Annotated in this window: 58 protein-coding genes, 2 tRNA genes, 2 rRNA genes and 1 pseudogene; 62 read left to right on the top strand and 1 reads right to left on the bottom strand. The window is 41.6% G+C overall.

Features of this window, described 5'->3' with window-relative positions:
• The 14 genes from rrf to rsmI form a co-directional block, all read left to right on the top strand.
• Nucleotides 1-81: ribosomal RNA gene (rrf, locus tag ACSBQP_RS19070) — 5S ribosomal RNA — on the top strand; the annotation flags it as partial.
• Between the two features lie 170 nt (nucleotides 82-251).
• A complete protein-coding gene (locus ACSBQP_RS19065; protein WP_017359334.1) occupies nucleotides 252-443 on the top strand; it encodes a sigma factor G inhibitor Gin in 192 nt (63 codons plus the stop codon).
• Nucleotides 444-571: 128 nt separating this feature from the next.
• Nucleotides 572-1186, top strand: a complete 615-nt coding sequence (locus ACSBQP_RS19060) for a 5-bromo-4-chloroindolyl phosphate hydrolysis family protein (protein WP_017359333.1) — start codon at nucleotides 572-574, stop codon at nucleotides 1184-1186.
• 21 nt (nucleotides 1187-1207) lie between these two features.
• Nucleotides 1208-2269, top strand: a complete 1062-nt coding sequence (locus tag ACSBQP_RS19055) for a toxic anion resistance protein (RefSeq protein ID WP_367638626.1) — start codon at nucleotides 1208-1210, stop codon at nucleotides 2267-2269.
• A gap of 77 nt (nucleotides 2270-2346) precedes the next feature.
• Entirely contained in the window at nucleotides 2347-3753 is a 1407-nt protein-coding gene (locus tag ACSBQP_RS19050) for an aminotransferase class I/II-fold pyridoxal phosphate-dependent enzyme (RefSeq protein WP_435028702.1), read from the top strand.
• Nucleotides 3750-4388, top strand: coding sequence for a dTMP kinase (gene tmk, locus ACSBQP_RS19045; RefSeq protein ID WP_007496237.1), 639 nt, complete (start codon nucleotides 3750-3752; stop codon nucleotides 4386-4388). Before ACSBQP_RS19050 ends, tmk begins: the two co-directional genes overlap by 4 nt.
• A 79-nt stretch (nucleotides 4389-4467) precedes the next feature.
• Complete coding sequence (locus ACSBQP_RS19040; protein ID WP_012008640.1) at nucleotides 4468-4797, top strand: cyclic-di-AMP receptor; 330 nt, start codon at nucleotides 4468-4470, stop codon at nucleotides 4795-4797.
• Between the two features lie 12 nt (nucleotides 4798-4809).
• Nucleotides 4810-5250 carry a YaaR family protein gene (locus ACSBQP_RS19035; RefSeq protein ID WP_035391564.1) on the top strand — a complete coding sequence of 147 codons (441 nt, stop codon included), beginning with the start codon at nucleotides 4810-4812 and terminating at the stop codon, nucleotides 5248-5250.
• Nucleotides 5251-5261: 11 nt separating this feature from the next.
• Entirely contained in the window at nucleotides 5262-6251 is a 990-nt protein-coding gene (gene holB, locus ACSBQP_RS19030) for a DNA polymerase III subunit delta' (protein ID WP_007496231.1), read from the top strand.
• Between the two features lie 2 nt (nucleotides 6252-6253).
• Complete coding sequence (locus ACSBQP_RS19025) at nucleotides 6254-7081, top strand: PSP1 domain-containing protein (RefSeq protein WP_007496230.1); 828 nt, start codon at nucleotides 6254-6256, stop codon at nucleotides 7079-7081.
• A 14-nt stretch (nucleotides 7082-7095) separates the two neighbouring features.
• Nucleotides 7096-7449 (top strand): DNA replication initiation control protein YabA, encoded by a 354-nt coding sequence (gene yabA / locus ACSBQP_RS19020; protein WP_007496228.1) that lies wholly within the window; start codon nucleotides 7096-7098, stop codon nucleotides 7447-7449.
• A 55-nt stretch (nucleotides 7450-7504) separates the two neighbouring features.
• A complete protein-coding gene (locus ACSBQP_RS19015) occupies nucleotides 7505-8248 on the top strand; it encodes a tRNA1(Val) (adenine(37)-N6)-methyltransferase (protein ID WP_039962495.1) in 744 nt (247 codons plus the stop codon).
• Nucleotides 8235-8534: a GIY-YIG nuclease family protein gene (locus ACSBQP_RS19010; protein ID WP_046342410.1), complete on the top strand. Its 300-nt coding sequence runs from the start codon at nucleotides 8235-8237 to the stop codon at nucleotides 8532-8534. The genes ACSBQP_RS19015 and ACSBQP_RS19010 overlap by 14 nt, the downstream gene beginning before the upstream one ends.
• A complete protein-coding gene (gene rsmI, locus ACSBQP_RS19005; RefSeq protein ID WP_008341890.1) occupies nucleotides 8509-9390 on the top strand; it encodes a 16S rRNA (cytidine(1402)-2'-O)-methyltransferase in 882 nt (293 codons plus the stop codon). Before ACSBQP_RS19010 ends, rsmI begins: the two co-directional genes overlap by 26 nt.
• Nucleotides 9391-9434: 44 nt before the next feature.
• On the opposite strand, the gene ACSBQP_RS19000 is transcribed toward rsmI, so the two are convergent.
• Nucleotides 9435-9725: an AbrB/MazE/SpoVT family DNA-binding domain-containing protein gene (locus ACSBQP_RS19000; protein ID WP_087975202.1), complete on the bottom strand. Its 291-nt coding sequence runs from the start codon at nucleotides 9723-9725 to the stop codon at nucleotides 9435-9437.
• A gap of 519 nt (nucleotides 9726-10244) precedes the next feature.
• Between ACSBQP_RS19000 and metG the strand changes: the two genes are divergently transcribed.
• From metG to ACSBQP_RS18760, 48 genes and pseudogenes are all read left to right on the top strand, one after another.
• The gene (gene metG / locus ACSBQP_RS18995; protein WP_041506541.1) at nucleotides 10245-12245 is read left to right on the top strand and encodes a methionine--tRNA ligase; all 2001 of its coding nucleotides are present in this window, start codon (nucleotides 10245-10247) and stop codon (nucleotides 12243-12245) included.
• Nucleotides 12246-12326: 81 nt separating this feature from the next.
• Nucleotides 12327-13094 carry a TatD family hydrolase gene (locus ACSBQP_RS18990; RefSeq protein WP_017359325.1) on the top strand — a complete coding sequence of 256 codons (768 nt, stop codon included), beginning with the start codon at nucleotides 12327-12329 and terminating at the stop codon, nucleotides 13092-13094.
• Between the two features lie 244 nt (nucleotides 13095-13338).
• Nucleotides 13339-14541: a G5 and 3D domain-containing protein gene (locus ACSBQP_RS18985; RefSeq protein ID WP_017359324.1), complete on the top strand. Its 1203-nt coding sequence runs from the start codon at nucleotides 13339-13341 to the stop codon at nucleotides 14539-14541.
• A gap of 160 nt (nucleotides 14542-14701) precedes the next feature.
• The gene (gene rnmV / locus ACSBQP_RS18980; protein WP_041091579.1) at nucleotides 14702-15262 is read left to right on the top strand and encodes a ribonuclease M5; all 561 of its coding nucleotides are present in this window, start codon (nucleotides 14702-14704) and stop codon (nucleotides 15260-15262) included.
• Nucleotides 15255-16133 (top strand): 16S rRNA (adenine(1518)-N(6)/adenine(1519)-N(6))-dimethyltransferase RsmA, encoded by an 879-nt coding sequence (gene rsmA, locus ACSBQP_RS18975; RefSeq protein WP_008341873.1) that lies wholly within the window; start codon nucleotides 15255-15257, stop codon nucleotides 16131-16133. Before rnmV ends, rsmA begins: the two co-directional genes overlap by 8 nt.
• 287 nt (nucleotides 16134-16420) lie before the next feature.
• Nucleotides 16421-17305: a sporulation peptidase YabG gene (gene yabG / locus ACSBQP_RS18970; RefSeq protein WP_007496216.1), complete on the top strand. Its 885-nt coding sequence runs from the start codon at nucleotides 16421-16423 to the stop codon at nucleotides 17303-17305.
• Nucleotides 17306-17518: 213 nt separating this feature from the next.
• Nucleotides 17519-17776 (top strand): biofilm formation stimulator Veg, encoded by a 258-nt coding sequence (gene veg, locus ACSBQP_RS18965; RefSeq protein ID WP_003217979.1) that lies wholly within the window; start codon nucleotides 17519-17521, stop codon nucleotides 17774-17776.
• 162 nt (nucleotides 17777-17938) lie between these two features.
• Nucleotides 17939-18124, top strand: a complete 186-nt coding sequence (locus tag ACSBQP_RS18960) for a small, acid-soluble spore protein, alpha/beta type (RefSeq protein ID WP_017366434.1) — start codon at nucleotides 17939-17941, stop codon at nucleotides 18122-18124.
• A 147-nt stretch (nucleotides 18125-18271) separates the two neighbouring features.
• Nucleotides 18272-19141 (top strand): 4-(cytidine 5'-diphospho)-2-C-methyl-D-erythritol kinase, encoded by an 870-nt coding sequence (gene ispE, locus ACSBQP_RS18955; RefSeq protein ID WP_017359321.1) that lies wholly within the window; start codon nucleotides 18272-18274, stop codon nucleotides 19139-19141.
• A gap of 55 nt (nucleotides 19142-19196) precedes the next feature.
• On the top strand, nucleotides 19197-20030 hold the full coding sequence (gene purR / locus ACSBQP_RS18950) for a pur operon repressor (protein WP_007496210.1): 834 nt from the start codon (nucleotides 19197-19199) through the stop codon (nucleotides 20028-20030).
• A gap of 38 nt (nucleotides 20031-20068) precedes the next feature.
• A complete protein-coding gene (gene ridA, locus ACSBQP_RS18945) occupies nucleotides 20069-20446 on the top strand; it encodes a 2-iminobutanoate/2-iminopropanoate deaminase (RefSeq protein ID WP_008341860.1) in 378 nt (125 codons plus the stop codon).
• A 224-nt stretch (nucleotides 20447-20670) separates the two neighbouring features.
• On the top strand, nucleotides 20671-20967 hold the full coding sequence (spoVG, locus tag ACSBQP_RS18940; protein WP_008357439.1) for a septation regulator SpoVG: 297 nt from the start codon (nucleotides 20671-20673) through the stop codon (nucleotides 20965-20967).
• A gap of 198 nt (nucleotides 20968-21165) precedes the next feature.
• Nucleotides 21166-22536 carry a bifunctional UDP-N-acetylglucosamine diphosphorylase/glucosamine-1-phosphate N-acetyltransferase GlmU gene (glmU, locus tag ACSBQP_RS18935; protein WP_017359320.1) on the top strand — a complete coding sequence of 457 codons (1371 nt, stop codon included), beginning with the start codon at nucleotides 21166-21168 and terminating at the stop codon, nucleotides 22534-22536.
• A gap of 22 nt (nucleotides 22537-22558) precedes the next feature.
• Nucleotides 22559-23512 (top strand): ribose-phosphate diphosphokinase, encoded by a 954-nt coding sequence (locus tag ACSBQP_RS18930; RefSeq protein ID WP_003217907.1) that lies wholly within the window; start codon nucleotides 22559-22561, stop codon nucleotides 23510-23512.
• Nucleotides 23513-23650: 138 nt separating this feature from the next.
• The gene (locus ACSBQP_RS18925; protein ID WP_017359319.1) at nucleotides 23651-24277 is read left to right on the top strand and encodes a 50S ribosomal protein L25/general stress protein Ctc; all 627 of its coding nucleotides are present in this window, start codon (nucleotides 23651-23653) and stop codon (nucleotides 24275-24277) included.
• A 140-nt stretch (nucleotides 24278-24417) separates the two neighbouring features.
• The gene (gene pth, locus ACSBQP_RS18920) at nucleotides 24418-24984 is read left to right on the top strand and encodes an aminoacyl-tRNA hydrolase (RefSeq protein ID WP_435028701.1); all 567 of its coding nucleotides are present in this window, start codon (nucleotides 24418-24420) and stop codon (nucleotides 24982-24984) included.
• Nucleotides 24985-25039: 55 nt separating this feature from the next.
• On the top strand, nucleotides 25040-25270 hold the full coding sequence (locus tag ACSBQP_RS18915; protein WP_003217967.1) for an anti-sigma-F factor Fin family protein: 231 nt from the start codon (nucleotides 25040-25042) through the stop codon (nucleotides 25268-25270).
• A 67-nt stretch (nucleotides 25271-25337) separates the two neighbouring features.
• On the top strand, nucleotides 25338-28871 hold the full coding sequence (gene mfd / locus ACSBQP_RS18910; protein WP_108611676.1) for a transcription-repair coupling factor: 3534 nt from the start codon (nucleotides 25338-25340) through the stop codon (nucleotides 28869-28871).
• A 139-nt stretch (nucleotides 28872-29010) separates the two neighbouring features.
• Nucleotides 29011-29547: a stage V sporulation protein T gene (gene spoVT, locus ACSBQP_RS18905; RefSeq protein ID WP_007496196.1), complete on the top strand. Its 537-nt coding sequence runs from the start codon at nucleotides 29011-29013 to the stop codon at nucleotides 29545-29547.
• A gap of 201 nt (nucleotides 29548-29748) precedes the next feature.
• Nucleotides 29749-31353 carry a putative polysaccharide biosynthesis protein gene (locus ACSBQP_RS18900; RefSeq protein ID WP_435028700.1) on the top strand — a complete coding sequence of 535 codons (1605 nt, stop codon included), beginning with the start codon at nucleotides 29749-29751 and terminating at the stop codon, nucleotides 31351-31353.
• Entirely contained in the window at nucleotides 31343-32827 is a 1485-nt protein-coding gene (mazG, locus tag ACSBQP_RS18895; protein WP_435028699.1) for a nucleoside triphosphate pyrophosphohydrolase, read from the top strand. Before ACSBQP_RS18900 ends, mazG begins: the two co-directional genes overlap by 11 nt.
• On the top strand, nucleotides 32824-33084 hold the full coding sequence (locus ACSBQP_RS18890; RefSeq protein WP_008341839.1) for an RNA-binding S4 domain-containing protein: 261 nt from the start codon (nucleotides 32824-32826) through the stop codon (nucleotides 33082-33084). Before mazG ends, ACSBQP_RS18890 begins: the two co-directional genes overlap by 4 nt.
• 74 nt (nucleotides 33085-33158) lie before the next feature.
• Nucleotides 33159-33467, top strand: coding sequence for a sporulation protein YabP (yabP, locus tag ACSBQP_RS18885; protein WP_007496190.1), 309 nt, complete (start codon nucleotides 33159-33161; stop codon nucleotides 33465-33467).
• The gene (gene yabQ / locus ACSBQP_RS18880; RefSeq protein WP_007496188.1) at nucleotides 33464-34102 is read left to right on the top strand and encodes a spore cortex biosynthesis protein YabQ; all 639 of its coding nucleotides are present in this window, start codon (nucleotides 33464-33466) and stop codon (nucleotides 34100-34102) included. The genes yabP and yabQ overlap by 4 nt, the downstream gene beginning before the upstream one ends.
• Nucleotides 34103-34120: 18 nt before the next feature.
• The gene (locus ACSBQP_RS18875; RefSeq protein WP_007496186.1) at nucleotides 34121-34495 is read left to right on the top strand and encodes an FtsB family cell division protein; all 375 of its coding nucleotides are present in this window, start codon (nucleotides 34121-34123) and stop codon (nucleotides 34493-34495) included.
• A gap of 82 nt (nucleotides 34496-34577) precedes the next feature.
• A complete protein-coding gene (locus tag ACSBQP_RS18870) occupies nucleotides 34578-34976 on the top strand; it encodes a S1 domain-containing RNA-binding protein (RefSeq protein WP_003217901.1) in 399 nt (132 codons plus the stop codon).
• 179 nt (nucleotides 34977-35155) lie between these two features.
• Nucleotides 35156-35229: transfer RNA gene (locus ACSBQP_RS18865), tRNA-Met, on the top strand.
• Nucleotides 35230-35254: 25 nt separating this feature from the next.
• Nucleotides 35255-35326: transfer RNA gene (locus tag ACSBQP_RS18860), tRNA-Glu, on the top strand.
• 203 nt (nucleotides 35327-35529) lie between these two features.
• On the top strand, nucleotides 35530-38013 hold the full coding sequence (spoIIE, locus tag ACSBQP_RS18855) for a stage II sporulation protein E (protein WP_024719363.1): 2484 nt from the start codon (nucleotides 35530-35532) through the stop codon (nucleotides 38011-38013).
• Between the two features lie 76 nt (nucleotides 38014-38089).
• Entirely contained in the window at nucleotides 38090-38824 is a 735-nt protein-coding gene (locus ACSBQP_RS18850; RefSeq protein WP_008341829.1) for a vWA domain-containing protein, read from the top strand.
• A complete protein-coding gene (locus ACSBQP_RS18845) occupies nucleotides 38808-39818 on the top strand; it encodes a protein kinase domain-containing protein (RefSeq protein WP_224558972.1) in 1011 nt (336 codons plus the stop codon). The genes ACSBQP_RS18850 and ACSBQP_RS18845 overlap by 17 nt, the downstream gene beginning before the upstream one ends.
• Nucleotides 39819-39914: 96 nt before the next feature.
• Nucleotides 39915-41337, top strand: a pseudogene (gene tilS / locus ACSBQP_RS18840) (tRNA lysidine(34) synthetase TilS).
• Complete coding sequence (gene hpt / locus ACSBQP_RS18835) at nucleotides 41334-41873, top strand: hypoxanthine phosphoribosyltransferase (protein ID WP_007496175.1); 540 nt, start codon at nucleotides 41334-41336, stop codon at nucleotides 41871-41873. The pseudogene tilS and the gene hpt overlap by 4 nt, the downstream one beginning before the upstream one ends.
• Before the next feature lie 95 nt (nucleotides 41874-41968).
• A complete protein-coding gene (gene ftsH, locus ACSBQP_RS18830; RefSeq protein ID WP_008341822.1) occupies nucleotides 41969-43873 on the top strand; it encodes an ATP-dependent zinc metalloprotease FtsH in 1905 nt (634 codons plus the stop codon).
• Nucleotides 43874-44036: 163 nt separating this feature from the next.
• Nucleotides 44037-44813: a type III pantothenate kinase gene (locus tag ACSBQP_RS18825; RefSeq protein ID WP_008341820.1), complete on the top strand. Its 777-nt coding sequence runs from the start codon at nucleotides 44037-44039 to the stop codon at nucleotides 44811-44813.
• Between the two features lie 15 nt (nucleotides 44814-44828).
• On the top strand, nucleotides 44829-45704 hold the full coding sequence (gene hslO, locus ACSBQP_RS18820) for an Hsp33 family molecular chaperone HslO (protein WP_007496169.1): 876 nt from the start codon (nucleotides 44829-44831) through the stop codon (nucleotides 45702-45704).
• A gap of 52 nt (nucleotides 45705-45756) precedes the next feature.
• Nucleotides 45757-46659, top strand: coding sequence for a peptidyl-prolyl cis-trans isomerase (locus tag ACSBQP_RS18815; RefSeq protein WP_025206605.1), 903 nt, complete (start codon nucleotides 45757-45759; stop codon nucleotides 46657-46659).
• A gap of 77 nt (nucleotides 46660-46736) precedes the next feature.
• Nucleotides 46737-47660 carry a cysteine synthase A gene (cysK, locus tag ACSBQP_RS18810; RefSeq protein ID WP_008341814.1) on the top strand — a complete coding sequence of 308 codons (924 nt, stop codon included), beginning with the start codon at nucleotides 46737-46739 and terminating at the stop codon, nucleotides 47658-47660.
• Between the two features lie 124 nt (nucleotides 47661-47784).
• The gene (locus ACSBQP_RS18805) at nucleotides 47785-49203 is read left to right on the top strand and encodes an anthranilate synthase component I family protein (RefSeq protein WP_048003028.1); all 1419 of its coding nucleotides are present in this window, start codon (nucleotides 47785-47787) and stop codon (nucleotides 49201-49203) included.
• 13 nt (nucleotides 49204-49216) lie between these two features.
• Entirely contained in the window at nucleotides 49217-49810 is a 594-nt protein-coding gene (gene pabA, locus ACSBQP_RS18800) for an aminodeoxychorismate/anthranilate synthase component II (RefSeq protein ID WP_216099583.1), read from the top strand.
• Nucleotides 49807-50655, top strand: a complete 849-nt coding sequence (gene pabC / locus ACSBQP_RS18795; protein ID WP_435028698.1) for an aminodeoxychorismate lyase — start codon at nucleotides 49807-49809, stop codon at nucleotides 50653-50655. Before pabA ends, pabC begins: the two co-directional genes overlap by 4 nt.
• 9 nt (nucleotides 50656-50664) lie before the next feature.
• On the top strand, nucleotides 50665-51522 hold the full coding sequence (gene folP / locus ACSBQP_RS18790) for a dihydropteroate synthase (RefSeq protein WP_035391541.1): 858 nt from the start codon (nucleotides 50665-50667) through the stop codon (nucleotides 51520-51522).
• Entirely contained in the window at nucleotides 51515-51877 is a 363-nt protein-coding gene (gene folB, locus ACSBQP_RS18785) for a dihydroneopterin aldolase (RefSeq protein WP_035704045.1), read from the top strand. Before folP ends, folB begins: the two co-directional genes overlap by 8 nt.
• The gene (folK, locus tag ACSBQP_RS18780; protein ID WP_007496156.1) at nucleotides 51874-52377 is read left to right on the top strand and encodes a 2-amino-4-hydroxy-6-hydroxymethyldihydropteridine diphosphokinase; all 504 of its coding nucleotides are present in this window, start codon (nucleotides 51874-51876) and stop codon (nucleotides 52375-52377) included. Before folB ends, folK begins: the two co-directional genes overlap by 4 nt.
• Nucleotides 52329-52562: a helix-turn-helix domain-containing protein gene (locus ACSBQP_RS18775; RefSeq protein WP_017366448.1), complete on the top strand. Its 234-nt coding sequence runs from the start codon at nucleotides 52329-52331 to the stop codon at nucleotides 52560-52562. Before folK ends, ACSBQP_RS18775 begins: the two co-directional genes overlap by 49 nt.
• On the top strand, nucleotides 52555-53556 hold the full coding sequence (dusB, locus tag ACSBQP_RS18770; RefSeq protein WP_046342438.1) for a tRNA dihydrouridine synthase DusB: 1002 nt from the start codon (nucleotides 52555-52557) through the stop codon (nucleotides 53554-53556). The genes ACSBQP_RS18775 and dusB overlap by 8 nt, the downstream gene beginning before the upstream one ends.
• Before the next feature lie 90 nt (nucleotides 53557-53646).
• Nucleotides 53647-55146, top strand: coding sequence for a lysine--tRNA ligase (lysS, locus tag ACSBQP_RS18765; protein WP_024719373.1), 1500 nt, complete (start codon nucleotides 53647-53649; stop codon nucleotides 55144-55146).
• 344 nt (nucleotides 55147-55490) lie between these two features.
• A 16S ribosomal RNA gene (locus ACSBQP_RS18760) occupies nucleotides 55491-55597 on the top strand; the annotation flags it as partial.

Here is a 55597-nt window from a genome sequence, read left to right as displayed (position 1 = left end):
CATACCGAACACGGAAGTTAAGCTCTTCAGCGCCGATGGTAGTTGGGGGTTTCCCCCTGTGAGAGTAGGACGCCGCCAAGCTTTTCAAAGGATCAGTTCCAATCGGAACTGGTCTTTTTTGTGTTTTAAAAAAGGAACAAACACTCGATCTGGCATGGATACATATACTAAACTATCATCTAAAACATTCTTAATTTTGTATACAATTGAAAGCGCTAGGGCATACTGAAGCTATAAGTGGAGGTGTCACAATGAGCAAAAAAGAGCGAGAAGCAATTTGTTTGATTTGTGAAGAGAAAAAAACAAAGGGAATTTATTTATATCATCAGTTTTTATGCCGAGATTGTGAACGGAAGTTAATTTCTACATCAACCTCGGATCCTAGTTATGCTGATTATGTAAGAAAGCTTAAAAATCTTCATACGCCGCCTTTGTATTCATAGACCATTAGATGGTCTTTTTTTATGGGCAATCGGGGATTGGGCCTGTTTTTTGGAACTTAGTTTGGACATCAACCGTAATAAATAATAAGATAAACAGAGAGCCTGATTATTCATAGGAGTCGATGAACATGAAATCAATTTTTTACACATTTGTATGGGCCGTTCTCTCTACTCTTTTTTCGCTGGTGATTTTAACTGTCAGTATTGGTGTTTTCCATCATCATGTTGGATTGTCGATACTGTATGCGATGATTGGGTGGGGTGTGATGTTTGCAGGAAGCCGATGGGCTGCCTTCCAGTTGTTTTTGAAGAAACACGGACTGTCTCGCAGTGATTATGTATATATTAAACAGCACTTAAAAGAAGCTGGGCAAAAGCTGGTTCGTTTGAAAAAAGCTTTATTTGCTGTGAAGAACGTACAGACGATCAAGCATAATTATGAAATTCTTCGGCTTGCACGACGCATCTATACGATAACAAAAAAGGAACCGAACCGGTTTTATGATGCACAGCGGTTTTATTTTGAGAGTTTGGATTCTGTTGTTGAATTAACTGAGAAATATGCACTGCTGTATAATCAGCCGAATCGTAGCCATGAGCTTGAAATGACATTAAGCCAAACTCGAGTTACGCTGACTGAACTGCAAAAGCAATTGACGAATGATTTACAGCAAGTTTTAGGAAGAGATATAGAAGCACTTCATATTGAACTTGAAGTGGCCGATAAAATGATTAAAAAATAGATATGAAAGGAGTCAAACTCGATGAAACCAGAAGATCCAGTCATACCACCAGCCCCATCTACTACAGATCTTCCGTTTCGGGTGTTTGATACCTTATCTGATGAGGAAAAGCAGGAGGCGCTACAGCGAGCTGAGAAGATCCCTGGCCATCCACAAAAACTGCTTTTCTATGGCACACGTGTGCAGGAACGATTGTTAGAACAATCAAAACAAATGATGCAATATGTGGAGAAAAAAGATATTGAGCAAATCGGAGATGTTCTCGAGTCCTTTTTACAGCAACTGCATTTAGTGGAGCCAGAGGATTTATTGCCAAAGAAGCGGGGCTTTTTTTCAAGGTTGTTTCAGCGAGAAAAGCGTTCGACTCAGGAGATCATATCTCGTTTTAAACAAGCGGAAGCACAGATAGAAAGATTGTCAGCAAGGCTTCGTTACGCAAGAGGCGTGCTAATTTCGGACCATAAGTTATTAGAGCGTTTATTTGAAGAAAATCAATCATACTTTCAAGAGATGACGTTACAGGTTGCAGCAGTTGAAGCAAAATTGACGCTGTTAGAGCAACATGCCCTAACAGAATCACATTCACATGATCGGAGATTAGAGGAACAATTGATGAGTCGGGAAGTCGATGAAGAAGAATATATGGAGAGATTAAAAGAACGTAAGTATGATTTGTTGTTGAGCCGTCAAATCGCACTGCAATGTAATGCCCAAATTCGAATGATTCAGCATACAAACCATACTTTAGCCAATCATATTCAATCAACTGTTTCCGCATCAATTCCTTTATGGATCAACCAAATGTCGATTGCGTTCAATCATATTCAGCAGCGAGCCAATTCAGCGCTTGAGCAGCGTATCCAGCAAACATATGAACAGGTATCGAAGCAGCAAGGACAGCTGCTTGAAGATGCATCCTTAACGCCTATAGATACGTTGAAAAAAGTTCAGCGCCAATTGGCCGAAACATTGCGGGAAACGTTGCAGGTAAAAGAACATGGGAGCCAAGAACGAGCTCAATTAAAAAGTAGCATGCATGAGGCAGAGCAGAAGCTGGTGAATCATAAACCAATAAAGGAATGAGAATCCATCTTTCAGTTCACTTGTTTGAACGTTATAATAGATATAAGATATCGTTTAAGTGAAAAGGGTCGATTTGTTTGAAAACACCTTTATATACAGCATTATCACAACATGCGGAAAAGAAGCCCTATTCTTTTCACGTTCCGGGACATCACAATGGAGATGTCTTTTTTGATGAGGCACGGTCCTATTATGCATCCATTCTTCAGCTGGATGTAACAGAACTTGAAGGTCTAGATGATCTTCACCATCCGACTGGGGTGATTCAAGAGGCAGAGGGTTTATTGGCAAAGCTATATGGAGCTAAACAAAGTTATTTCCTTGTAAATGGCACAACCGTTGGCAATTTGGCGATGGTGATGTCTGCGTGTCAGGCTGGGGAGGGCATTTTCGTTCAGCGAAATTGTCATAAGTCTGTGTTCCATGCGATTGAGCTTGCGGGAGCGACGCCTATTATGCTAGAAACCGAGAGTGATCCGCACTTGCACGTCCCAACTCATGTGACGGAGGAAACAGTCAAACAAGCTATGGCGACACATCCTAACTGCCGGGCAATCGTTTTGACATATCCGAACTACTACGGACATGCAGCTGATTTATCAGGACTCATTCAAATGTGTCATGAAGCTGGCATCATTGTATTAGTTGATGAGGCACATGGTGCTCATTTTGTATTAGGCGGTGCCTTTCCTCCTTCTGCCCTTTCCTATGGAGCAGACGTGGTGGTACAATCAGCACATAAAACCCTTCCGGCAATGACGATGGGGTCTTATCTCCATCTTCAAGGAGACCGAATGGATGTGAAGCGGATAAAGACGTTATTAACGATGCTTCAAAGCAGTTCACCTTCCTATCCAATTATGGCTTCGTTAGATGTGGCGAGAGCTTATGTGGAGGAGTTGAAGGGAAAAGGGTTAATGGACGAAATCATGAGAGACTTGGCAAATCTGAAAGCACAGTTCAATATGATCTCCAATCTCGAAGTGGTTGAGTCTGACTCTTTACCTATGGATCCATTAAAATGTGTCATTCGTTCAACAAAAGGGCTGACAGGCTATGAACTCAAAAAGGTGCTTGAGTCGGTGGAGGTTCACCCAGAACTTGCGGATGAACATCAAGTCTTACTCGTTTTTGGTCTAAGGCAGACAAAGGACATTCCTTTTACAGCTATAGAGCAGGCTCTTCAGCAAAGTGATTCATTGCTTGTAAAAAAAGAGCCTCAAACGGGAACGCTCTTCTTAGAGCACGATCAGCAGAAGCGAGATGTAGAAGCTGTTCCATTCGAAAAAGCAGCTGGCCGGATTAGTGCAGAATCGGTCATTCCCTATCCGCCTGGCATTCCTTTGATGATTAAAGGAGAACCGATTGAATCAGATCAAATTGCGACGTTAAGCCGTTTGCTTGGGCATCAAGTTCATGTGCAAGCAAGTCAGGTGATTCACCAGAGAAAATTATATGTTTATATAGAAGAGGAGACACTATGAGCGGTATGTTTATTACGTTTGAAGGGCCTGAGGGTGCTGGAAAAACGACAGTGATTCGAAAAGTGTACGAAGAAATGGAACGTCAAGGCTATGCAGTGATGGCGACACGTGAGCCCGGAGGCATTGACATTGCAGAGCAAATTCGTGAAGTGATTTTAAATGAAAAAAATACAAAAATGGACGCAAAAACAGAGGCACTGCTTTATGCAGCAGCTAGAAGGCAGCATTTGGCTGAAAAAGTAGAACCGGCATTGAAGCGGGGGGAAACTGTTTTATGTGATCGTTTTGTCGACAGCTCCCTTGCTTATCAGGGCTATGCGAGAGGGCTTGGGATTGAAGAAGTCAAATCCATTAATGATTTCGCCATTGATGGCACGATGCCACAAATGACCATTTACTTTTCCATTACACCAGAGGAAGGTCTAAAGCGAATTGATGCCAATCAAGGAAGAGAAAAAAATCGATTAGACATGGAAACACTGAATTTTCATCAAATGGTCAGAGAAGGATATGAGCTTCTGATTGCGCAATCACCAGAACGATTCCGTGTAGTAGATGCGTCTCAGCCTGTTCAGGATGTCTTTAATGAAGTGTTTCAACTGATTCAGGACACATTAAAGAAAAATCAAATATGACCTCATTCCCAATCGTTGTTATAATATAGAGGAAGACATCGGCATGTCACCTGTGCCTAAAATGAAGGAGGCCATTCAAATGAAATTAATTGTTGCCGTTGTACAGGATCAAGATAGCAGCAAGTTATTGAAAATATTGACCGAACATCAATTCGGCGTGACAAAATTAGCTTCGACTGGTGGATTTCTAAAGTCTGGGAATACGACTTTTATCATTGGTTGCGATGATGTCCGAGTGGATAAAGCGTTACAGCTAATCAAGGAAAATTGCCGCAAACGTGATCAAATGATCGCGCCTGTATCACCAATGGGTGGAAATGCAGATTCATATGTACCATACCCTGTTGAGGTTGAAGTTGGTGGAGCTACCGTTTTTATTCTGCCAGTTGAACAATTTCATCAATTTTAAGGATGGGTTGCTGTGAAAATTAATCAAGATATGCGGCTGCTTTTAGAAAAGCGTGAACTTCAAGCGATGAAAGGAAGCCAAACTTCAGCATCGTTTAAATCATCGATGGAGACACAAAGCGGTAAACTGCGTTTAGAGCAGCTGACAGTCATGCTGAGCGATATCGAAGTCTTCGGCAAGAAACTGACAAAGTCACGAAACCTTAAAGATTTGGCTAGGTTTAAAGGACTTGTGAAACGCTTTGTAAAAGAAACAGTCGATAATGGATTAAATATAGAGACATCAAGGAGCTTTGACATTTATGGCAACACGCGAACACTCGCTTTAGTCAAAGCATTAGATGAAAAGCTGATTGAGTTAACAGAGGATATGATGAATCAGGAGAAACCCTCGATTGATTTGCTTGAACGTATTGGAGAAATAAAAGGTTTATTGATTAACCTTTACACATAGAGAGTGATAACATGGCAATTAGCTGGGATGACATGAATGAGTTGCAGCCGCGCGTCATGCGGCTGATTTTTAATAGTATTGATAAAGACCGACTGGCTCATGCTTACTTATTCGAAGGAAAAAAAGGGACAGGAAAGCTAGATGCTGCGATGCTTTTAGCGAAGAGCTTTTTTTGTTTGGAAGCAGGAGTGAAACCATGTGAGTCCTGTCAAAACTGCAAAAGAATTCAGTCTGGCAACCATCCAGATTTACATCTAGTGCAGCCTGACGGTCAATCAATTAAGAAGGCACAAGTGCAGGCTTTGCAGGAGGAATTTACAAAAGCAGGCGTAGAATCGCATCGGAAAATGTATATCATTCTCCATGCGGACAAAATGACGGTCAATGCTGCGAACAGTTTATTAAAGTTCCTAGAGGAGCCCAACCGGGAAACGATGGCAGTTTTAATCACTGAACAATCGCATAAAATGCTGGATACGATTATTTCAAGATGTCAGATGCTTAGCTTTCAGCCGCTGCAGCCGCAATCTTTGGAGCAGCAGCTTTTACAAGAAGGCGTGTCTCAGGACCTCGCAAGGCTTTTGTCGAATTTAACCAATAATTTAGCAGAAGCACTCGAATTAAGTCGAAATGATCAGTTTGCAGAGTCTAGAGCGAAAGTGATAAAATTGTATGAAGTCTTACACCAGCGAAAAGAACATGCATTTTTTTATATACAAGATCAATGGATGCCTTTTTTCAAAGAGAAAGACCTTCAAGAAACTGGTCTTGATATGCTTTTATTTATATATCGTGATGTATTGTCGATTCAAATAGGAAATGAAGATAAAGTCATTTATCAAGACTTATTCCAGACAATGAAGCAGCACGCGCTGCATTCCACACAGCAGATGGTGACGAATCAGATCCTTGCTGTATTAGAAGCGAAAAAGAGACTTCAATCCAACGTGAATGCCCAAGGGCTAATGGAGCAATTGGTGTTGATGTTGCAGGAGGGATAAGCTTGTACAACGTAATTGGTGTTCGCTTTAAAAAAGCGGGCAAAATCTATTATTTCGATCCTAATGGATTTCATATAGAAAATGATAGTTGTGTCATTGTAGAAACGGTTAGAGGTGTTGAGTACGGGCAAGTGGTCATCGCCAATAAAAAAGTAGATGAACACGATGTGGTTCTCCCTTTGCGTAAGGTGATTCGCGTCGCAGACGAACGAGACCGGCTCATCGTTGAGGAGAACAAAGAAGCAGCGATGGCAGCCTTTGACACATGTCTTCAGAAAGTAAGTGAACATGGCCTGGAAATGAAGCTGGTGGATGTCGAATTTACATTCGACCGCAACAAGGTCATCTTCTATTTTACAGCGGATGGCAGAGTAGATTTCCGTGAGCTGGTCAAGGATCTTGCATCTATTTTTAAGACGAGAATTGAACTTCGTCAAATCGGTGTAAGAGACGAGGCAAAAATGCTAGGCGGCATTGGTCCGTGTGGACGTATGCTTTGCTGTTCAACTTTCTTAGGAGATTTTGAACCTGTGTCCATTAAAATGGCAAAAGATCAAAACCTCTCGTTAAACCCTACCAAAATTTCAGGGCTTTGCGGCCGTTTAATGTGCTGCTTGAAATATGAGAATGATGAGTACGAAACAGCAAAAGAACAATTACCGGACATCGGTGAAACGATTCAGACGTCTAATGGCTCTGCAAAGGTAGTAGGGCTTAATATTTTAGAACGAATTTTGCAAGTTGAATTAACCGGGCAAGAAAAAGTGATAGAATATACTTGGGAAGAATTATTACAAGAAGGCGTTGTATCTGCACAAACAACTGAGTAACGAGGTGTGCCACCTTGGATAAAAAGGAACTATTTGATACGGTGATTAATTTAGAAGAACAAATCGGTTCTCTTTATCGCCAGCTAGGTGATTTGAAAAATCATATCGGTGAAGTGATTGAAGAAAATCATCAGCTGCAGATGGAGAATCAGCACTTGCGTGAACGTCTGGATCAATCCGATCGAGATAAATCGTCTGAGGCAGAGCATGATTCTGCCCAGAAGCCAAGTCATTCTGATATAGGAGAAGGTCATGATAACCTAGCTCGTTTATATCAGGAGGGCTTCCATATTTGTAATGTACATTATGGGAGCATTCGGAAAGAGGGAGACTGTTTGTTCTGTCTGTCATTTTTAAATAAAAAATGAGAAAAGGCTTCCGCTGAATCGGGAGCCTTTTTCACAGGAAAAGAAAGGATACATCATGGTTTCGTTAAGAGAAGATGAACGTTTAGACTACTTGCTTGCAGAAGATATGAAAATTATTCAAAGTAAAACGGTGTTCGCCTTTTCATTGGATGCAGTGTTATTAGCAAAATTTGCGTATGTGCCGATTCAAAAAGGGGAGATTATTGATCTTTGTACGGGAAATGGCATCGTTCCATTGCTGCTTTCGACGAGATCTAAAGCCTCTATTACAGGGGTTGAAATTCAAGAACGCCTGTTTGATATGGCAAAGAGAAGTGTGGCGCATAATCAACTGGAGCAGCAGATTGAGCTCATCCATGGTGATTTAAATGATATGCCTAAACGGTACGGAAACCACAAAGTAGACGTGATTACTTGTAATCCGCCATATTTTAAGACTCCTTCTAAGGATGAAATCAATGAAAATGAGTATTTGGCGATCGCACGTCATGAGATTCACTGCACATTAGAAGATGTCATTCGTGTTTCTTCCACTTTGCTAAAGCAAGGAGGCAAACTGGCAATGGTTCACCGCCCTGGGCGTTTGCTTGAGATAATTGAAATGATGAAGAAATACCGAATTGAGCCAAAACGAATTCAATTTGTATATCCGAAACAAGGAAAAGAAGCGAATACCATTTTAGTGGAAGGGATGAAAGATGGAAAGCCGGATTTGAAAATCCTCCCGCCGCTTTTTGTTTATGGAGAAGACCAAGAGTATACAAAAGAAATCAGGACGATACTGTATGGAGAAGCATAGTCATTATTTCTATGTATTGAAATGTGCAGATGGCAGTTTGTACGCTGGGTATACAAATGACTTACAAAAAAGGCTGACTGCCCATAATAGTGGGAAGGGTGCAAAGTATACGAGAGCTAGACGGCCGGTGGAACTCTATTACCACGAATGCTTTTTAACCAAAAGAGAAGCCATGCAACAGGAATATCGTTTCAAAACGTGGACACGTCGAAAAAAGGACATGTATATAGAAGAAAAGCGAATCAAAAAGGAGGCGGCACATGAAAAAGACACAAAAAAGCTTTGATGGTCAATCAGAAATGGGTATTCTTTATCTCGTACCAACCCCGATTGGAAACTTAGAAGATATGACATTTCGAGCGATACAAACGTTAAAAGATGTAGACTATATTGCCGCAGAAGATACGAGACAAACGAAAAAGCTTTGTCATGTCTATGAAATTGATACCCCATTAACGAGTTATCATGAACATAACAAAGATAGCAGTGGTCACAAGTTAATCGAATGGTTAAAAGAAGGAAAGAACATTGCACTCGTGAGCGATGCCGGTTTACCGACGATCTCTGATCCAGGAGCCGAAGTGGTTCGAGACTTTACGAACATCGGAGGCTATGTCATTCCGTTACCTGGTGCAAACGCAGCACTTACGGCGCTCATTGCGTCAGGAATCGCACCACAGCCATTTTTCTTTTACGGTTTTCTTGATCGTCAAAAAAAGGAAAAGAAAAAACAGCTGGAAGCATTGAAGAAACGCCAAGAAACAATTATTTTCTATGAAGCGCCCCATCGGTTAAAAGAAACGCTGACTGTGATGAAAGAAGTGTGGGGGAACCGGAATATTGCCATTACGAGAGAACTGACAAAGAAATTTGAAGAGTTTATTCGTGGAGATTTAGAATACGCGCTGACTTGGGTGACAGAACAACAAATCCGTGGTGAGTTCTGTCTCGTCGTACAAGGAAATGATCAGGATGAAGAAGAACTGAATGAAGAAGCTTGGTGGAATTCTTTATCTGAAAAAGAGCACGTGATCCATTACATAGAGGAAGGGTTAACGTCAAAAGAGGCCATTAAACGTACTGCGGTCGAACGTGGTGTGCCAAAGCGGACGATCTATGATGCGTATCATATTGAACAATAAAGAAAGGTTCTTGCAAACGGTGCAAGAACCTTTTTATATAAAACTTATTTTTGTGATTGAAGTTGGTTTTGGATTTCGTTAATGATTTGCTCTGCACCTTCACGGCTAAGAACTAATTTACCATTAGCAAGTTTAAGGTTATCGTCTGATACTTCACCTGTTACTTGGCAAGTCATGTTTGGTTTATATTTTTTTAGGATAATTTTTTCATCATCAACATAAATTTCCAAAGCGTCTTTTTCTGCGATTCCTAACGTACGGCGAAGCTCGATTGGAATCACCACGCGTCCTAATTCGTCAACTTTACGTACAATACCTGTAGATTTCATCTTCATTCTCCTCCCAAAAAGTTCTTATTCTTAATATAATATTATCTTCGTCATTATTCGACAAATTCCTTACATTCCTAGCATAACAAGGTTTCCATAAATCGTCAATCATTTTGTTTACTATTGTTTGTAAAATATGACTCTTAAAGTCAAAGGACCTTGAAACTACCGGTGTATAAGGATTTTTCAGAATTTATCTATAAAAATATGAAAAATGACGATAACAGATTAACAAGACTTTTGCCCTAATTTAGCCAATTGTAAATCTGGAAATAGATTTCATACGACAATATTCGACAAAATGTCGACGGGTTTGTCGTTTTTTTCGAAAAACTCATCTTTTTCGTTCATTTCAATCTGTTCTATGTATATATGCTTGATCTTAAAGGCTAAGATGGTATCATAGAGAAAGCACAAGTGCAAAACATAATGAAATGATCTGACACATTTTAATGAAGTATGATGACCGCTCTCGTCCATTGGGCGGGAGTTTTTGACATTTACACACAAGCAGGAGGTTCCGACATGCCGGAAAAGAAAAAAACGTTTTATCTGACTACACCAATTTACTATCCGAGCGGAAAATTACATATTGGACATGCTTATACGACAGTGGCAGGGGATGCCATGGCTCGTTATAAACGTCTGCAAGGCTATGATGTGATGTATTTAACGGGTACTGATGAGCACGGACAAAAAATTCAGCAAAAAGCTGAAGAACAAAATATTACACCGATTGAGTATTTAGATCCGGTCGTTGCTGACATTAAATCATTATGGAAGAAACTCGACATTTCAAACGATGATTTCATTCGTACAACGGAAAAAAGACATACGAAAATCATTGAGCAAGTCTTTCAAAAGCTGCTTGATCAAGGAGATATTTATTTAGATCAATATGAGGGCTGGTACAGTATTCCTGATGAAACATTCTATACGGAAACACAGCTTGTTGATGTTGAGCGAAATGAGAAAGGGGAAGTCATTGGAGGGAAAAGCCCAGACAGTGGACACCCTGTTGAATTGATTAAAGAGGAATCATATTTCTTCCGTATGAGTAAGTATGCTGATCGCTTACTAGACTATTACGAAAAGAACCCGTCGTTCATTCAGCCTGAATCAAGAAAGAATGAAATGATTAATAACTTCATTAAACCGGGGTTAGAGGATTTAGCTGTATCAAGAACAACCTTTGATTGGGGCATTAAAGTACCTAATAATCCGAAGCACGTCATCTATGTATGGATTGATGCGTTATTCAACTACTTAACAGCGATTGGCTACGGAACCGATCAAGATGAAAAATATAAAAAATATTGGCCTGCCAACGTACACCTAGTCGGGAAAGAAATTGTACGATTCCATACAATTTACTGGCCAATTATGCTGATGGCACTTGATCTGCCGCTGCCAAAACAAATTTTTGCACATGGCTGGCTGCTCATGAAAGATGGCAAAATGTCTAAATCAAAAGGGAACGTAGTAGATCCTGTTACGTTAATTGATCGCTATGGTCTTGATGCTCTTCGTTATTACCTGCTACGCGAAGTACCATTTGGTGCAGACGGTGTGTTTACACCAGAAGGATTCGTGGAACGTGTAAACTATGACCTTGCCAATGATTTAGGGAACTTACTTAACCGTACAGTGGCGATGGTGCAAAAATACTTCGACGGTACATTAAGCAGCTATAAGGGACCAGTCAATGAGTTTGATGAGGAACTAAAAGCTGTAGCTGAACAAACGGTGAAAGCCTATGAAGAAGCGATGGAAAACCTCGAATTCTCAGTGGCTCTTTCAAATGTTTGGACATTAATCAGCAGAACGAATAAATATATTGATCAAACAGCTCCTTGGGTATTAGCGAAGGATGAAACAAAACGAAAAGAACTGCATTCTGTGATGTACCATTTAGCAGAATCACTTCGAATCACAGCTGTATTGTTAACACCATTCTTAACAAAAACACCTGAGAAAATCTTCTTCCAGCTTGGAATTGAAGAAGAGAAACTCAAAAGCTGGGAAAGCATTCTTTCTTTCGGTGCGATTCAAAAAGCGACGGTACAAAAAGGTGAGCCGTTGTTCCCTCGTTTAGAGGTTGAAGAAGAAGTGGCATACATTAAAGAGAAGATGCAAGGAAGTGCGCCTAAGGTAGAAGAAGAGTCAGTTGAAATAGAAGAAACTGAATTACCTGAACTGGGTGCCGAAATTGCCTTCGATGATTTTTCGAAAGTTGACCTTCGTGTAGCACAAGTATTGGAAGCAGCACCAGTGAAAAAAGCTGACCGTCTCTTAAAGCTTCAGCTTGATTTTGGATTTGAAAAGAGACAAATTGTCTCAGGGATTGCCAAGCATTATCAACCAGAAGAATTGGTAGGGAAGAAGCTCGTCTGCGTAGCGAATCTCACACCAGTTAAACTAAGAGGGGAAATTTCCCAGGGGATGATTTTAACTGGAGAAACTGGTGGTAAATTGCAGGTTCTTGAAGTAGATCAATCTCTAGCAAATGGAACGAAAATTTTATAATTTAACAAAGGTGTTCCACGTGTAACATTTCGTCGAACACCTTTTGTTTTTCAGAAGAATTGTCGAAAGGAGCAATCAACCATGTTATTTGATACACATGCCCACTTAAATGCTGAACAATATAATGAAGACTTAGAGCAGGTGATTGAAAGAGCCAAAAGTGAAAAAGTAGAGAAGATTGTAGTGGTCGGGTTTGATCGTCCAACCATTACTAGAGCGATGGAGCTAATTGAAGCATATGATTTTATGTATGCAGCCATCGGCTGGCATCCTGTTGATGCCATTGATATGACAGATGAAGATTTGGCTTGGATCAAAGAATTATCTCAGCATGAAAAGGTTGTTGCCATTGGAGAAATGGGTCTAGATTACTATTGGGACAAGTCGCCAAAAGATGTGCAAAAAGAAGTCTTTAGACGTCAAATTGCTCTTGCAAAAGAAGTGAATCTGCCAATCATCATTCATAACCGTGACGCTACGGAAGATGTAGTGACGATCTTAAAAGAAGAAGGAGCGGCAGAAGTCGGAGGAATTATGCACTGCTTTACTGGCAGCCTCGAAATTGCAAAAGCGTGTATGGAAATGAACTTTTATATCTCATTCGGTGGACCTGTGACATTTAAAAATGCGAAAAAACCGAAAGAAGTTGTAAAGGATATTCCAAGTGATCGTCTTCTGATTGAGACAGACTGCCCGTATTTAACTCCAGCGCCATTTAGAGGGAAACGAAATGAGCCGAGCTATGTGAAATATATCGCAGAACAAATTGCTGAATTGCGAGAAATAAGCTTTGAAGAGCTTGCTGCATTGACAACAGAAAATGCGAAAAAAGTTTTCCGTATAAACTGACAGTATATGATGTCAATCCTTGTTTAAGCTTGTCCAATTGTGAAACATAACGAAAAAGTTCTACACGTTTGCGCCTCTTCATAGGATAAGTTGTCGATAAGTCTTTCTTCCCTTCCTTCCAAAAATCTCCCATAATAGGTTTACAATCGAGCATTTTTGTACAGTGGGTGGAAGGGTTGACAGGTTTTGAGATACTCTATATAATCTCTCCGAGGAGAAGGAGGCGTTTTTCATCGTACAAAAAATGAAAAATCTGTTTTCTGTCAAGCTAGGAAAAGGCAAGGTTTTATTTCTAGTCGCTTGCTTGCTTTTAGCTGGAACTGGGACGGCTTACGGTGCGCATGAGCTCACCAAGCAGTCTATTACCATTTCAATCAATGGCAAAGAGAAGACAATTCGTACACATGAAGAGACAGTAGCACAGCTGCTTTCAGACCTTGGAATAAGGACCAGGGCGGAGGATCATATCTCTCCAAGTCTAAATACCAAGATTCAAGACAACATGAACATTGTGTATGATGCGGCTATACCGGTTCATCTCACCCTAGATGGGAAAGAGAAAACGATATGGACAACAGATCAGACGGTTGGAGCATTATTGAAGAATGAGAAGATAGATATTGGGAAGCACGATCAAGTAACTCCAGGAAAGAATGACAAGATTAAAAAGAATATGGATCTTGTGGTTCAGCAGGCATTCCAGGTCAGCTTAAACGATGGAGGAAAGGATAAGAAAGTGTGGACCACTTCGACTACGGTCGCTGACTTTTTAAAGCAACAAGAGCTGAAGCTCAAGAAGCACGATAAGATCAAACCTGCGTTACATAGTCACCTTTCTAAAAAAAGCGCAGATGTGAAGATCACTCGGGTGGAAAAAGTCACCGATGTAGTGGAAGAGAAAATTGCTTTTGATACCAAACATAAAAAGGATCGATCTCTTGAAAAAGGAAAAGAGAAGGTGCTTGAAAAAGGTGAAGAAGGTAAATTAAAGAAGCACTATGCCATTGTGAAAGAAAACGGTAAAGTGGTGTCTAAAGAATTAATTAAAGAGGTTACTGCAAAAGACAGCAAGGATCGTTTAGTGGCAGTTGGTACACAAGTGTCCAAGAAGGAACCTAAAGCGTCACCTGCGGTTTCAAGAAGTAATGAATCTTCAGGAAAAGAGTTCTATGTGACGTCTACAGCCTATACAGCGAGCTGTGCTGGATGTACAGGTAGAACGTCTACAGGCTTTAATTTAAAAGCAAATCCGGGTGCAAAGGTCATAGCAGTAGATCCGAGTGTCATTCCGCTGGGCTCTAAAGTGTATGTGGAAGGCTATGGGTATGCCGTTGCATCAGACACTGGATCTGCTATAAAAGGGAATAAAATTGATGTGTTCGTCCCAAGTAAGTCAGCAGCTTATCAATGGGGAAATAAACGAGTGAAAATTAGAGTGCTCAAATAAACACATCAAATCATTTATATGAACAGAGGGCTTTGCGCACCCTCTGTTTTTTTGGTTATAATAGAAGCACTGTTTTCTAATTAATTAGACGCAAAAACAGCATGGAAGGTTTCATTTTTTAACAAAAAAATGTAGATTGTTTTTGCAAGCGGAGGAATACATGAAAATCAAAGAAATCATTGTGGTGGAGGGTCGTGACGACACTGCTAGAGTAAAGATGGCCGTTGATGCAGATACGATTGAAACGAATGGATCTGCCATTGGCGATACAGTCATTCAACAAGTGCGTCTTGCTCAGGAGACGAGGGGGGTTATCATTTTAACTGATCCTGACTTCCCTGGGGAAAAGATCCGTAAAACCATCGCAGAGGCTGTCCCTGGCTGTAAGCACGCCTTTTTACCAAAACACCTTGCGAAAGCGAAGCGGGACAAAGGAATTGGTGTCGAGCATGCTTCCTTGGATAGTATTCGAGCATGCCTTGCTCATGTTCATGAGGAAATGGAAGAATCAGAAAGCGAGATTACGTTAGATGATTTATTTGACGCAGGCCTTATCGGAGGCGAAGCATCAAAACGCCGCCGCGAACGACTAGGTGTGCTTTTAAATATAGGATATACAAATGCGAAGCAGCTGCAAAAGCGTCTTCACATGTTCCAAATAACGAAAGAGGATTTTATTGCGGCCTTAAAGACCGTCATGCAGGAGGAAGCCGATGAATAAAGATATTGCGACGCCCATCAGAACGAAGGAAATACTGAAGAAGTACGGTTTCTCTTTTAAAAAGAGCTTAGGGCAAAACTTTTTAATTGATACGAATATTTTAGATCGTATTGTTGATCATGCAGAGATTACGGATGAGACAGGTGTGATTGAAATTGGCCCTGGTATCGGTGCGTTGACTGAACAGCTCGCCAAACGGGCAAAGAAAGTCACGGCTTTTGAAATCGACCAGCGCCTATTGCCGATTTTAAACGATACGCTTTCTCCATATGATAATGTCACCATTATTCATCAAGACGTATTGAAGGCAGATGTAAGAAAGGTGATTGAAGAACAGTTTGCTGACTGTAAAGAAGTAATGGTCGTAGCAAACCTTCCTTATTATGTGACGACACCAATTATTATGAAATTGCTTGAAGAAAACCTTCCATTGAAAGGAATCGTTGTCATGCTGCAAAAAGAAGTAGCAGATCGCATGGCTGCTGTTCCTTCATCAAAAGAATACAACTCTTTGTCGATTGCAGTGCAATTTTATACAGAAGCGAAGACGGTCATGGTTGTGCCGAAAACGGTTTTCGTCCCACAACCAAATGTGGATTCAGCGGTAATCAAACTAACTGTTCGTGAAACGCCTGCGGTCTCAGTAGACAATGATACGTTTTTCTTTCAACTGATTCGTGCGAGTTTTGGCCAACGCCGGAAGACATTGATGAATAATTTGATGAACAATCTGCCAGATGGCAAGAAACATAAAGCCATCATTGAAGAAGCCCTTGTAACAGCTGAGGTTGATGGGAAACGCCGCGGTGAATCATTGTCAATCGATGAATTTGCCCGTTTGTCCAATGTTTTACACAAAGCCCTTTCATAAGGGCTTTTCAGCGTGTAGACAAACCCTCGCATTCTTTGTCAGTCCTGCGCTCTGGTGCTCACGAATGCCAAATTCGCTCCGCTCCAGTGCTCGTCCTTCCTAGACTGCAAAGGTTTTCTATCACGCTGAAAAGAAGACAAAGCCCTTTCATAAGGGCTTTTTTCTTTTGGTTTTCACCACTTCACCTGTTCAGGCATAGGCTAGAAAGAACAACACACCTGAAAGAAGAACAAGTGTAGCGTAAGACGATACCAACAGGATAAGAGCCTGATTGTGGAGTGAAAAGCATGCAATTTCAAATAGGAGATATGGTGACGAGGGCATCCTATCAGATGGATATTATGTTTCGTATCATTCGAATTGATGAGACAGACCAGCACGAAGCCACCGCCATTTTGCATGGGAATGAAGTGAGGCTGATCGCCGATGCGAAGATGTCAGATTTGGTCTTGATTCAAAAAGAGGAGCAACTGACAAGAGAGAAAGACGATGAACGGAAAATTAACGAATCGCTCGACTTACTCAGGCAAGATTATCAGCTGCTTCGTGAAAAACAAGAGTATTATACGTCTGGACAATATCAGCATCAGGAGCAGTATTTTCATATGCCCGGAAAGGTTCTGCATTTAGATGGAGATGCTTCATACTTAAAGAAATGCTTAGATGTATATGAAAGAATTGGTGTACCTGTGTATGGTGTGCATTGCCACGAGAAGAAAATGCCAAGCATGATTGATTCATTAATTGATCAATACCGGCCTGATATTTTGGTCATCACAGGACATGATGCGTATTCTAAACAAAAGGGCGGTGTACACGATATCGGTGCATATCGTCATTCTCGTCATTTCGTTGAAACGGTTCAAAAGGCAAGAAGGAAGGTTCCGCATTTAGATCAGCTCGTGATCTTTGCAGGTGCCTGCCAATCTCATTTTGAATCATTAATTCAAGCAGGTGCTAATTTTGCAAGCTCACCCTCACGTGTCAACATTCATGCACTTGACCCCGTCTATATTGTTGCCAAGATCAGCTTCACTCCATTTGTAGATCGAATCAACGTGTGGGATGTGCTCCGAAATACACTGACGAGAGAAAAAGGTCTCGGAGGGATTGAAACAAGGGGTGTTTTAAGGGTAGGTATGCCATATAAAAGAGACCATGAATCGACATAACCCGACTGATTTCAGTCTGGTTTTTTTTATGCTCAAAAAGAAATTTCATATGAATACATAATTCACCGGAATTTGAGAAAAATAGGGAGGAGAAAAGGTAGAAGTTTGTCAAAATTATTTTGTTGACAATGGCTCGTGTTGGTTGATATAATTTAATTTTTATTTGACAAAAATGGGCCGTTGTTGTATAATTATCTCAGTGAGGTGGATGCAATGGCGAAGACTTTGTCCGACATCAAAAGATCGCTTGATGGTAACTTAGGTAAACGTTTGACGTTAAAGGCTAACGGAGGCCGCCGAAAAACAATTGAGCGTTCGGGCATTTTAGCTGAAACGTACCCTTCTGTTTTTGTGATTCAATTAGATCAAGATGAGAATTCGTTTGAAAGAGTTTCTTACAGTTATGCAGATATACTGACTGAGACGGTCGAATTAACGTTCGATGATACCGCTAGCTCAGTCGCCTATTAATGGGCAGTGAACTTTTTGTTTACTGCTTTTTGTTTTGCCTTTTTTTCTGTATGGGAGGCTGTCCATTATTTGAAAGGGGTAAAAGGCGGGAATCGATGCAAAATAAGAAAGCCACAAAGGAGTGGCGATGATTCGAATTCTCGACCAAAGGGGCTGTTTCGTTTGGGTAGACGCCGAGGCATTATGTCAGATGAGTTCAAATACGAGCTGGCGAAGGATCTTGGATTTTATGATACCGTCAAAAATGGAGGCTGGGGAGAGATTCGTGCGCGTGACGCAGGAAATATGGTCAAACGTGCCATTGAATTAGCTCAACAGCACATGGCTCAAGAAGAGAATCAACGATAAAGAAATGATCAGGGATACCTCGGGTGTCTCTGGTCTTTTTTGCTTGAAAAAGTGAGTGTGCTGGGGGCAAAAGCCAATATTCATCAGATCCATCAAATGTGATACAATATTGATACTTATGTTTAGATGGAGAAGTAGGTGAAATGTTTGCGTATTTTAGAAAAAGCACCGGCAAAAATTAATCTCTCACTTGATGTTCATGGAAAAAGACCGGATGGATATCACGAAGTGGAGATGGTGATGACAACAATAGATCTTGCAGATCGACTAGAGCTGACGGAGCTGGACAAAGACGAAATCCGTGTATCATCTCATAATCGTTTTGTGCCAGATGATCAACGGAATTTGGCTTATCAGGCAGCTAAATTATTAAAAACAAGATTCGGTATTCAAAAAGGCGTATCGATTGTCATCACAAAAGCAATTCCCGTCGCAGCAGGTTTAGCTGGAGGCAGCAGTGATGCCGCAGCAGCGCTTCGCGGCTTAAACCGTTTGTGGAAGTTAAATCTCACGTTAGATGAACTAGCTGAGCTTGGAGCGGAGATCGGCTCAGATGTCTCTTTTTGTGTACACGGAGGGACGGCGCTAGCGACAGGACGTGGAGAGAAACTAAAGCATATTGCGACACCGCCGCATTGCTGGGTGATTTTAGCGAAGCCGGTGATAGGGGTATCTACAGCTGAGGTCTACAGACAATATGACGCAAGCAAAGTAGAACACCCAAATGTACAGCGTATGATTGAAGCAATTGAAGCGAAAGATTATAAAGAGATGTGCGGCTCACTCGGTAACGTGTTGGAATCTGTGACATTAAAGATGTATCCGGAAGTCGATATGATTAAGAGACAGATGAAGCGTTTCGGAGCAGATGCTGTATTAATGAGCGGCAGCGGGCCAACTGTATTTGGCTTGATTCAATATGAATCGAAGGTACAAAGAATATATAACGGACTGAGAGGATTTTGTGATCAGGTTTACGCTGTCCGCATGATCGGCGAACAAAATACCCTTGATTAAATCCGTATATTAAGTTATATTATTCATAAATTATTCGGGTTCTGGGGGTAAGTTCATGAAGTTTCGTCGAAGCGGCAGATTGGTGGACTTAACAAATTATTTGTTAACCCACCCGCACGTACTAGTACCTTTAACTTTTTTTGCAGAGCGATATCAATCTGCAAAGTCCTCTATTAGTGAAGACTTAACGATTATCAAACAGACCTTCGAACAGCAGGGAATAGGGACTTTACTTACTGTACCTGGCGCTGCTGGCGGAGTGAAATATATTCCAAAGATTCATTTAAAAGAAGCAGACGAAGTCGTAAACGATATCGGAGAGGCATTATCAACTCCTGAACGTGTGCTTCCTGGCGGTTATTTATATTTAACTGATGTTTTAGGAAATCCATCGATTCTTGCGAAAATCGGTAAGCTTTTTGCGACCATTTTTTCGGATCGACCGATTGATGTTGTCATGACTGTTGCGACGAAAGGTATTCCGATTGCCTATTCTGTTGCAGGTTATTTAAATGTGCCTGTTGTGATCGTTAGAAAAGATAATAAGGTAACTGAAGGATCAACTGTGAGTATTAATTATGCATCAGGTTCTTCTAACCGAATTCAAACCATGTCACTTGCAAAGCGGAGCTTAGATAAAGGATCCAATGTGTTGATTATTGATGACTTTATGAAAGCAGGCGGAACCATTAATGGCATGATGAATCTTCTAGAGGAATTTAATGCAAATGTTGCAGGGATCGGTGTTTTATTAGAAGATGAAGGCGTAGATGAACGTCTTGTCGATGAATATGTATCACTTTTAAAGCTTTCAACCATTGATATGAAGCAGAAAATCATTGAGATTAATGAAGGTAATTTCCACGAGTTTTTTCATTCGAAAGCTTAAGTTTTGATCAAACATGTATTTGAATGGGAGAGATTGATATGACAAAAGTTGTTCAAACCAAAAACGCGCCAGCAGCCATTGGACCTTACTCTCAAGGGATTATCGTCAATAACATGTTTTACAGCTCAGGGCAGATTCCATTAACGCCAGCTGGAGATTTTGTGAATGGAGATATTAAAGAACAAACACATCAAGTGTTTCATAATCTTAAAGCCGTCCTTGAAGCAGCGGGTGCTTCCTTTGAAACAGTCGTGAAAGCAACGGTTTTCATTAAAGATATGGAACAATTCGCTGAAGTGAATGAAGTGTACGGTGAATACTTCCATACACATAAGCCAGCTCGTTCATGTGTAGAAGTAGCCAGACTTCCAAAAGATGCACTTGTAGAAATTGAAGTTGTGGCATTAGTGAAATAAACAGACCATCTCTTTGGAGGCCGTTTGGTTTCATTATATGTATGAAAAGGCATCGGCATGATGTCTTTTTTTACGCAACCGATGTAAGCGCCGTCATCAAAATGACAAAAAATGTATAAATATCCCGATATTTCAAAAAAAGTTTAAAAAAAGAGCAGGAGAATCACCACAATCGTTGAATACCTAATTAATGCTTTTATATTGGGAAAAGGTGGTGAACTACTGTGGAAGTTACTGACGTAAGATTACGCCGCGTGAATACCGATGGTCGCATGAGGGCGATTGCATCCATCACGCTGGACCACGAATTTGTTGTTCATGATATTCGTGTGATTGATGGAAACAATGGCTTGTTTGTTGCAATGCCTAGCAAACGTACGCCTGATGGAGAGTTTCGCGACATTGCACATCCAATTAATTCAAGCACTCGGGGTAAAATCCAAGATGCTGTTTTAAATGAGTATCATCGCTTAGGCGAAGAGGAAGAGACAATTGAATATGAAGAAGCTGGAGCTTCTTAAAGATATGTGAACCTAAAAAGACAGCTTTAAGAGAAAATGAATGTTTTCTTTTAAATGCTGTCTTTTTTGCGTTTTTCCTCATGATTCTTTTAAGTTTCAACCATTAGAAAATTAATGTACTTCCTCTTGTATCCTTGAAATCAGTCCTTATTTAGGATATATTTTTCTATGGATAATAGGGATATTGGAGGCCAATCAATGGATAAGCGGTTCGCAGTGATTTTAGCAGCGGGAAAAGGAACAAGAATGAAGTCAAAGTTATACAAAGTACTTCATCCAGTTTGCGGAAAGCCAATGGTCGAGCATGTGGCAGATCAAGCGTTAAAGCTATCTTTAGCCAAGCTTGTGACGATTGTCGGTCATGGAGCTGAGGACGTCAAGGAGCAGCTTGGGGACAGAAGTGAATATGCACTTCAAGAAGAACAGCTGGGAACAGCACATGCCGTCAAACAAGCTAAATCGTTCCTCGCGCAGGAAAAGGGAACAACCATTGTCATTTGTGGAGATACACCATTATTGACAGCGGAAACAATGGAAGCCATGTTAAACGAGCATCAAAAACAACAAGCGAAAGTGACGATTTTGACAGCACACGCGGATGATCCAACAGGTTATGGACGTATTATTCGTGATGAAACAGGTGCTGTAGTAAAAATCGTCGAGCATAAAGATGCAAATGATGCTGAACGTCAAGTGAATGAAATTAATACTGGAACCTATTGCTTTTCAAATGAAGATCTCTTCCGTGTGATTGAGCAAGTGTCAAATGAAAATGCACAAGGTGAATACTATTTGCCAGATGTCATTGAAATTCTAAAGAATGAAGGACAGACGGTTGCAGCGTATCAAACACCGCATTTTGAAGAAACACTTGGAGTCAATGATCGTATCGCTCTATCACAAGCAGAGCAATTCATGAAGCGACGTATTAATCATCAGCATATGAAGAATGGTGTAACCTTGATTGATCCTGAGAACACGTATATCTCGCCAGATGCAGTCATCGGTGAAGATACAATGATTTATCCTGGGACGGTCATCAAAGGGAATGTAAAGATTGGTGCAGATGCCACAATCGGTCCGAACACTGAAATTGTTGATAGCGTAATTGGAGATCGGACAGTCATTAAGCAGTCTGTTGTCTGTGATAGTGAAGTTGGAGTAGATGTGACAATTGGACCGTTTGCTCATATTCGCCCGTTGTCGAAAATTGGCGATGAAGTGAAGATCGGAAATTTTGTCGAAATCAAGAAAACAGTTTTCGGTGACCGAAGCAAAGCGTCTCATCTTAGCTATATTGGAGATGCAGAGGTCGGAACGGATGTAAACCTTGGTTGTGGATCCATTACAGTTAATTATGATGGGAAGAACAAATTCTTAACGAAGATTGAAGATGGCGCATTTATTGGCTGTAATTCAAATCTCGTTGCACCAGTCACTGTCGGAAAAGGGGCATATGTTGCAGCCGGTTCAACGGTTACAGAAGATGTACCGCAGGATGCATTGTCTATTGCTAGAGCAAGACAAGTCAATAAAGAAGATTATGTGAAAAATATTCATAAAAAATAATCCAAATACCCGGAGGTTTACCATGTCTAATCGTTATGCTGATGCGAATTTAAAGATATTCTCTTTGAATTCAAACCCTGAACTTGCCAAAGAAATTGCCGATCGTATCGGAGTTGATGTAGGAAAGAGCTCTGTTAAACGTTTTAGTGACGGTGAAGTCCAAATCAATATTGAAGAAAGTATCCGCGGCTGTGATTGTTATGTTATTCAATCTACTAGTGCGCCAGTCAATGAGCACATTATGGAGCTACTCATTATGGTAGATGCACTAAAACGCGCTTCTGCGAAAACGGTCAATATTGTCATCCCTTATTACGGATATGCACGTCAAGATCGTAAGGCGAAACCTCGTGAGCCAATCACAGCGAAGCTTTTTGCGAACTTACTTGAAACAGCAGGTGCTACACGTGTCATTGCACTTGATCTTCATGCGCCGCAAATCCAAGGTTTCTTTGATATTCCAATCGATAACTTAATGGCTGTGCCAATCTTAACAAACTATTTCGAACAGAAAAACTTGAATGATATCGTTGTTGTGTCTCCTGACCACGGTGGTGTTACGCGTGCGCGCAAAATGGCGGACCGCCTGAAAGCACCAATCGCCATTATCGACAAACGTCGTCCGAAGCCGAACGTGGCTGAAGTGATGAACATCATTGGGAACATTGAAGGCAAAACGGCGATTCTCATCGATGATATCATTGATACAGCTGGTACGATTACACTTGCTGCAAATGCACTTGTGGAAAATGGAGCGGCTGAAGTCTATGCTTGTTGTACTCACCCAGTATTGTCTGGACCAGCAGTAGAACGTATTACAAACTCTAAAATTAAAGAATTAGTTGTGACAAACAGTATTCACTTAACAGATGACAAGAAAGTTGGAAAATTCATTCCGCTTTCAGTTGGGCCTTTGCTTGCAGAAGCCATCATCCGTGTACATGAAGAAGAATCTGTGAGCTACCTTTTCAGCTAATTTTCTGATTGAAAAAGGCCCTAGGCATCAGCTTGGGGTCTTTTTGCTGTGATAAATGAAAGGCAAACATGTTTAAAATGATTCAGTTATGGGTATTTATGAAAGTAGTGACAAAAAAGAAATAGGATGGTGCTGAATATGGCAACTTTAAAAGCAAATAAAAGAACTGATTTCAAACGTTCCACACTGCAAAAAATCCGTCATTCAGGACACGTTCCTGGTGTCATATACGGAAAAAATACAGACAACCTGGCTGTTTCATTAGACAGTATTGATTTATTAAAGACATTACGTGATGAAGGAAAAAACACAATCATCACATTAGACGTTGGCGGTGAAACAAAATCTGTGATGGTAACAGAACTGCAAACAGATCCGTTGAAAAATGAGCTTGTCCACGCTGATTTCCAAGTGGTCGACTTACAGCGAGAAATTGACGCAGATGTACCTGTACAACTCATTGGCGAATCCAAAGGTGTAAAGGATGGCGGTGTGCTTCAGCAGCCACTATTTGAGCTATCCATTACAGCAAAACCAAAGGATATCCCGCAAAATATTGAAGCTGATATTACAAACTTAGAAGTAAATGACGTACTAACAGTTGGTGATCTGACTGTTCAATCTACGTATCAAATTAATAATGATCCAGAAGAAGTTGTTGCTTCGATCTTACCGCCTCAGCAATCAGAGGTTCCTGAGCCAGATAGTGAAGAGGAAACGCAAGAGCCTGAGGCCATTAAAGAAAAAGATGACAGCGAAGAATAACTGGTCAATTAGAGACGTAACCCTCCCGCGGTTACGTCTTTTGTGCTAGAATGAAAAGAATTCATACGTTTTGCATGAGGCAATCACATTGGCTCATTTTTTAGGCGTGTGCATGTGCGACAAAGGAGGTTATTGGTTTCATGATTGCGTTCGTTGGATTGGGTAATCCAGGAAAAGAATATGAAAAAACAAGACATAACGTCGGGTTTATGACAATAGATGAACTATCAAAAAAATGGGACATCCCATTAAATCAATCAAAATTCCATGGACAATATGGAACTGGGTTTGTTTCGGGGCAAAAGGTTCTACTTGTGAAGCCTCTTACATATATGAACTTATCAGGGGAATGTGTGCGTCCGCTGATGGATTACTATGATATTCCCCTTGAACATTTGAAGGTCATTTATGATGATCTTGATTTGCCAACGGGCCTGATTCGTTTGCGTACTAAAGGAAGTGCAGGCGGACATAACGGAATCAAATCGTTGATTCAGCATTTAGGTTCACCTGAGTTTGACCGATTCCGTATCGGCATCGGCCGTCCACAAAACGGCATGAAGGTCGTCGATTACGTACTAGGACGCTTCTCAGAGGAAGAACAGCCTGATATCTCATCTGCTATTCAAGCATCTGTTGAAGCTTGTGAAGCGGCTTTAACAAAGCCATTTTTAGAAGTGATGAATGATTTTAACAAGAAGGTATAAGAATGATAAGCAAAGCACATACTGATCATAAAATCTCAGCATGGGAGGATCACGTATGGCTTTGCACTATTACTGCCGGCACTGTGGTGTAAAGGTTGGCAGTCTAGATGAATCCGCTGTCCAAAGTGAAGCACTTGGATTTCATCACTTAACAAATGAGGAAAGAAACGATATGATTTCTTATAGGGAAAATGGTGATTTACATGTACAAACCATTTGTGAGGATTGCCAAGAGGCGCTCGAAAGAAATCCTGATTACCATCAGTATCATACCTTTATTCAATAAAAAGCTTTGGTGTAGATAATAGACCAAAGCGTTTTTCTGTTTTAAACAAGCAGGGAGGAGGAGCCAAATGAAAAATATACAATCATTTATCAAACAAAGTGATGATTTTCAGTCCATTTTTAATGGGCTAAAGGAAGGTTTAAAAGAACAACTGCTCGCCGGACTATCAGGCTCCGTCAGATCTTTATTTACAGCCGCCATATCAGACGAATTAAAGCGGCCGATGTTTATTGTGACACACAACTTATATCAAGCGCAGAAGGTCACAGATGATCTAGCAAGTGTGATGCCAGATCGCTCGGTTCTTCTTTATCCTGTCAATGAACTCATTGCATCTGAAATTGCTGTGGCAAGCCCGGAGCTTAGAGCGCAGCGTCTTGATGTATTGAATCGTCTCGCGAATGGAGAAAATCCGATTGTCGTGACCCCAGCAGCTGCAGTGCGTAGAATGCTTCCTCCTGTTGAGCTCTGGAAGGAGAGTCAGATCCATTTAAAGGTTGGTGAAGAAATTGATTTGGAGGCGTTTTCAAAACAACTCGTGCAAATCGGTTATGACCGGACGTCCATGGTCGCTGCGCCCGGAGACTTTAGTGTGCGCGGAGGCATCATTGACATTTATGCGTTAACGGAAGACCACCCGATCCGTATTGAGCTGTTTGATACAGAAGTGGATTCTATTCGGTCCTTCCACTCTGACACGCAGCGTTCATTGGAAACACTTCAAGAAATCAAGATTGGCCCGGCGAAAGAGCTGATTGTAAGAGGGCCTGAACGAGTGAGAGCGATTGAACAGCTTGACGAAGGTCTTGCCAGCAGCTTAAAGAAATTCAACTCGGATAAACAAAAAGAACTGCTCCATCAGAATATTTCTGCTGATCGTGAGAAGCTGCTAGAAGGTATTGTGACACAAGAAATGACGAAGTATCTGTCCTATTTCTATGAAAAGCCTGCTAGTTTGCTAGATTATACATCGCAGGATACGATAATCATTCTAGATGAAATCAGCAGAATTCAGGAGATGGAAGAACAGCTTGAACAGGAAGAAGCAGATTGGACAATTAGTCTGCTGGAAGAAGGGAATATCCTGCATGATCTAGCCCTTTCCTTCCCATTTCAAGAGCTATTCAATCAGCAATCGAGATTGATTCTGTACTATTCCTTATTTTTGAGACATGTTCAGCAGACCAATCCGCAAAATATCGTCAATGTATCTAGTAAGCAAATGCAGAATTTCCACGGGCAGATGAATGTGCTTGCAAGTGAAATTGAACGCTACAAAAAGCAGAATTATACGGTAGTCTTTTTAGGTGCGGATGAAGAGCGGACAGAGAAGCTGTCATCTGTCTTGCATGATTATGACATTGAAGCAGCTCTTGCTAAACCTGATGCTGAGCTTGTCAGCGGGCAAGTATATATTTTACAAGGTGAGCTGCAAACAGGTTTTGAACTGCCTTTATCCAAAATTGCTGTCATTACAGAGGGTGAACTTTTCAAGAAACGTGTGAAGAAGCAGGCACGTAAGCAAAAGCTGACGAACGCAGAGCGAATCAAAAGCTATTCAGAGCTGCAAGTGGGCGATTACGTGGTGCACATTAACCACGGGATCGGTAAGTATTTAGGAATTGAAACGCTTGAAATTGGCGGCATTCATAAAGATTATTTAAATATTCATTATCAAGGAAGCGACAAGCTTTATGTCCCTGTTGAACAAATTGATCAGGTGCAGAAGTATGTAGGGTCAGAAGGAAAAGAACCAAAGCTATACAAACTAGGCGGTAGCGACTGGAAGCGCGTGAAGAAAAAAGTAGAATCATCTGTGCAGGACATTGCAGATGATCTAATTAAGCTGTACGCAGAACGTGAAGCAAGCAAAGGGTATGCCTTCTCGCCTGACCATGAGATGCAGCGCCAGTTTGAATCTGCATTCCCTTACCAAGAAACAGACGATCAAATTCGCTCGATTCATGAAATCAAGCAAGACATGGAGCGGGAGCGCCCGATGGATCGTCTGCTTTGTGGAGATGTGGGCTATGGAAAAACAGAGGTGGCGATTCGAGCGGCCTTCAAAGCCATTGCTGACGGGAAACAGGTGGCACTGCTTGTACCAACAACGATCTTAGCGCAGCAGCATTTTGACACGATTATGGACAGATTCCAAGACTATCCTGTTAAAATCGCTCAGCTTAGCCGCTTCCGTACACGAAAAGAAACAACAGAAACCTTAAAAGGGCTGAAAAACGGAACGATTGATATGGTCATTGGGACGCATCGTCTTCTTTCAAAAGACATTGTGTACAAGGATTTAGGACTGTTAATTATCGATGAAGAGCAGCGCTTCGGTGTGACGCATAAAGAGAAAATTAAGCAAATGAAAGCCAATATTGATGTGCTGACGTTAACGGCAACGCCAATTCCTCGTACGCTTCATATGTCGATGCTTGGCGTACGTGACTTATCTGTTATTGAAACACCACCTGAGAACCGTTTCCCAGTTCAAACCTATGTTGTCGAGTACAATGGTGCGTTAGTTAGAGAAGCCATTGAGAGAGAACTGGCAAGAGGCGGTCAAGTGTACTTCCTTTATAACCGAGTGGAGGACATTGAACGAAAAGCAGATGAAATCTCGATGCTTGTTCCAGACGCAAAAGTAAGCTACGCACATGGGAAAATGAGTGAGAACGAGCTGGAATCCGTGATGATTAATTTCCTAGAAGGTGAATCGGATGTACTCGTCAGTACAACCATTATCGAAACGGGCGTAGACATTCCAAATGTGAACACGCTCATTGTTCACGATGCTGATAAAATGGGGCTTTCGCAGCTGTACCAGTTAAGAGGACGAGTTGGGCGCTCGAATCGTGTGGCCTATGCTTATTTCACTTATCGAAAAGATAAAGTGCTTTCTGAAGTAGCTGAGAAAAGACTTCAAGCCATTAAAGAATTCACTGAGCTTGGGTCAGGCTTTAAAATTGCGATGCGTGATTTAACAATTCGAGGAGCAGGGAACTTACTTGGTGCACAGCAGCATGGATTTATTGATTCTGTTGGATTCGACCTTTACTCTCAAATGCTGAAAGAAGCCATTGAAGAAAGAAGAGGCGATACGACTGCTCAAGAAAAATTTGAGCCGGAAATTGATCTCCAAATTGATGCCTACATTCCAGATAGCTATATTTCTGATGGCAAACAAAAGATCGAGATGTATAAACAGTTTAGAGCGATTGGATCAATAGAAGAGCGGAAAGAGCTTCAAGATGAAATGATTGACCGATTCGGAGAATATCCGCAAGAAGTGGCTGATTTGTTCACGATTGCGACGATGAAGGTGTACGCTGTGCAGGAACGTGTCGAGTTGATCAAGATGGAGAAAGGCATTGTCAGACTCACTCTCGATGAAAAAGCAAGCAGCGACATCGATGGTCAAAAATTATTTGAGCTTGGCAGTCAATATGGACGTGATATCGGTCTTGGCATGGAAGGCAGCAAGCTGATTATTTCTGTCCAAACAAAAGGCAAGAAAACGGAGGAGTGGCTTGAAGTCGTTCTTCGTATGCTTCGAGGTCTTCAAGATGTGAAAAAAGAAACCATTCCATCTTCATAAAATTTTGTTGGTCTCTCGTGTATATTACGTTTGATGTGACGGATACTAATCTCAGGGTCAAGTGGTGAATGTTGCATAAAGTGGACGCTTTTGTTCCATTCACCCAACACATCATCAAACGAAAGAGAGGCAGCAGTGAATGAAAGCAACTGGAATTGTACGCCGCATCGATGATCTAGGTAGAGTGGTTATACCGAAGGAGATTCGCAGAACATTGCGCATCCGGGAAGGAGATCCGCTTGAGATTTTCGTCGACCGCGATGGAGAAGTGATTTTGAAGAAGTATTCACCGATTAGTGAGCTAGGAGACTTTGCGAAGGAATATGCTGATGCATTATTCGACAGTTTGGGTCATTCTATCCTCATCTGTGATCGTGATACGTATATTGCTGTATCCGGTAGTTCAAAAAAAGAGTATTTAAACAAATCCATTAGTGATTTACTTGAACGAACAATGGATCAGCGTAATTCTGTATTAGAGGACAGCAAGAAAGAAATTCAGCTTGTGGATGGTATTGATGATGATGTATCAGCTTATACCATTGCACCTATTGTTGCAAACGGAGATCCAATTGGCGCCGTCGTCTTATTTTCTAAAGAGCGTTCAATGGGAGAAGTGGAGCATAAAGCGGCGGAAACGGCAGCTGGCTTCTTAGCCCGTCAAATGGAACATTAGGTCTAATAATTCTTCATTTTGATAAAACGAAAGAATGCCGATGAAATCATCTGATTTTGTCGGCGTTTTTTATATGGAATGAAACAAAATAATGAATGTATCGTCTACTCCTTAGAAAGAAACGGCTCGCCAGTCACTTATGATATAATGAGTGCGTTTAAATGCAGGTATATTTTTTGATTGAACATAAAGGAGTCATCCATGAAAAATGCTGTGAATCAGCCGCATTGGCTTTTCCAAGGTGCGGTGATTTTAACCATCGCAGGCTTGTTATCAAAGGTACTGAGTGCCGTATATCGTGTCCCTTTTCAAAATATCGTAGGAGACACAGGTTTTTATATTTATCAGCAGGTCTATCCCTTTCTTGGCATTGCGATCATGCTCGGCACCACTGGTTTTCCTGTGATGGTGTCCAAGCTCCTGAGCGAGCATGGTGAGGAGAATCGCCGAATCATTACAAAGGTATCCTTGGTGTATATCACTTTGCTGAGCTTGGTCTTATTTCTTTGTTTATATATAGGAGCAGGCACAATTGCGAATCTCATGGCAGACAGTCAATTAATGCTTCTCATCCAGATGAGTTCGTTTGTGTTTCTATTTCTGCCGCTTACCGTGATGCTGAGGGGTGTTTTTCAGAGTGATGGGCTGATGCTCCCCACCGCAGTCTCTCAATTGGCTGAGCAACTCATCAGAGTAGGCGTCCTGCTTGTTTTATCTTTCTATTTTGTGAGACATGGCTATTCGCTTTATGAAACAGGAGCGGGTGCGGTGTTCTCTTCTATAGCTGGAAGTGCGGCTTCACTCCTTTTGCTTCTTTTCCTTTGGCTGACCTATCGGAAGCGGTTGTCAGCGAGCAAGACATTAAAACAGGCTACACTGCGGAAAAAAGATGTGTTGAAGAGTTTGGTGCTGTATACATTGACGATTTGTGTGAGTGGATTGCTGATCCTATGGATGCAAATGATCGATGCTTTTCACTTGTATGCGCTGCTGCGCAGTGAGGGACTGAGTGAAGCAGCTGCAAAGGCGGCAAAAGGCGTATATGACCGAGGTCAGCCGTTCCTGCAGCTCGGGACGGTGTTTGCAATTAGTATTGGGACGTCTCTTGTTCCGTTTTTGTCGTCGGCCTTAAGAAAAGGGCAGCATAAAGCAATTCGTGAAAAAGTACGTACATCGTTTAAGGCAACATCGGTGCTGGGGATTGGTTCAGCTGTCGGGCTTATATGTATTTTATCGTCTGTGAACATTATGCTTTTTCGTAATGACTTAGGGACAGATGCGCTGCAAATATTTTGCATATCCATTGCCTTTACATCAATGGCGATTACGCAAACCGCTTTACTTCAGGGGCTGGGACATACCGTGTACCCGGCTGTTGTGGTCCTGATCAGTGTACTGGTGAAATGGGGTCTGACGCTGGCTCTTGTCCCGTTATTCGGCATTTATGGAGCCGCATGGTCGACTGTTTGTGGGTTTCTCGCCGCCGCTACGCTCAATGCGGTGTATTTGAAGAATAAAGGGTGGATTTCAATAAGAGAGCTATTCCCAGTGAAAATTCTTTTATCAGCAGCATTCATGGCTGTCGTTTTAATTGGATATCAGGCATTGTTTTCTTGGGTCATTCCCTTTGAGAAACGTCCGTTTTCTATTTTAGAGAGCCTGACTTCAGTTTTTATTGGTGGTTTCGCCTTTTTATATAGTATTCTTAAGCTAGACGTATTTACGGAAGAGGAATGGAGACTCATTCCATTAGGAGAAAAGATTTTATATTTTAAACAGATGAGAGGGAATCGAAATGGCAGGTAAGATTACAGTCGTTGGTCTTGGGGCAGGCGACATGGATCAGCTGACGCTCGGTGTATATAAGCAGCTGAAGCAGGCGAAAGAAGTATACATGAGAACGCAGGATCATCCACTCACCGCAGAATTGATGCAGGAGGTCCCGTCTCTGACCTTTTTTGATGAGATATATGAAAAGCATGATCAGTTTGATGCAGTGTATGAGGAAATCACAGACATTCTCTTCCAAGAGGCTGAGGAGAAAGATATTGTGTATGCAGTACCAGGTCACCCGTTTGTGGCGGAAAAGACAGTGCAGCTTCTTGTTTCACAACAGAAGAAGCGCGGGGTTGAGGTGTACGTGGCTGGTGGACAAAGCTTTTTGGATGCGACGTTTAATTCCTTACAGATTGACCCAATCGAAGGGCTTCAATTCGTTGACGCAGGGGATATGAGAGCGGATGATCTGAAGTTGACCCAGCATGTGCTGATCTGTCAGGTATATGATCAGATGACAGCCTCGAATGTGAAGCTGACCCTCATGGAAAAGCTACCTGACGATTATGAAGTCTTTATCGTAACGGCAGCTGGAAGCAGTCAGGAGCAGATTACAGGTGTTCCTTTATTTGAACTTGATCGAGATGTGTCGATAAATAACTTAACGAGTGTTTATGTACCTCCCATTCAAGATGAAAAGCTGCTCTATCAGCAATTTGACACTTTCCGCGAAGTCATTCGTACATTAAGAGGTCCTGGCGGCTGTCCTTGGGATCAAAAACAAACGAATGAGTCGCTCAAACCAAATTTAATTGAAGAATGTTATGAACTGCTGGAAGCCATAGATGAAGACGATCCAGATCATATGGTTGAAGAACTCGGAGATGTACTACTTCAAGTTTTACTCCATGCCCAAATTGGTGAAGATGATGGTTATTTCTCAATGGATGACGTCATTCAGCATGTGACAGAAAAAATGATTCGACGACATCCGCATGTGTTCGGTGATACGGATGTGTCTGAAGCATCAGATGTCGTCGCCAACTGGGAAAAAATCAAGCAGCAGGAAAAACCGGAGCGTGCAGCATCTATTTTGCAATCCATTCCAACGACTCTTCCAGCTTTAACAAAAGCCTATAAGCTCCAAAAGAAAGCAGCAAAAGTGGGCTTCGACTGGACAGAAGTAGAGGATATTTGGAACAAATACGAAGAAGAAAAGCAGGAATTCCTTGTGGAAGTGGCAGATAAGACGGATGAAGGTGCAACAAAGCAAATGAAGGATGAATTTGGGGATCTTTTGTTTGTTCTCGTCAATATTGGAAGATTTTATCATCTAGAGCCTGAAACCGCCCTCTCTTCTGCAAACACAAAATTCATGCGGCGCTTTCAGCATATTGAACAAAAAGCAAAGGACATAGGGCGTTCACTAGAGGACTTGACCTTAGAAGAAATGGACGATCTGTGGAACGATGCCAAACGTATAGAAAGAGGTGAACATACATGAGACTAGATAAATTCTTAAAAGTGTCTCGTTTAATCAAAAGAAGAACATTGGCAAAAGAAGTAGCTGATCAAGGGAGAATTTCCATTAATGGCACGCAGGCGAAAGCCAGCTCTGACGTGAAAGAAGGGGACGAGCTTCAAATTCGCTTTGGTCAAAAGCTTGTGACTGTTCAAGTCAACGAGTTAAAAGACACAACGAAAAAAGAAGAAGCTGCTGGCATGTATACCGTGCTAAAAGAAGAAAAAACAGCAGAATAGGGCTTGTTCTAAATGTCCCGCCTGTCACATACAATGCAGTAACAATGCAAGTATGAGATATGGGGGATGTATAAATGAATCAATATTATAATCAACCTCAAGGCACGAAGTTGTCATCAGAAGCCGAGCATCATGTCACAATGCGCAACAGAAAGCATTTAGATATTACTGGGGTCAAACAAGTCGAGAGCTTTGATAATGAAGAATTTCTGCTTGAGACTGTCATGGGAGTCCTCGCCATTCGCGGAGAAAATTTGCAAATGAAAAACTTAGATGTAGAAAAGGGCGTTGTGTCCATTAAAGGGCGTGTCTTTGACTTAATCTATGTAGATGAGCAGCACGGGGAGAAAGCTAAAGGATTTTTTAGCAAGCTGTTTAAATGACACTGACGGTCCAGTTTTATACGATGCTTTCGATGGCGGCGATGGGCATCTGGCTGGGCGCATCGCTGGATACGTACAAGCTGTTTGTGAACCGGGAAAAAACAGCAAAATGGCTGCTGGTCATTCACGACCTCCTTTTTTGGGTGGTGCAGGGTCTGTTGTTCTTTTATGTCCTGCTGCTGACCAATGAGGGAGAATTCAGGCTTTATATTTTTCTAGCTGTTGCTCTAGGTTTCTCGATGTACCAGGCATTGATGAAACAGCTGTATATGAACATCCTCAAGTTTGTGATGAGGTGTATTTATCAGACTGTTCTCTTCCTGAAAAGGCTGATCATGTCGATGGTTTTCCAGCCCATTCGCTGGATCGTCGGTTTGATCATAAGTGCTCTTCTGTTCTTGTTCCACTCGCTCTTACGCCTTGTTCGTTTTGCGTTTCGACTCGTGTGGAAGGTGCTGTATATTGTTTGTTATCCGCTTATTTGGTTACTCAATGTGACCATTATTCATCGAATTCCCGAAAAATGGCGAACATCAATGAGGTTGTTTTTCTCAAAAGGAGCAGGAATTTTACAAGGGATCAAGAAATTATCTCGTACCATGAAAACGAAATGGAAACAATTCTGGACAAAGTAAGAGAGGAGGCCTTCATCCTTGAACGAGAGAAAAAGAAATATCGCACAAATTCAAAATGATTATCAAAAACAAATGGAACAGCAAGCGCAGCGCCTAAAACGCAAACGCCGGGGACTCCTTAGAAGGCTTACCGTGTTTGGAGTCATTGTGCTCATGTTTGCTGTTTTGGTAACAAGTGCCCTCTGGTCGCAATCGTCTGCATTGAAAGAAAAAGAAGAGAAGAAGGTTGCGCTTGAAAAAGAATTGAAGCAATTACAAACAAAGCAGGAAGATATTTCTGATGAAATCAAAAAGCTGAAAAGCAAAGAATACGTACTCGAACTGGCACGACGGGACTATTATATGTCTAAAAAAGGCGAAAAAATCTTTGATGTGGGCAATAAGAGCGATTAGCCTTGTTGACACTTAAAATTCAGTTTATGTATAATTGAACAAATGAGATTTTTTTATAAGTCTAAGGAGGAGCACTTTTTTTATGTCGATTGAAGTTGGCAGCAAGTTACAAGGGAAAGTTACGGGCATTACAAATTTTGGAGCTTTTGTGGAGTTGCCAGGCGGTTCAACTGGTCTCGTTCATATCAGTGAGGTAGCCGATAACTATGTAAAAGATATTAATGAGCATTTAAAAGTCGGTGAACAAGTTGAAGTGAAAGTGATTAACGTTGAAAAAGACGGTAAAATCGGCTTGTCCATTAAAAAAGCAAAAGATCGTCCTCAACAACAACAATCAAGACCGAGCAGAAATGATTTCCGTCCGAAGGAATCGTTTGAGCAAAAAATGAACAAATTCTTAAAAGATAGCGAAGATCGCTTAACATCTTTAAAACGTAACACGGAATCAAAACGTGGGGGGCGCGGAGCAAGAAGAGGTTAACTTGTTGCTGCTTTCTATATATTTTTCACAACAAAGCATCTGCTGTTTAGCGGGTGCTTTTTTTAAATACAAATTCAACGTTTTTTGTGCATTTGCCATTTAATTTAAAACTTTCTATTGACGGACAAGCGAATCCTTTGTATTATAGTTCTTGTGCTTCTTAGCGCATTTTACATTATGGCGGTGTAGCTCAGCTGGCTAGAGCGTACGGTTCATACCCGTGAGGTCGGGGGTTCGATCCCCTCCGCCGCTATCCTTTTAAAAAGAACAATAAGCAAGGCCCGTTGGTCAAGCGGTTAAGACACCGCCCTTTCACGGCGGTAACACGGGTTCGAATCCCGTACGGGTCATCTTCAAAACAGCTTTCTATAGGAAAGCTGTTTTTTTGTGCTTTCGTAAAATTCTGATGAAAGACATCGACTTTCAAGAAAGTATGCCTCTTTGGCAAATAAAGCGTCGAACGTTTTATGGAAACGACAACTTCTTTTGACAAAATTTCTTTTTCACCTTCGCTATAATGACAAGCAACGAATATCAGGTGGGGGATGAAAAGATGGAAAAACTAGAAAGAAGAACTGATTTAACGGGAGCCGGGTTTGAAAGAATCAGTGCAGGGTTAAAAAAGATGAAAAACCTGTTTCTTCATCATACGCATTCTCTTTTTTTCTATAAAGGGTTTATTTATGTTGTTCTGGGCTTTTTATTGGGACGAGCCTTTATCTTATCTGAAATTATGCCGTTTGCATTGCCTTTCTTTGGGTCCATGCTGCTCATTAAAAGGGATAAAGCGATGCTTGCTTGTCTTGCTTTACTCGCTGGGGCGATGACGATATCACCTCAAAATGCATTATTCGTGTTTGCGTCATTGATCGTGTTCCTTCTCATGTCAAAGGTCGTTTCATTCATCATCAAAGACCCGGTGAAAACATTACCGGTTGTAATTGTGCTCTCAATGCTGATGACCAGGGGAGCTTTTGTATACCTCGAGCAGGGTGCGGTTCAAAGCTATGACTATGTGATGGCAGGGGTTGAAGCTGGACTTGCCTTCATTTTGACACTGATTTTTCTTCAAAGTTTGCCGATTTTTACAGTCAGGAAAATCAAACACTCCTTAAAGGTTGAAGAAATTATTTGCTTTATGATATTAATCGCTTCAGTTTTAACAGGTCTGGCTGGGATCACATTTCAAGGAATGCAGGCAGAGCATATTTTGTCACGATATGTAGTGCTGAGCTTTGCCTTTATTGGAGGAGCGAGTATTGGTTGTACAGTGGGTGTTGTAACTGGATTAATTCTTGGTCTCGCCAACATCGGCAACCTTTATCAGATGAGTCTGCTTGCCTTTTCGGGCTTATTAGGCGGATTACTAAAAGAGGGGAAAAAAGCAGGAGCCGCCATCGGCTTGATTGTGGGTTCTTTACTAATCTCCCTCTACGGTGAAGGGTCAGCAGGGCTAATGACAACGCTATATGAATCACTCATCGCAGTTGCACTGTTTTTGCTCACGCCACAGTCAGTAACGTCCAAGGTGGCAAAATATATTCCTGGTACGGTAGAGCATGTACAGGAACAGCAGCAATATGCCAGAAAAGTACGAGACGTGACAGCAAAAAAGGTAGATCAATTCTCTAATGTATTTCATGCGCTGTCTGAGAGTTTTGCGACATTTTACGAATCCATTCCTGAGGAGAAGAAGCAGGAAGAGGATGTAGATCTTTTTTTAAGTACGATCACAGAACGTTCCTGTCAAACGTGCTATAAGAAAAATAAATGCTGGGTGCAGAACTTTGATACAACCTATGAACTCATGAAACAAGTTATGCATGAATCTGATGAAAAAACGTACGAGCATAACCGGAAGTTGAAAAAGAAATTCAGTCAGCACTGCTCAAAATCAAAGCATGTAGAAGAATTGATTGAAGAGGAGATAGCTTACTATAAAGCAAATCAGACCTTAAAGAAAAAGGTCCAAGACAGCAGGCGCCTTGTGGCCGAACAACTGATGGGTGTTTCGCAAGTCATGGAGGATTTTTCCCGGGAAATAAAACGAGAAAGAGAGCAGCATTTTATTCAGGAAGAGCAGATGATAGAAGCACTTCAGAACTTTGGAATTGAAATTCAGCAAGTTGAAATTTATAGCTTAGAACAGGGAAATGTTGATATAGAGATGAGAATTCCCTATTGCCAAGGTCATGGGGAATGCGAAAAAATCATCGCTCCAATGCTCTCGGATATTTTAGAAGAACAAGTTTTAGTCAAAGCAGAGCAGTGTGCGGAGCATCCAACAGGTTATTGTCATGTTGTATTCGGTTCTGCAAAATCGTATCGAGTGTCTACAGGTGTAGCACATGCAGCGAAAGGCGGAGGATTAGTATCTGGAGACAGCTACAGCATGATGGAGCTGGGTGCAGGTAAATATGCCGCAGCTATTAGTGATGGGATGGGAAATGGAGCAAGAGCCCATTTTGAAAGCAATGAAACGATCAAGCTGTTAGAAAAAATTTTGGCGTCTGGTATTGATGAAAAAGTAGCGATTAAAACGATTAATAGCATTTTATCTCTACGGACAACAGATGAAGTCTATTCCACATTAGACTTATCCATCATTGATTTACAGGATGCGAGCTGTAAGTTCCTCAAGATTGGCTCCACCCCAAGTTTTATTAAACGTGGTGATCAAGTGATGAAGGTACAGGCCAGCAACTTGCCTATTGGCATTATTGATGAATTTGAAGTAGAAGTGGTGAGTGAACAGATGAAGGCAGGAGATCTCCTTATCATGATGAGCGACGGTATCTTTGAAGGACCAAAGCATATCGAAAATCATGATTTATGGGTCAAACGAAAAATGAAGAGCTTTAAAACAGAAGATCCGCAAGAGATTGCTGATTTATTAATGGAGGAGGTCATTCGCACAAGAGCAGGTCAAATCGATGACGATATGACGGTTGTCGTCATTAGGCTCGACCACAATACACCAAAATGGGCATCCATTCCGACCGGTACATTCTATCTCCAGAAACAAGAGATTTCTTGAAATATCGTATAATATGAATTTCTTCTGGCGATGATGGGGATATAAGCATTCAGTTACAATCCCAGGAGGAATGAAGATGCGAAAAGGTCACGTAAACCAAATCTTACTGATTACAGATGGCTGCTCAAATCATGGGGAAGACCCACTTGCGATTGCCGCATTGGCAAAGGAGCAAGGGATCACAGTCAATGTCATTGGCATTATGGAAGAGAACAGACACGATCATGAAGCGATGAAAGAAGTAGAGGGGATTGCTCTAGCAGGCGGAGGCATTCATCAGGTTGTCTACGTTCAGCAATTGTCCCAAACCGTACAAATGGTGACAAAAAAGGCGATGACGCAAACGTTACAAGGTGTTGTGAATAAAGAATTGCAGCAAATTCTTGGCAAAGATACTGAAATTGAAGAACTTCCCCCAGATAAGCGTGGAGAAGTGATGGAGGTTGTGGACGAGCTCGGTGAGACGGTTCATCTTCAAGTGCTTGTGCTTGTGGATACGAGTGCAAGTATGAAACCGAAGCTGCCAACGGTCAAAGAAGCACTCATCGATCTCTCTATTAGTCTAAATTCGAGAATTGGTGAAAATCAGTTTGGGATGTGTGTATTTCCCGGGAAAAACTCAGATGCAGAAATTGTGTTGAACTGGACGCCTCGGTTCGATTCGTTATCATCGATTTTCCCGAAGCTGACAACAGGAGGAATTACACCGACTGGACCAGCAATTCGAGAAGCACTCCAGCATTTCAAATCAGTTCGTTCACGAAAAGGGCTGCTTGAAGCGAAGGAAGAACATGATGAATTCGGCTTCTAACATCCCATTAGGTACAATGATAAAAGGAAAGTGGCATCAACAACATTACCGCATTGTAAAAGAGCTGGGAAAAGGGGCGAACGGTGTGGTTTATCTGGCCGAATCGTCAAAGGGGCAAGTGGCCCTTAAAGTGAGTGATGACAGTATGCTCATTGCATCTGAAGTCAATGTATTAAAATCCTTTTCAAAGGCTCCTGTGAAAACCATGGGGCCTTCTTTTTATGATATGGATGATGCTCTTTATCCTGGAATGTCAGAGAAACGGTCGTTTTATGTCATGGAGTATGTCAGAGGGCCATTGCTGCTTGAATTTGTGAAACAAAAAGGCGATGAATGGATCGTCGTTCTCATGATTCAACTGTTGTCTAACCTTGCTCACTTACATAAGGAAGGCTGGATATTCGGTGACTTGAAGCCTGATAATCTCATCGTTTCAGGCCCCCCAGCTACGATTCGATGTATTGATGTTGGAGGAACAACGAAGGCAGGAAGGGCGATTAAGGAATACACCGAGTTTTTTGACCGCGGCTACTGGGGCTTCGGTACAAGAAAAGCAGAACCTTCTTATGATCTATTTGCTTTAAGTATGGTCATGGTGAACTGTGCCTATAAAAAAGAATTTAAAAAAGGGGCAGAACCAGAAAAACAGCTTTATCGGGCGATTGAAGGACATCCTTTATTAAAGCGATATGAGAGGGTGTTAAAAGCGGCTCTCCAAGGCAAATATCAATCAGCGGCAGACATGAAAAGCGCGATGCTGAAAGAAGGACAATTGCTTGCTTCAAGAAAATCACGACAAAAGAAGCCATCACAGCAAACTAGGCAAAAGCCAGCTGTTTCCCAACATCAACAGGCCGTACCTTCACGATCAAGAGTTGCTGCTGCGAAAAGAACATCAGTACGCAAAAAATCAGGCGGGCTTTTTGAAACCATTCTCATCTTATGCAGTGTGCTCGCTCTTTACTGTGCTTATGTGGTTTTATTCCTATTATAGAGCTGTAAAAAAGCAGGCTTCTTCTTTGCTTGGAGCTAATGAAAGTGATAGGATATGTATATCTTTAAATTACCTGCTCTTTGTGAGGAGGAAGTTGTGAATAGAATTGAATCTTTTTTGAAAAAACATGATGTTTTCCTTGAAAATACGACAGTCATTGTCGGGGTATCTGGCGGACCAGATTCTATGCTCTTGCTGCATGAACTAAACAAACGTCGAAAAGGTTCCTTTCAGCTGATTGCAGCCCATGTAGATCACATGTTCAGAGGAGAAGAATCCTTTGCTGATTTGGCATTTGTTGAAGCGTACTGTAAAGAGCATGAGATCCTTTTTGAATCGGCTCGTATACAGGTCACCCAATATGCAAAAGAAAACCGCTTAAACAAACAGGCAGCTGCAAGAGAGTGCAGATATGCTTTCTTTCGTCAATTGATGGAACAGTACAACGCTCAATTTATAGCGCTTGCACATCATGGAGACGATCAAGTAGAAACAATGGTGATGAGGCTGACAAGGGGGACTGTTGGAATAGGACTCGCAGGTATGCAAGCAAAGCGCCCTTTTCAAGAAGGGTGGCTGATTCGTCCGCTGATTGGATATTCTAAGGATGATGTACTCACTGCTTGCGAAAAAGAACAAGTTCCTTATGTCATTGATCAAAGCAATCACACCGATGACTACTTGAGAAACCGGATCAGAAGACACGTTCTTCCCGTGTTAAAAGAAGAGGCACCTCATGTGCATGAAAGCTTTCAGTTTGTAAGTGACATGCTGACTGAGGATGAGCAGTACTTGCAGGCATTAACAAAGGATCAAATGCATCAAGTCATTACGAATCAAACGCCTAAGCAAATTGAGATCAAAACGAAGCCTTTGCTTGACCTGCCTTTGCCTTTACAAAGAAGAGGCATTCAACTAATATTAAACTATCTTTATGAAAACACTCAATCAGCGTTTTCAAACCAGCATATTCTAGGGACTTTGGACTGGTTATCTCATACTGATCAACCGTCTGGATCATTAGATTTGCCAAAAGGTTTACAAGCTGTCAAATCTTATGATCACTGTATGTTTACCTTTGAACGATCGCTTGTCATAGATCAGTCATATACTCATCATTTAAAAGGTGAGCTTGGCGAGGAACTTTTTCTCCCGAATGGACAGTCTATCTTGGTATCAAATCATGTTCCGAAGGATGCACGGAACGGAAACCATTTTTTCTTGCTTCAAAAAGATCATGTTCGTCTTCCTTTGATCATTCGCTCACGAAAAAACGGTGATCGAATCAAACTTAAAGGGATGAATGGATCAAAAAAGGTGAAAGATATATTTATTGATAAAAAAGTGCCTCTTGCAGAAAGAGACAGCTGGCCGATCGTCACTGACTCGGATCATCAAATCATCTGGATCCCAGGTCTGAAAAAATCCGTTTTTGAAGAAATTGATATGACAAACAGCGATCTCATTGTATTACAATATAGACAGCACGAAAATTTGTAGGGGGCAAGCAAAAGCATGAAACAAGATATTGAAAAGATTTTGATCTCAGAAGAAGAGATCCAGCTAAAAGTGAAGGAACTGGGTGCAACATTAACCAGCGATTATGATGGTAAATTTCCCCTGGCTATTGGTGTTTTGAAAGGGGCTCTTCCATTCATGGCAGACCTGATCAAACACATTGATACATATTTAGAGCTTGATTTTATGGATGTATCTAGCTACGGAAAGTCTACCGTATCTTCTGGAGAAGTGAAGATCATCAAAGATCTAGATACTTCTGTTGAAGGAAGAGATATTCTAATTATGGAAGATATCATCGACAGTGGGTTAACTTTGAGTTATCTGGTAGAGCTTTTCCGATACCGTAAAGCAAACTCCATTAAAATTGTGACATTGCTTGATAAACCAAGCGGCCGCAAAGCAGACATCAAAGCAGATTATGTTGGGTTTGAAGTACCAGATGCATTTGTTGTTGGCTATGGATTGGATTTTGCCGAACGTTACCGAAACCTCCCGTATATTGGAGTGTTAAAACCATCTGTTTACGAAGGCTAATGAGCACACGTTTACATGAGGTTATTGGTTGTATTGGAATGATTTTCTATGATACTATTGAACATAGTTGTGCTTACTGTGGGAGGAGGTAAGGAATGAATCGGGTTTTTCGTAATACGATTTTTTATATACTTATTTTATTACTTGTGATAGGGGTTGTCAGTTGGTTAGGATCCCCTAATCAAAAGCCTGAGAACATGTCTTACAGCAAATTTTCGCAAAATTTAAGTGCGGGAAAAGTGGAGAGTATCTCCATTCAGCCTGTAAGAGGGGTTTATGAAATTCGTGGTCAATTAGATGGCGCGAAGAAAGATGAATACTTCATTACCCACGTTCCAGACGGTCAAGGAGTTGACCAAATTTACAGTGCACTGAAGAATACAGATGTAAAAGTAGAACCAGCACCTGAAACAAATGGATGGCTGCAAGTTCTGACAACCATCATTCCATTCATCATCATCTTTATCCTGTTCTTCTTCTTATTGAACCAAGCTCAAGGCGGTGGAAGCCGTGTCATGAACTTTGGTAAGAGTAAGGCGAAGCTTTACACAGAAGAGAAGAAACGTGTGAAATTTAAAGATGTTGCCGGTGCGGATGAAGAAAAACAAGAGCTCGTAGAAGTGGTTGAATTCTTAAAAGATCCACGTAAATTTGCGGAGCTTGGCGCAAGAATCCCTAAAGGGGTTTTACTAGTAGGACCTCCAGGTACAGGTAAAACATTGCTTGCGAGAGCATCTGCAGGAGAAGCAGGCGTTCCTTTCTTCAGCATCAGTGGTTCTGACTTCGTCGAGATGTTCGTCGGTGTCGGTGCATCACGTGTACGTGATTTGTTTGAAAATGCGAAAAAGAATGCACCTTGCTTAATCTTTATTGATGAGATTGATGCAGTGGGTCGTCAGCGTGGAGCAGGTCTTGGCGGTGGTCATGATGAGCGTGAACAAACGCTTAACCAGCTTCTTGTTGAAATGGATGGTTTTAGTGCCAACGAAGGGATTATCATCATTGCTGCAACGAACCGTGCAGATATCCTAGATCCTGCATTGCTGCGTCCGGGACGTTTTGACCGTCAAATTACGGTTGACCGCCCAGATGTCATTGGCCGTGAAGAAGTACTGAAGGTTCATGCGAAAAACAAACCGCTTGATGATACAGTCAACTTGAAAGCCATTGCAAGCAGAACACCAGGTTTCTCTGGGGCAGATCTTGAGAACTTACTAAACGAAGCAGCGCTTGTTGCTGCCCGTCAAAACAAAAAGAAAATTGATATGCGTGATATCGACGAAGCAACTGACCGTGTCATTGCTGGACCGGCTAAGAAAAGCCGTGTCATTTCGAAGAAAGAACGCAATATCGTGGCGTACCATGAAGCAGGTCATACCGTCATTGGGCTTATCCTTGACGAAGCAGACATGGTGCATAAAGTAACGATCGTTCCTCGTGGTCAGGCAGGCGGATATGCGGTCATGCTTCCAAGAGAAGACCGTTATTTCCAAACGAAACCAGAGCTTCTTGATAAAATCGTCGGCTTGCTTGGCGGTCGTGTTGCAGAGGAAATTACGTTTGGTGAAGTAAGTACAGGCGCTCACAACGACTTCCAGCGTGCAACAGGCATTGCAAGAAGAATGGTCACAGAGTTCGGTATGTCTGATAAACTTGGTCCACTTCAATTCGGTCAATCACAAGGAGGTCAAGTATTCCTTGGCCGTGATTTCAACAATGAGCCGAATTATAGTGAAGCGATCGCTTACGAAATTGACCAAGAAGTTCAGCGCTTCATCAAAGAAAGCTACGAACGTGCGAAACAAATTCTCACTGAGAATAAAGATAAGCTAGAAATCATCGCACAAGCTCTTCTAGAAGTGGAAACATTAGATGCTGAACAAATTAAATCTCTTTACGAAACTGGAAAGCTTCCAGAGCGTGTATACGCAGATGACGAAGAGAAAAACGATGATGTGAAAGTGAACATCAAGAAAAAAGAAGAAGATGAGGAGATCTAATCTCTTTCTATAAAAAGCTGTCGGGCTCACCGGCAGCTTTTTTTATTTCGATTCATGAATGGATCGGTTTCGAATTGTTTACAAATGGAACTCAATTCGTGTATGGTATGATAGAAAGTCGAAAAATGCTCTTTTTGAGACACTATTCAAAGTGGTGATGAAGTTGTTACTCGTGATAGATGTAGGAAACACAAATACCGTTTTAGGTGTTTATCATAATGGCGATTTGAACTACCATTGGCGGATTGAAACAAGCCGTCATAAAACAGAAGATGAATTTGGTATGGCAATCCGATCCTTATTTGACTATGTAGGGCTAATGTTTGACCAGATAGAAGGGATTATCATTTCTTCTGTTGTCCCGCCAATGATGTTTGCTCTGGAAAGAATGTGCGAAAAGTATTTTCACATTACTCCTCAAATCGTTGGGCCTGGCATGAAGACTGGATTAAACATTATGTGTGATAATCCAAAGGAAGTCGGCGCTGATCGAATTGTGAACGCAGTGGCGGCCATTCACCTGTATGGGGCGCCTCTCATTGTGGTAGACTTTGGAACGGCCACAACCTACTGCTATATCAATGAACAAAAACAATACATGGGTGGGGCGATTGCACCTGGTATTACCATCTCAACAGAGGCTTTATATACAAGAGCGGCAAAACTGCCGAGAATTGAAATTGTCCGTCCAGATCACATTGTTGGAAAAAATACCATCAGTGCGATGCAATCCGGCATCCTTTATGGATATGTTGGTCAAGTCGAGGGCATAGTGAAACGGATGAAGCAGCAAGCCAAACAAACACCGAAAGTCATTGCAACAGGCGGTTTGTCTACATTGATTGGAAATGAATCAGACTGTATTGATATTGTCGATCCGTTCCTCACATTAAAAGGACTTCAATTAATTTATGAACGCAATCGTGTCGGTGTATTATAGGAGGGTTTAATCAAAATGGATTATTTAGTTAAAGCGTTAGCATATGACGGGAAAGTCCGTGCGTATGCTGCGAACACAACAGATACAATCAACGAAGCGCAGAGAAGACACCATACGTGGCCAACTGCTTCAGCTGCAATCGGCAGAACCATGACAGCGACTGTCATGATGGGAGCCATGCTGAAAGGCGAGAATAAATTAACTGTCAAAATTGAAGGCGGTGGGCCGATCGGAGCCATCATTGCGGATGGAAACGCAAAAGGTCAGGTGCGCGGATATGTCTCAAACCCACAAGTTCACTTTGATTTAAATGAACATGGGAAGCTGGACGTTAGACGTGCTGTTGGAACATCTGGAACGTTAAGTGTTGTCAAAGATATCGGACTGAAAGACCACTTTACAGGGCAAACGGAAATTGTCTCAGGTGAAATTGGAGATGACTTTACTTATTACCTGGTCTCCTCTGAACAAGTGCCATCCTCTGTAGGTGTGGGTGTTCTTGTCAATCCAGACAACTCGATCCTTGCAGCAGGCGGTTTCATCATTCAATTGCTGCCTGGAACAGAAGATGCAGTCATCGAAAGACTCGAAAAGAGATTATCAACCATTGAACCGATCTCTAAACTGATTGAAAAAGGGATGACTCCTGAAGAAATTTTAGAAGAAGTGCTCGGTGAAAAACCTCAAATCTTAGAAACTGTACCTGTCGAATTTTCTTGTAACTGCTCAAAAGAACGGTTTGCCAACGGTATTATCAGCCTAGGGAAAGCCGAAATTGAGGATATGATTGAACAAGACGGACAAGCAGAAGCTCAATGCCATTTTTGTAACGAAACGTATGTATTTACAAAAGAAGAGCTAGAAGAGCTACGTGAAGAAATAACCCGCTAAGCTCTAAGCAGCGGGTTTTCTTTTTAGAATGGAAAGGAGACGAAAGATGAGACTGAAAGCAAGAGTGGTATGGACATTTATCCTTGTTCTGCTCATGATTAATGCCGTGGTCATTGCATATGTATTAACAAAGTCACAAATGTCGCAGGCTTCTTCAAATGGGAAGAGCGGTGAAGAAATTGCTTCTATTGGGAAAGAGAAAGTCACACGTCAAGAATGGTTAAAGAAAATGGAAGACCGCTACGGAAAGGCAACACTTGAACAAATGATCAATCAGAAGGTAGTCAATCAGCTTGCGAAAGAAAACAAGCTGGAGGTATCTTCAAAAGAGATCAATCGTGAGCTGCTGATGCTGAAAGCGGTATCTAATAATTTCTACGAAGACGGTCATACAAGTGAAAAGGAATGGAAAGAGCAGATTCGTTATCAAATTTTATTGGAACAGCTTCTAACGAGAGATGCGGTCGTTTCTGAAAAAGAAGCCAAATCCTTTTATGAAAAAAACAAAGACTTGTATCAATATGATGACTCATACCGAATTCGACACATTGTTGTGAAAACAAAAGACGAGGCACAAAGTGTATTAAAAGATTTAAAGGGCGGATCTAGTTTCGAAGCTGTAGCAGCTGAACGATCCACCGATCGATATACCTCTCCTTACGGCGGAGATCTTGGATTTGTCACAGAAGAACAAGAAAGCATCCCAGCCCTATACATACAAGAAGCCCAAAAGCTTCAGCCAGATGAATGGACGAAAGAGCCGATCGAGATCAAAAATGGTTATGCCATCATACAATTAAAAGAAAAATTAAATGGCCGCTCCTTCTCTTATGAAGAAGTCAAAGATCAGATCAAAAGGCAGATCGCCATGGAAGATCTGGGTGAAAAGGCGAATGTCAAAACCCTGTGGAAAGAAGCAAAAGTCACATGGTTTTACGATGGAGAGCAGGACTAAAAGCATTGACAAAATTTTTCGAAATTGATAATTTAATATTAATACAATAAAATTACTCGGAGATAGAGGTGTTAGTGATGGCTCGTATTGCAAATTCAGTTTTTGAACTAATAGGAAATACACCAGTCGTTAAATTAAACCGTTTAGTAGATGAAGACAGTGCGGATGTCTACTTGAAACTTGAATATATGAACCCAGGCAGCAGTGTAAAAGATCGTATTGCGTTAGCGATGATCGAAGATGCTGAAGCAAAAGGTACATTAAAAGCTGGTGACACACTCATTGAGCCAACAAGCGGAAACACAGGAATCGGTCTTGCGATGGTCGCGGCTGCAAAAGGAATCAATGCGATTTTAGTTATGCCGGATACAATGAGTCAGGAGCGCCGCAACCTTTTACGCGCTTACGGTGCAGAACTTGTATTAACACCGGGTGCAGAAGGAATGAAAGGTGCCATCAAAAAAGCAGAAGAATTAGCAGAAGAGCACGGATACTTCATGCCTCAGCAGTTCAGCAATGAAGCCAACGCTGAGATTCACCGCCGCACAACAGGGAAAGAGATTCTTGAACAGTTTGACGGCGACCTTGATGCATTTATTGCAGGAGTTGGTACGGGCGGTACGATTACAGGTGCTGGTGAAGTCCTGAAAGAAGCCATTCCATCTATTCAGCTTTATGCGGTAGAACCAACAGATTCTCCTGTACTATCAGGCGGGAAACCAGGTCCGCATAAAATTCAAGGCATCGGAGCAGGCTTTGTTCCATCTATCTTGAACACAGAAGTATATGACGGCATTATCCAAGTGAAAAACGAAGATGCATTTGAACTTGCAAGAAAGGCAGCGAAAGAAGAAGGAATCCTTGGTGGTATATCTTCAGGAGCAGCCATTTATGCAGCGCTTCAAACAGCGAAGAAGCTTGGTAAAGGGAAAAAGGTTCTAGCGATTATTCCAAGTAACGGTGAACGTTACCTTAGTACGCCGCTTTATCAATTTGATTAAACAATACACCCCAGCATTTGCTGGGGTTTTTTCATGAATTCTGAAGATGGAAAGCAAATACTATTTTCTAAATAAATTGGATTGCATTACAATAAGATTAATGAAAATGAAAAAGGATGATAACATGACACAACGTAGGCCGATGGGCATCAAAATTCCTTTTACGAAAGATGCATTCTTGAAACGATACGAACAATTAACGGCTCATGAATCACATCACGTCCTTCTTGAAAGTGCACGTGGCGGAGAATACAGTATTGCCGGCATTCATCCGATCGCTAAAGCGAAAGGGAAGGACGGGATGACCACCATCCATTATCAGGGTGAGGTGTTTTTCAAAGAGGGAGATCCTTTCAGGGCATTTGCTGATTGGTTTCAAACCCTTCAAACCGAAACGAGCGACGAATATCCTGACTTTCAAGGTGGAGCGATTGGATTTTTAAGCTATGATTATGCGAGATATATCGAGCATTTTAAAATGCTTTCCATTGATGATTTGAAGACGCCCGACTTGTATTTCCTCGTATTCAATGATGTCGCTGTCTTTGATCATAAAGAAGACGTCCTCTGGCTGATGACTCATACAGAAGGAGACGAACCTGTCAGTGAAGTTCATCAAAGACTCGAAGAATTAAAGCAAAGCTGGACAAGCACATCAGAAGAATCAGCACATTCACCTGTCAACGTGTCTTCTTCGGAATGTGTACCTGCTGCACCTTTTACTGAAGAAGCTTTCGGGGAAGCTGTAGAAACAATTAAACAATATATCGCGAACGGTGACGTGTTCCAAGTGAACTTATCGATTAGACAAGATGAACAGCTTCATACCCACCCATATCATTTATACAAAATATTACGTCACGTGAATCCATCTCCATATATGTCATATCTGCACACGCCAGATTTCCAAATTGTCTGTGGATCTCCAGAACTGCTTATTAAGAAAAAAGGCATTCAGCTCGAAACAAGACCGATCGCTGGCACAAGATCAAGAGGCAAGGATGATGCGGAAGATCAAGCGCTGGCAAAAGAACTCATTGAAGATGAAAAAGAACGCGCAGAACATGTGATGCTCGTTGATCTTGAGCGGAATGATCTTGGGCGAGTGTCTACTTATGGCTCAGTCAAGGTGAACGAGTTTATGGCCATTGAGAAATATTCACATGTGATGCACATTGTATCAAATGTCCAAGGGGAGCTGCGTGATGATTGTGATGCAGTAGATGTCATGAGAGCTGTATTCCCAGGCGGAACAATTACAGGTGCGCCAAAAGTGAGAACAATGGAAATCATAGAAGAGCTTGAGCCGACAAGGCGTGGGCTTTATACTGGATCTATAGGCTGGTTTGGATTCAATCAAGATATGCATTTTAATATCGTCATTCGTACGGCTTATTGTACAGGAGGCAGAGCCTTTATGCAGTCAGGTGCAGGCATTGTCATCGATTCTGTACCAAAGCACGAATACAAAGAATCGATTAAAAAAGCCTATGCAGTGAAAAAAGCATTACAGTTGAGCAAAGAAGAGACTATTTTGAGTTAGAGGTGAGCAGAGTATGATATTAATGATTGATAATTACGATTCATTTACGTACAACCTGGTCCAGTATTTAGGTGAGCTTGGGGAAGAACTGATTGTAAAACGAAACGATCAAGTCAATATTCAAGAAATCGAAGAGCTTAAGCCAGACTTTCTGATGATTTCTCCAGGACCTTGCAGTCCGGATGAAGCAGGAATTAGTATGGAAGCGATCAAACATTTTGCTGGGAAGATTCCGATCTTCGGTGTCTGTTTAGGTCATCAATCCATTGCACAAGTATTTGGTGGAGATGTCATTCGTGCGGAGCGGTTAATGCATGGGAAAACATCAGAGATTGAACATGACGGCAAAGGTGTCTTCACGGGACTCCAAAATCCGCTCGTCGCAACGAGATATCATTCATTAATTGTTAAAGACGAGACGCTACCGGAGTGCTTTGTCAGAACAGCGAGCACAAAAGAAGGCGAACTCATGGCCATTCGCCATAAAGAACTTCCGATTGAAAGTGTTCAATTCCATCCAGAATCGATTATGACGTCCTTCGGTAAAGAAATGCTCAGAAATTTCATTGAAACCTATCGTAAAAAGGGGAATGAAGTAAACGCATGATCATTTACCTGAACGGTCAGTATATAGAGGAGAAAGACGCGACTCTTTCTCCTTTTGATCATGGTTTTCTATATGGCATCGGTGTATTCGAAACATTTACCTCTCTAGCAGGACAAGTCTTCTTGTTAGACTGGCATCTTGAAAGGCTCAATCAATCATTGCGTGACCTTTGCATCGAATCCACAATAGAGAAACCATTTGTACTCGACATCATTCATACATTATTCAATCAAAACCAAATAACGGGCGGTCATGCGAGGATCCGCTTCAATGTTTCTGCGGGCAGAGGCAATGGATTTTCTGCAGACCCTTATGAGGAGCCTGTTGTTTTTGTGATGATATCCCCATTCCGGCCTGAATCAATAGTAGATGAAAAACAGGGAATCATTCTTGATACAAGAAGAAACACACCGGAAGGTCCAAGACGGCTCAAGTCGCATCATTACATGAACAACCTGCTGGCGAAAAGAGAAGTAGGGAACGATCCGTCGATAGAAGGGATCTTTTTAACAAAAGAAGACGATGTGGCAGAAGGAATTACGTCAAATCTATTTTGGCGAAAAAAAGATGTGATCTATACACCTTCACTTGATACCGGCATTTTAAACGGGGTTACCCGTCGATATTGTATCGAAAAGCTGCAAGCTTCGGGGATCTCACTAATAGAAGGAAGATATCCACTCTCACACTTGCTCTCAGCTGATGAGGCGTGGATGACCAATTCGGTTCAGGGAATTGTGCCTTTTAAAAATATCGGAGACACCGTCCTGCAAAACCACAACCGAACGATTTCGACCAAGCTTAGAACAGAATATACAAAAGAACGTCTAGACTATAAAGAGTAGGTGGACACAATGACACAACAATTGATAAAACAGCCTAAAATCATACAAGCCAAGCACCATACCCTTAGTTATGAAGAAAAGACATTGGTCATGGGCATTTTAAATGTCACACCGGACTCTTTTTCAGATGGAGGAAAATTTAATCAAATGGATAAAGCGCTGGCTCATGCAGCGCAGCTCATAGAAGATGGGGCGCATATTATTGATATTGGCGGTGAATCGACTCGGCCGGGAGCGGCACTTGTCTCAGAGCAAGAGGAGCTTTCAAGGGTCATTCCTGTCATTGAGAAGATCACAAAAGAATTGGACATACCTATTTCTATTGATACGTATAAAGCCCATGTCGCAGATGAGGCAGTGAAAGCGGGAGCCTCAATCATTAATGATGTATGGGGGGCGAAAGCTGATCCTCAAATGGCGCATGTGGCAGCGAAGCACAACGTGCCAATTATCTTAATGCACAATCGACCAGAGCGGAATTACACCCATCTGATTTCAGATATGATTGCAGATCTGAAAGAAAGTGTTCAAATTGTAAAACAAGCGGGTGTCCGTGATGACATGATTATATTAGACCCTGGTGTAGGATTTGCGAAAAATAAAACTGACAACCTCATGGTCATGAATGAACTTGAACATTTTTGCCACCTTGGATATCCGCTGCTTCTAGCAACATCCCGCAAACGATTCATCGGTGCAGTTTTAGACCTGCCGCCTGAAGAACGTACTGAAGGAACGGGTGCGACGGTCTGTCTTGGGATTCAAAAGGGCAGCGCGATGGTCCGAGTGCACGATGTAAAAGAAATCGCAAGAATGGCAAAAATGATGGATGCCATGCTGAATAAAGGAGGCGCTTATCATCGATAAAGTATATGTAAACGGAATGGAATTTTACGGCTATCACGGTGTATTTGCAGAAGAGAATAAACTAGGCCAGCGCTTTCGTGTGGACCTAACAGCTTCACTTGATTTAAGTAAGGCAGGACAAACGGATGACCTAAATGAGACCATCAACTATGCTGAGCTCTACAACATCTGCAAAAATATTGTAGAAGGAGACCCAGTGAACCTCGTTGAAACGCTGACGGAAAGAATTGCAAATCAAGTGTTAAAGGACTTTTCGACAGTTCAAGAATGTACAGTAAAAGTAATCAAACCAGATCCGCCAATTCCAGGACACTATCAGTCCGTTGCCATTGAAATGACGAGATCACGCGCATGAACAATACAGCATATATCGCTTTAGGCTCAAACATAGGAAAAAAGGAAACCTACTTAAAAGAAGCTGTCAAAAAACTTCACGAACATCCAGGTGTTCAAGTTGAATCCATTTCATCTATATATGAGACAACACCTGTAGGCTACGAGAATCAGGATGACTTCTTGAACATGGCTGTGAAGATTTCCACCTCGCTTCGTCCTGAAGAACTTCTATCACTGACTCAGAACATTGAGCAGGAGTTAGGCAGAACAAGAGAAGTGAGGTGGGGTCCACGGACAGCTGACCTTGACATTTTACTTTATAATCGTGAAAATATTGAAACAGAACAACTTGTAGTGCCGCATCCTAGAATGTACGAACGTTTATTCGTTCTTGTTCCGATGAGTGAGATTTGCCCAGAAATCGGCGAAGCCCAGATAAACGCCGTAACAGACCAAGAAGGTGTAAGCATATGGAAAAAGACATGTGGGGTAGAAGAATTCGTGCATACCGAAAGCTAAAAGGGTATACTCAGGAAGGGTTCGCCAAAAGACTAGGCATCTCTGTCTCTGTCTTAGGGGAAATTGAGCGAGGCAATCGATTACCAACAAACCAAATGGTTGGTCAAATAGCAGATGCTTTAAATATAACGGTGGAAGAACTTTCACCAATACTTGAAGAGGAAAGGAGGGGACTAGATGTTTAAAATCGGAGATATCGAAATTAAAAACAAAGTAGTGCTCGCACCAATGGCTGGTGTGTGTAACTCTGCTTTCAGACTCACGGTGAAAGAGTTTGGAGCGGGCTTAGTCTGCGCTGAAATGGTCAGTGACAAAGCGATCTTGATTAATAATGCCAGAACGATGGGCATGCTGTACATTGATGAACGTGAAAAACCGTTGAGCCTTCAGATATTTGGGGGAGAAAAGGACACGCTCGTAGAAGCGGCCAAGTTTGTAGACCAGAATACAACGGCGGACATTATTGATATTAATATGGGATGTCCTGTACCAAAGATCACGAAATGTGACGCAGGAGCGAAATGGCTGCTGGATCCAAACAAGATTTACGAAATGGTATCCTCAGTCGTAGAAGCTGTAGATAAACCTGTTACTGTGAAAATGAGAATGGGTTGGGACGAAGACCATATTTTCGCTATCGACAATGCCCGTGCTGTTGAACGAGCAGGCGGACAAGCCGTTGCTCTTCACGGACGGACCCGTGTACAGATGTACGAAGGAACGGCGAATTGGGATATTATAAAAGAGGTCAAACAATCTGTTTCCATTCCAGTCATCGGCAATGGAGATGTCAAAACCCCTCAGGATGCAAAACGTATGCTTGATGAAACGGGTGCAGATGCTGTCATGATCGGAAGAGCCGCACTAGGAAACCCGTGGATGATTTACCGGACGGTTCATTATTTAGAAACGGGTGAACTAAAAGAAGAGCCTAATGTGCGTGAGAAAATGTCTGTGTGCAAACTTCACTTAGACAGACTCATAGACCTGAAAGGCGAGCATGTGGCTGTCAGAGAAATGAGAAAACATGCAGCATGGTACTTAAAAGGTGTCCGGGGCAATGCAGATGTAAGAAACCAAATCAATCAAAGTGAAACGAGAGCGGAGCTTGTAAAAGTTCTAGATGACTTTACGATCGAAGCCGAGGCAAAAGAGCTTCAAAGAATAAAAGTAGGATAAGACTATCTTTCTTTTTGTAGCTCACTGCTAGTGCACGTACTGGCAGTTTTTCTGCTTTTCTCTGCAAAATAAATTATTGGAGTGATATAAATGAGTAATGAAGGGCTTAATAACGAAGAATTAAATGATCAATTCCAAGTAAGACGTGACAAAATGAATAAAATGAGAGAAGAGGGTATCGATCCATTCGGTGAACGATATGACCGTTCTCATCAATCCGCACAAATTATTGCTGAATATGACGAGTTTTCAAAAGAAGACTTAGAAGAAAAAGCAGCTCAAGTAACAATTGCTGGCCGTATGATGACAAAACGCGGAAAAGGGAAAGCTGGCTTTGCACACATTCAAGACTTAGAAGGACAAATTCAAATCTATGTACGTAAAGATAGTGTAGGAGAAGAAGCTTACGAATTATTCAAAAGCTCGGACCTAGGCGATATTATCGGTGTGACGGGAACCGTATTTAAAACGAATGTAGGAGAACTTTCAATTAAAGCGACTAGCTTTGAGGTTCTTACAAAAGCACTTCGCCCGCTCCCTGATAAATATCACGGACTAAAAGATGTAGAACAACGCTATCGTCAGCGTTACCTTGACCTGATTGTCAATCCAGAAAGTAAGCAGACGTTCATCATGCGCAGCAAAATCATTCAATCAATGAGAAGATACTTAGATTCAAAAGGATACCTAGAAGTTGAAACACCAACAATGCATAGCATCCCTGGTGGTGCATCAGCTCGTCCTTTCATTACTCATCACAATGCACTTGATATGCCGCTTTATATGCGTATTGCGATCGAGCTGCATTTAAAACGTCTAATTGTCGGTGGTCTAGAGAAAGTATACGAGATTGGTCGCGTATTCCGTAATGAAGGAGTCTCAACTCGTCATAACCCGGAATTTACTATGATTGAACTGTATGAAGCATATGCAGACTATAAAGACATCATGAACCTAACGGAAAACTTGATTGCTCATATTGCCCAAGAAGTACTAGGAACAACAACGATTCAATATGGAGAAGATCAAATTGATCTAAAACCTGAATGGAAGAGACTCCATATGGTTGAAGCAGTCAAAGAAGCAACAGGTGTAGACTTCTGGCAGGAGATGTCTGTAGAAGAAGCAAAACAGCATGCTGCTGATCACGATGTTGAAATCACAAAAAATATGACAGTAGGTCATATTATCAATGAGTTCTTCGAGCAAAAAGTAGAAGAAACACTGGTTCAGCCTACTTTTATTTACGGGCACCCAGTCGAGATTTCTCCATTAGCTAAGAAAAATCCTGAAGACCCGCGCTTCACGGACCGCTTTGAGCTATTCATCGTACGCCGCGAGCATGCAAATGCATTCACCGAGCTGAATGATCCAATCGACCAAAGAGAACGTTTTGAAGCTCAATTAAAAGAACGTGAAGAAGGAAATGACGAAGCGCATCTCATGGATGACGATTTTGTTGAAGCATTAGAATATGGCATGCCGCCAACAGGTGGACTAGGAATCGGTATCGACCGATTAATCATGCTGCTAACAAATTCTCCATCAATCAGAGATGTACTGCTTTTCCCGCAAATGAGAAACCGTTAATATATCAACAAAAGCGCCATTTGATCTGTGGCGCTTTTTATTTTTCATAAAATGAAACTTTTTTCAAAAAAACTATTGCAAGAAAAGAATCCAGATGGTATATTATTATTCGTTGCCGCAAAACAGCAACGAGGTTGAAAAAAGAAAATGAAAAAAGTTCTTGACTTCAACCAAAGCGAAGTGTTAAGATATTAAAGTCGCTTACGAGCGATAACGAAAATGATCTTTGAAAACTAAACAAGACAAAACGTACCTGTTAATTCGAGTTTTTATAAAAAATCCTATGATACATCATAGGTAGTCAGTCAAACGCTGACGAAAAAACAAAACTTCGGTTTTGTACTTTTTCGGAGAGTTTGATCCTGGCTCAGGACGAACGCTGGCGGCGTGCCTAATACATGCAAGTCGAGCGGACAGAAGGGAGCTTGCTCCCGGATGTTAGCGGCGGACG

The organism is Bacillus sp. G402 (assembly GCF_051172515.1).
Classification (GTDB): Bacteria; Bacillota; Bacilli; order Bacillales; family Bacillaceae; genus Bacillus; species Bacillus altitudinis.
Note: the sequence above shows the minus strand (reverse complement) of the source record. Positions and strands in the feature narration are given on the sequence as shown.

Coding starts and splice junctions, on each gene's coding strand:
- ACSBQP_RS19065 (WP_017359334.1), top strand. CDS start 252: ATGAGCAAAAAAGAGCGAGAAGCAATTTGTTTGATTTGTGAAGAGAAA.
- ACSBQP_RS19060 (WP_017359333.1), top strand. CDS start 572: ATGAAATCAATTTTTTACACATTTGTATGGGCCGTTCTCTCTACTCTT.
- ACSBQP_RS19055 (WP_367638626.1), top strand. CDS start 1,208: ATGAAACCAGAAGATCCAGTCATACCACCAGCCCCATCTACTACAGAT.
- tmk (WP_007496237.1), top strand. CDS start 3,750: ATGAGCGGTATGTTTATTACGTTTGAAGGGCCTGAGGGTGCTGGAAAA.
- ACSBQP_RS19040 (WP_012008640.1), top strand. CDS start 4,468: ATGAAATTAATTGTTGCCGTTGTACAGGATCAAGATAGCAGCAAGTTA.
- holB (WP_007496231.1), top strand. CDS start 5,262: ATGGCAATTAGCTGGGATGACATGAATGAGTTGCAGCCGCGCGTCATG.
- ACSBQP_RS19015 (WP_039962495.1), top strand. CDS start 7,505: ATGGTTTCGTTAAGAGAAGATGAACGTTTAGACTACTTGCTTGCAGAA.
- ACSBQP_RS19010 (WP_046342410.1), top strand. CDS start 8,235: ATGGAGAAGCATAGTCATTATTTCTATGTATTGAAATGTGCAGATGGC.
- rsmI (WP_008341890.1), top strand. CDS start 8,509: ATGAAAAAGACACAAAAAAGCTTTGATGGTCAATCAGAAATGGGTATT.
- ACSBQP_RS19000 (WP_087975202.1), bottom strand. CDS start 9,725: ATGAAGATGAAATCTACAGGTATTGTACGTAAAGTTGACGAATTAGGA.
- metG (WP_041506541.1), top strand. CDS start 10,245: ATGCCGGAAAAGAAAAAAACGTTTTATCTGACTACACCAATTTACTAT.
- ACSBQP_RS18990 (WP_017359325.1), top strand. CDS start 12,327: ATGTTATTTGATACACATGCCCACTTAAATGCTGAACAATATAATGAA.
- ACSBQP_RS18985 (WP_017359324.1), top strand. CDS start 13,339: ATGAAAAATCTGTTTTCTGTCAAGCTAGGAAAAGGCAAGGTTTTATTT.
- rnmV (WP_041091579.1), top strand. CDS start 14,702: ATGAAAATCAAAGAAATCATTGTGGTGGAGGGTCGTGACGACACTGCT.
- rsmA (WP_008341873.1), top strand. CDS start 15,255: ATGAATAAAGATATTGCGACGCCCATCAGAACGAAGGAAATACTGAAG.
- yabG (WP_007496216.1), top strand. CDS start 16,421: ATGCAATTTCAAATAGGAGATATGGTGACGAGGGCATCCTATCAGATG.
- veg (WP_003217979.1), top strand. CDS start 17,519: ATGGCGAAGACTTTGTCCGACATCAAAAGATCGCTTGATGGTAACTTA.
- purR (WP_007496210.1), top strand. CDS start 19,197: ATGAAGTTTCGTCGAAGCGGCAGATTGGTGGACTTAACAAATTATTTG.
- ridA (WP_008341860.1), top strand. CDS start 20,069: ATGACAAAAGTTGTTCAAACCAAAAACGCGCCAGCAGCCATTGGACCT.
- glmU (WP_017359320.1), top strand. CDS start 21,166: ATGGATAAGCGGTTCGCAGTGATTTTAGCAGCGGGAAAAGGAACAAGA.
- ACSBQP_RS18930 (WP_003217907.1), top strand. CDS start 22,559: ATGTCTAATCGTTATGCTGATGCGAATTTAAAGATATTCTCTTTGAAT.
- ACSBQP_RS18925 (WP_017359319.1), top strand. CDS start 23,651: ATGGCAACTTTAAAAGCAAATAAAAGAACTGATTTCAAACGTTCCACA.
- pth (WP_435028701.1), top strand. CDS start 24,418: ATGATTGCGTTCGTTGGATTGGGTAATCCAGGAAAAGAATATGAAAAA.
- ACSBQP_RS18915 (WP_003217967.1), top strand. CDS start 25,040: ATGGCTTTGCACTATTACTGCCGGCACTGTGGTGTAAAGGTTGGCAGT.
- mfd (WP_108611676.1), top strand. CDS start 25,338: ATGAAAAATATACAATCATTTATCAAACAAAGTGATGATTTTCAGTCC.
- spoVT (WP_007496196.1), top strand. CDS start 29,011: ATGAAAGCAACTGGAATTGTACGCCGCATCGATGATCTAGGTAGAGTG.
- ACSBQP_RS18900 (WP_435028700.1), top strand. CDS start 29,749: ATGAAAAATGCTGTGAATCAGCCGCATTGGCTTTTCCAAGGTGCGGTG.
- mazG (WP_435028699.1), top strand. CDS start 31,343: ATGGCAGGTAAGATTACAGTCGTTGGTCTTGGGGCAGGCGACATGGAT.
- ACSBQP_RS18890 (WP_008341839.1), top strand. CDS start 32,824: ATGAGACTAGATAAATTCTTAAAAGTGTCTCGTTTAATCAAAAGAAGA.
- yabP (WP_007496190.1), top strand. CDS start 33,159: ATGAATCAATATTATAATCAACCTCAAGGCACGAAGTTGTCATCAGAA.
- yabQ (WP_007496188.1), top strand. CDS start 33,464: ATGACACTGACGGTCCAGTTTTATACGATGCTTTCGATGGCGGCGATG.
- ACSBQP_RS18870 (WP_003217901.1), top strand. CDS start 34,578: ATGTCGATTGAAGTTGGCAGCAAGTTACAAGGGAAAGTTACGGGCATT.
- spoIIE (WP_024719363.1), top strand. CDS start 35,530: ATGGAAAAACTAGAAAGAAGAACTGATTTAACGGGAGCCGGGTTTGAA.
- ACSBQP_RS18850 (WP_008341829.1), top strand. CDS start 38,090: ATGCGAAAAGGTCACGTAAACCAAATCTTACTGATTACAGATGGCTGC.
- ACSBQP_RS18845 (WP_224558972.1), top strand. CDS start 38,808: ATGAATTCGGCTTCTAACATCCCATTAGGTACAATGATAAAAGGAAAG.
- hpt (WP_007496175.1), top strand. CDS start 41,334: ATGAAACAAGATATTGAAAAGATTTTGATCTCAGAAGAAGAGATCCAG.
- ftsH (WP_008341822.1), top strand. CDS start 41,969: ATGAATCGGGTTTTTCGTAATACGATTTTTTATATACTTATTTTATTA.
- hslO (WP_007496169.1), top strand. CDS start 44,829: ATGGATTATTTAGTTAAAGCGTTAGCATATGACGGGAAAGTCCGTGCG.
- cysK (WP_008341814.1), top strand. CDS start 46,737: ATGGCTCGTATTGCAAATTCAGTTTTTGAACTAATAGGAAATACACCA.
- ACSBQP_RS18805 (WP_048003028.1), top strand. CDS start 47,785: ATGACACAACGTAGGCCGATGGGCATCAAAATTCCTTTTACGAAAGAT.
- pabA (WP_216099583.1), top strand. CDS start 49,217: ATGATATTAATGATTGATAATTACGATTCATTTACGTACAACCTGGTC.
- pabC (WP_435028698.1), top strand. CDS start 49,807: ATGATCATTTACCTGAACGGTCAGTATATAGAGGAGAAAGACGCGACT.
- folP (WP_035391541.1), top strand. CDS start 50,665: ATGACACAACAATTGATAAAACAGCCTAAAATCATACAAGCCAAGCAC.
- folK (WP_007496156.1), top strand. CDS start 51,874: ATGAACAATACAGCATATATCGCTTTAGGCTCAAACATAGGAAAAAAG.
- ACSBQP_RS18775 (WP_017366448.1), top strand. CDS start 52,329: ATGGAAAAAGACATGTGGGGTAGAAGAATTCGTGCATACCGAAAGCTA.
- dusB (WP_046342438.1), top strand. CDS start 52,555: ATGTTTAAAATCGGAGATATCGAAATTAAAAACAAAGTAGTGCTCGCA.
- lysS (WP_024719373.1), top strand. CDS start 53,647: ATGAGTAATGAAGGGCTTAATAACGAAGAATTAAATGATCAATTCCAA.